Genomic DNA, 55,217 nt, shown 5'->3' on the forward strand with positions numbered 1-55,217 from the left:
TTGTGATATGGCGCGCAACCTCGACCTGACGGCCCTGCGGTCCTTCGTGGCCATCGCCGATGCGGGCGGTGTCACCCGGGCGGCAGGCTTTCTGAACCTGACGCAATCGGCGGTCTCGATGCAGATCCGCCGGCTGGAGGACAGCCTCGGCGTCGAACTGCTCGACCGTTCGGCGCGCAAGGTGGTGCCGACGGCGGCGGGCGAGCACATGCTCAGCTATGCCCGGCGGATGCTGTCGCTCAATGACGAGATCTACGGTCTGCTGACCAAGGCGCAGTTCGAGGGCGAGCTGACGCTGGGCGTGCCGCATGACATCGTCTATCCGGCGATCCCGCAGGTGCTGCAACGCTTCGCGCTCGACTTTCCCAAGGTGAAGGTGCGGCTTCTGTCCTCCTTCACCCGGGTGCTGAAGACGCAATTCGCGCGCGGCGAATGCGATCTGATCGTGACCACCGAAGACGGCGTCGATCCCGAGGGCGAGACGCTGGCCGAGCTGCAGCTGATCTGGGTCGGCGCGCCGGGCGGGCAGGCCTGGCGGCAAAGGCCGCTGCCGCTCGCCTATGAACAGCGCTGCATCTTCCGGCAGGGCGTGCAGGAAAGGCTGGATGCGGCCGGCGTGCCCTGGGTGCTGGCCGTGGACAGCGACAACACCCGCACCGTCGAGGCCACGGTCAGCGCCGACCTCGCCGTGCACACGGTTCTGGAAGGCTCCGAACCCCGCCATGTGGAGCGGATCAACCACGGCGGCAGCCTTCCCGACCTCGCAAGGATGAAGATCAACCTCTATGCCGCGACCGCCGTGCGCAACCCGGCGCTGGCCGCCCTGACCGGTCTGATCCGCACCGCCTATGGCGGAAAAGTGCCGCGCCAGCTTGAAACCGAGGGCGTCGCGGCGCTTTAGAGGCCCGGCATCACGGAGACGTGACACGTTTGGGTTGTGCGGTTTTCGGCGCCCGGCACGGAGGCAAATCGAGGGGTGCAGGTTGTCGCCGTCAAAAAGCCGTTAAATCGCCCGAACTTCTGGGGCGAAGCGGCGCAATCTGGCAGGCGAAGCCGCTCAATCCGCAGGGAAATTGCATTTTGCGACAGAATGTCGCGCAAACTTTTGCAAAATGCAAAGCTTTTTGCGAAACCCGTATAGCGCGAGTTATGCCCCGCGAAAAACCGCTACCGGCGATTTAGACATGTTGGCGTTGTATTCTTGTTCGTTTGTATAATTGAAACTGACTAAAGGATAGTTTCTTTGGTCTACATACGACTTTTCCATTTTTTTCGCGACACTCAAAAACTTTGGCACACTTCTTGCTTGTAAGAGGGTGGGGACGGTACCACGTGTTAGGAGATTACGATGAAGCACCCGGTTGATGCACATGTCGGCAAGCGTATACGCCATCGGCGCTGGATGGTGGGGATGACCCAACAACAGCTGGCCGAAAAGGTTGGGATCAAATTCCAGCAAGTCCAAAAATATGAAACCGGGATGAACCGGGTCTCTGCCTCGCGTCTTTGGGATATTGCTGACACGCTGGGTGTGTCGATCAGCTTCTTCTTCGAAGGCCTCGCAGGTGGGGAAGCCCCGGCCAGCGCCGACATGATGGGCGACAAGGAAGCCGCGGAACTCGTGCGCTCCTATTACGCCATTCCCGAAGCGCAGCGCCGTCGCCTGTTCGATCTGGCCCGGGTTCTGTCCGAGGCTGCTTGACCAAAGCCCGGCCCCCCTGTAGCGCCAGAGGCGTCAGACAGGAGGGCTCCATGGCCGAGATCAGCCGCGCACTTGCAACCGAACTGATGGACGTGGCCGATGCGCTGGCCGATGCGGCGCGTGCGGCCACGCTGCTGCATTTTCGCAGCGAGGGTCTGGCGGCCGATAACAAGGAAGCCAGCCATTTCGACCCGGTGACGGTGGCCGATCGCCTGTCCGAACAGAAGATGCGCGAGATCCTGGCGCAGCGCCGCCCGGATGACGGCATCCTGGGCGAGGAATATGGCACCTCGGCCGGCACCTCGGGGCTGACCTGGGTGCTTGACCCGATCGACGGCACCCGCAGCTACCTGTCGGGCACCCCGACCTGGGGCGTGCTGATCGCGGTCTCCGACGCCAGGGGGCCGATCTATGGCCTGATCGATCAGCCCTTCATCGGCGAACGCTTCCGCGGCGGCTTTGGCCGCGCCGAGGTGGATGGGCCGCAGGGCCACCGGCTGCTCAAGACCCGCCCGGCCCGCCCCCTGTCGCAGGCCATCCTCTTCACCACCTTTCCCGAAGTCGGCACGCCCGCCGAAGGGGCGGCCTTCAACCGCGTCAAGGCTCAGGCGAGGCTGACCCGCTATGGCACCGACTGCTACGCCTATGCCCTGATCGCCGCCGGCCAGATCGACCTGGTGATCGAGGCGGGCCTCAAGGCCTATGACGTGCAGGGCCCGATCGCGGTGATCGAGGCGGCGGGCGGCATCGTCACCGACTGGCAGGGCAATCCCTGCCCGATGGGCGGCCAGATCCTCGCCGCCGCCAATGCCGGGATTCACGCCGAGGCGATGGCGCTCCTCAACAGCTGAGGCTTTTTCCCAATCAAGGGCTTGATTCGCGCACGGTTTCGGATAAATCACCCCTGCGCGAGTCCTTGCCCCTTCTGTCGCGCCCCGGACCCAGCACCGAAGGGGGTGAAGGGGTCCGCATGTCCAGAATTTCCGCCGAAGTCCTGATCCGTCAGGCCGATACCATCGTGACGATGGACGAAACCCGCCGCGAATTGCACGGCGCGGATATCCTGTTGCGCGATGGCAGGGTGGTGGCGCTGGGGCAGGGCCTGACGACCGCGGGCCGCGTGGTCGAGGCAAAGGGCTGCATCGTCACCCCCGGCCTCGTGAACACCCACCACCATCTCTACCAAAGCCTGACCCGCGCCGTCCCGGGCGGTCAGGATGCGCTGCTGTTCGGCTGGCTGAAGACGCTCTACCCGATCTGGGCGCGCTTCGGCCCGGAGGAGATCTTCACCTCCACCCAGGTCGGGCTGGCCGAACTCGCGCTGTCGGGCTGCACCCTGACTTCGGACCACCTTTACCTCTTTCCCAACGGGGCGCGGCTGGACGATTCCATCGCCGCCGCGGCCGAGGTCGGCCTGCGCTTCCACCCGACCCGAGGTGCTATGAGCATCGGCGAAAGCCTGGGCGGCTTGCCGCCGGATGCGCTGGTGGAAACCGAGGCCGCGATCCTCGAAGACATGATCCGCCTCGTCGACCGCCACCACGATGCCGCCGAAGGCGCGCTGCTGCGGGTTGGCCTCGCCCCCTGTTCGCCCTTCTCGGTCAGCCGGGATCTGATGCGCGACACTGCCCTGCTCGCCCGCGACAAGGGGGTGATGCTGCACACCCATCTGGCCGAAAATGACGAGGATATCGCCTATTCGCTGGCCAAGTTCGGCTGCCGCCCCGGGCAATATGCCGAAGAGCTCGGCTGGACCGGCCCCGATGTCTGGCATGCGCATTGCGTCAAGCTCGACCCCTCCGAGATCGCGCTCTTCGCCCGCAGCGGCACCGGCGTCGCCCATTGCCCCTGTTCCAACTGCCGCCTCGGCTCGGGCATAGCGCCGGTTCGTGCGATGCGCGATGCCGGGGTCAAGGTCGGCCTCGGCGTCGATGGCTCCGCCAGCAATGACGCGGGCAACCTCGTGGCCGAGGCGCGGCAGGCGATGCTTCTGCAACGCGTGATGCGCGGCGCCGACGCGATGAGCGCGCGCGAGGCGCTGGAGATTGCCACCCTCGGCGGCGCCAGGGTGCTCGGCCGCCCGGATTGCGGCGCGCTGGCGCCGGGGATGCGGGCGGATCTGGCGATCTGGGACGTCTCGGGCGTTGAAAGCGCCGGCTCCTGGGACCCCGCGGCACTCCTCCTCGCCGGGCCGACCCGGGTGCGCGATCTCTTCGTCGAAGGTCGGCAGATCGTCGGCTCCGGCCAGATGCTCACCCTCGATCTGCCCCGGGTGATCGAAAGGCAAAACCATCTGGCCCGCCGCCTGATGGCATGATAAGCCGCCCCATGCGCCATAATTTCGAAGCCCAACGCCGCGAGACCTTCAACACCTTTCGGGACATGCCCAAGGGTATGAAGAAGCTGCCCGAACGGGCCGATGTCGATTTCCTCTTCTACCCCGAGGAACACGACGCCAATTACCCCGCCGTGATGAAGGCGCTTGCCGCCAAGGGCTTCCGCTGCAGCCGGGATGAGGAGCTTGTCGTGGCCACCGTTTCGCAGATCCCGATCACGCCCGAGGCGATCTGGACCCATGAACGCGTCGCCACCGAAGTCGCCCTCGCCTTCGACTTCTACCCCGACGGCTGGGACCTCGGCCTCGACGCCTGACCCCGCGCGCGACCGGCTGAACCTTCCCCCCCGCACCCCCCTTCATCGGTCCCCAAATATCCCACGGGAGGTCCGGAGGGTGTGAAACCCTCCGGCGCCGGCCTCAGGCGCGCGGCTTGCCCGCGATCCAGACCGCCCGCACCGCGCGGTCATCCCCCATCATGATGGTCGGGAAGACCGCCTGCCAGAGATCCTCCGCCCGCCGCGTGGCTTGTGCGATGGCCGGGGTCGAGGCGAGGTCGATCACCACGAGGTCAGCCTCCATACCCGGTGCTATATTGCCGATCTGATGCTCCGCCCGCAAAGCCCGGGCCGAGCCTTGCGTCGCCAGCCACCACAGTTGCGACGGGTGCAGCGCCTGGCCGCGCAGTTGCGCCACCTCATAGGCCGCAGCCATCGTCCGCAGCATCGAAAACGACGATCCCCCGCCGGTGTCGGTGGCCAGCCCCACCCGCAAAGCCTTGGCCAGGCCCATGTCGAAGAGGCCCGATCCGATGAAGGTGTTCGAGGTCGGGCAATGCACGAGGCTCGCCCCCGCCTCGGCCAGCCGCGCCTTCTCGCGCGCGGTCAGGTGGATCGCATGGCCATAGACCGCGCCTTCGCGCAGAAGGCCCTGCGCCTCGTAGGTGTCGAGGTAGTCGCGCGATTGCGGGAACAGTTCCTTGACCCAGGCAATCTCGTCGGTCTGTTCGGAAAGATGCGTCTGCATCAGGCAATCGGGATATTCCCGCCAGAGCGCGCCCATCGCCGCCAGCTGTTCCGGCGTCGAGGTCGGCGAGAATCGCGGCGTGATCACATAGGACAGCCGCTCCACCCCGTGCCACTTCTGCAAAAGCCGCTTGCTGTCGTCATAGGCGCTTTGCGCCGTGTCGCGCAGCCCCTCGGGCGCGTTGCGGTCCATGCAGGTCTTGCCGGTATAGGCCCGCAATCCCCGCGCCTTTGCCCCTTCGAAGAAGGCATCGACCGAACCGGGATGGATCGTCGCATAGGAACACATCGAGGTCGTGCCATGCGCCAGCGCCAGGTCGAAGTAACGCTCGGCCACCTCCGTCGCATAGGAGGGATCGGCAAAGCGCATCTCCTCGGGGAAGGTGTAGAGGTTCAGCCAGTCGATCAGCCTTTTGCCCCAGGAGGCGATCATCGCCGTCTGCGGGTAATGCACATGGGCGTCGATGAACCCGGCCGAGATGAGGCAGGTGCCATAATCGGTGACCTGCGCCTGCGGATGCGCCGCCCGCAGCGCGGCGGCAGAGCCGAGCGCGCGGATCTTGCCGCCCTCGACCAGCACGGCCTCATGCAGGCGGACCACATCCTCCGCCACAAAGGGGTCGCCCGAATAGGACAGCACCCGCCCCAACAGCAAATCGGCCATATCTCACCTCTTTTTCCGCCATTGAGACTAATCCCTTCCGCCTGCGGGGTAAATTTCGCATCGCCTCTGTTTTGCTGAAACAGCTTTCGCTAAGGTCGGCGCAATCACGGCGGGGGCGGAATGGCGGATATAGAGGCAGAGCAGGACGAAGAAGGCCTCGACCCGCGCCGCGTTGCCGCCGTGCTCGATGCGCTGCGCGAGGAAAACCCCGAGGCGCTGCTGGCCCTTCTGGGCGAAATGCACCCCGCCGATGTCGCCGACCTGCTGGAGCAGATCGATGCCGCCCCGCGCGAGGCGTTGCTGCACCTGGTGCCGCAGGTCATCGACGGCGAGGTTCTGTCCGAGCTGGACGAAAGCATCCGCGAAGAGGTCATCGCCGCCCTGCCGGAAAAGACCCTCACCGACGCGGTGCGCGAGCTCGATTCCGACGATGTGGTCGATATCATCGAGGATCTGGATGCGCCGGGGCGCGGCGTCGTCCTTGCGGCGCTGGATGCGGTGGACCGGGTCGCGGTCGAAAGATCGCTGTCCTACCCGGAATATTCCGCCGGCCGCTTGATGCAGCGCGAGGTGGTGGCGGTGCCCGAACATTGGACCGTGGGCGACGCCATCGACCATCTGCGCAGCGCCGCGAGCCTGCCCGACCAGTTCTACCACGTCCTTCTGACCGATCCGCGGATGCGCCCGACCGGCTATGTCACCTTGGGGCGGCTCTTGTCCTCCAACCGCGCGGTGCGGCTGAAGGACATTCTCGAGGACAGTTTCCGCACCATCGAACCCACGATGCCCGAGGGCGACGTGGCCTATCTGTTCAACCAGTATCACCTGATCTCCTGCCCGGTGGTCGATGAGGGCGGGCGGCTGATCGGGGTGATCACCATCGACGACGCCATGGCCGTGCTGGACGAGGAACATGGCGAGGACATGCTGCGCCTTGCCGGGGTGGGCGAGGACAGTGCCATGTCCGACGGCCCCCTCGCCACGGTCCGGCAAAGGCTGCCCTGGCTGGTGGTCAATCTTTTCACCGCCTCGATCTCGGCCTTCGTGATCTCGCGGTTCGAAGGGACGATCGCGGCGATTGTCAGCCTGGCGGCGGTGATGCCGATCGTCGCCTCCACCGGCGGGATCGGCGGCACGCAGTCGCTGGCGGTCTCGGTGCGGGCGCTGGCGACTCGCGACCTCACCTCGGCCAATGCGGCGCGGGTGGTGCGGCGCGAGCTGATGGCGGGCTTGCTCAACGGGTTGGGACTGGCGCTGATCCTCGGGCTCGGCGGCGCGCTGGTCTATGGCGAGCCGCGGCTGGGCTTCGTTCTGGGGCTGGCGATGATCGTCAACCAGATCGTGGCCGCGCTGGGCGGGGTTCTGGTGCCCCTGACGCTGGAACGGGCCGGGCTGGACCCGGCGCTCGCCTCGGGCACCTTTGTCACGACCTTGACGGATGTGATGGGATATCTGGCCTTTCTGGGCCTAGCCACGGTGTTGATGACATGAACGACATGAATGACATGAAGGCGCTGGCCCGCAAGATGGCCTTTGCCAGCCGCAAATCCGCCTTCGCCGCGGGGCAGGGCCAGGCGGCAGAGATCCTCGCCGATCTGCTGGCTGCCCATGCCGGCAAGACGCTGTCGGGCTATATGCCGATGCGGACCGAGATCGACCCCTTGCCCGCCATGGCGCGGCATCAGGGGCCGGTGGGGGTGCCGGTCATCCTCGCCAAGGCCACGCCGCTGAAGTTCCGCGAATGGGGGCCCGGGGTGGCGATGGTCGAGGGCGAGTTCGGCGCCTTCATCCCCGCCGAAGGCGCCTGGGTGGAGCCTGAGGTGGTGATCGTGCCGCTGCTGGCCTTTGACGCGCGGGGCTATCGCCTCGGCTATGGCGGCGGCTTTTACGACCGCACCCTGCAGGGCCTGCGGTCGCGCCGCCCGACGCTCGCCATCGGCTATGCCTTTGCCGCGCAAGAGGTGGACGAGGTGCCGATCGACGATTTCGACCAGCGCCTTGACGCCGTGGTGACGGAAGAGGGGGTCAGGTTCTTTGCCTGACCCCGCATCCTAGCGCGCGATTTCCTCGTCGCGCACGAACATGTTGGCCCAGGCGCGGTCGATCAGGTCGGGCGTCATCTGATAGGGGATATTCTCGAACTCGCAGATCGCGATCATCTGGTCGATCAGGAAGACCGGCTGATAATTGGCGAAATTGTTGTCGATGGTCGGGTATTTCACCTTCAGCAGATGCAGCAGCGCGCCCTCGTCCAAGGGCATCTTCTTCTTGCGCGCGACCATGGCGAAGATCTTCAGGAAATTGTCCTGGTTCGGGCCTTCCACCTTGATCTTGAAGAAGATCCGGCGGAGCGCCGCGCCGTCGAAGATCGCGTTCGGGTGGAAGTTGGTGGAGAAGATCACCAGCGTGTCGAAGGGCACGGTGAACTTCTCGCCCGATTGCAGCGCCAGGATGTCGCGGTTTTCTTCCAGCGGCACGATCCAGCGGTTGACCAGCTTTTGCGGCGGTTCCGACTGGCGGCCAAGGTCGTCGACGATGAAGATGCCGCCCGAGGATTTCAGCTGCAGGGGCGCCTGATAGGTCCGCGCCACCGGGTTGTACTTCAGGTCCAACATGTCGAGCGTCAATTCGCCCCCGGTCACCACCGAGGGCCGCTCGCAATAGACATAGCGGTTGTCAAAACGGTTGGCGGTGCGGCGGAGTGCTGTCGGATCCTCCACCACCTCTTCGGCCTTGGAATGCACGATCGGGTCATAGACGGTAATCACCTGGCCGGAATATTCGATGGCGCGGGGGATATAGATCCGGTCGCCCAGGGCGGCCCGGATGCCGTTCGAGATTGAGGATTTGCCGTTGCCGGGCGGGCCATACATCAGGATCGACCGGCCCGAGGTCACGGCAGGCCCGAGGTTGCCGATCAGGTCATCGGGCAGGATCAGATGGCCCATGCCCCGCATCAGCTCGGTCCGGGTCAGCTTCATGTTGCGGACCGACTGGCGCTTCATCTGCTCGCCGTAAGAGGCCAGCGGCACCGGCATGGCGCCGTAATATTCCGACTGGCTGAGGGCATCCAGCGCCCGCGACTTGCCGGCATCGGTCAGCTGATAGCCCATCTCGTTGCCCGAGGTGGCGTGCAGCGTCCCTGTCGCCTCCAGCAGGCGCTGACTGCGGGCCTGATCGACCAGTTCCTGGGTCAGCTGCACCGGCAGGCAGATCACGCGGGCCAGCACCGTCACCAGGTCCAGGTTCATCCGGAACATGGTTTTCAAGAGGATATCCCGCATCATCACCGGCGAGATCCCGACCTCGACCAGCGATTTCGGCGGCAGGGGGGGCAGAACACCGGGCGGGGTGACTTGAAGGTTCATCGCGGGGCCTCGTTTGTCAGAGTCTCGGTGGCCTGCGCAAACAGGCCGGGTCAAACGATCAGATGAACCGGAAAAGGGGCAAAATTAGGGGGAGGATCAGGTAGAAGTTCAGCATTCCCGCCAAAGCGAGGCCCATCGGGAATTTCTGATGCGTCCAGCTTTGCCAATCGGGGGTGGCGCGGCGCATGGCGGGCAGCATCCGCATCACGCGGTGGGTGGCAAAGGCGCCAAGAAGGCAGCCCGCCAGCAGCCCCATGACCAGCCGGTAATCGGCCAGCACGAAGAAGGGCGCCATGGCGGCGCCGAATTTGGAATCACCCGCCCCCATCAACCCGGCGGCATTGGCGATGAACAGGACCACCAGCGCCGCCACCCCGACGCCGAGGCCAAGGGCCCAGATCTTGAAAGGCAGGACCAGGATGCCCAGCACGACATAGACCGCGACGAGGCTCAGCACCGCCTTGTTCGGGATCTTCATCGACTTCATGTCGCTCCAGGCGACCCAGATCCCGATGGCCAGCGTGAAGGGCAGAAAGACCAGCGTTGCAAGCAGCGGCAGCATCAGCCCCCCAATGCGGCAAGGCTGCGCGCGGCTTCTTCGAAATAGACCGGAGAGGTGTCGATGGCGGCGTGCAACAGGCTCTTGCCCTGGGCGGTGTCGCCCTGTTTCACCGCGGCGAGGCCGGCGGTGTAAAGCAGCTTGGCACGCTCCTCCTGGGTCATCTGGACCACGGGCATGTCGTACTTGTGCTGAGCCGCGCGGGCGAGGACGAGGTTGTTCTTGGCGGTGAACATGGTCGGGTCATAGGTCAGGGCCTGGATGAACAGCTTCTCCGCCCCCGGGCCATCGCCGCGCGTCAGCTTGGAGAAGCCCCAGTTGTTGAGCACGCCCTGCGGCTTGGTCGTCATGCCGACCGCGATCGAATAGAAACTGTCGGCCTTCTTCCAGTCTTTCTTGCTGTCGGCCACCAGCGCCTCCAGCCGGTAGCGTTCGAAGGTCTCCACCGTCGGCGGGACCGTGTTCAGCATGGCGGCCGCCTTGTCCCATTCGTTGGACCGGATCAGCACATCGGCCAGCGCCAGCCGGTCGTCATTGGTGCCTTCGGGGCTGGCGATGATCTCGGTCAGAACGCCGGAGGCTTCGGCATAAAGCCCGGCCCGCGCCTCGGACCTTGCGAGGTTGCGCTTGAGGTCAACCCGGTTCGGGGTGACGGCGAGGGCGTTCTTGAAATAGGTCACCGCCTCGGTCGGGTCGGCGACGGTCAGCATGATGTCACTGAGGTTGTTCTGGTCAACCGCCTGCGCCTCGGCCACCGCTTTTGCGGCTTGGCTGCGCGACACGCCGTGCTGGCATGCACTCAAGGCCGCCATGCCCAGAAGGCACAGCACATAAACTCCCGGGTGGCGCATTTTGCGTCCTTTTTGCTGCTCGAACCGAAGCGAGCCCAGGTCTTTCCCCTACAGCTGCGACAGAAGGACGTATTCCCCCTCGCCACGCCGCACCAGATTGAACTTTGGCGGGTCTTCGGCAACGGGGTCAGCATACACGGTGTTCTGGGTCCGGGCGATAGCCATGCGCAGATTCTCGCGGATTTCATCCGATTTGCCACTGTCGAGCTCGAAGGCGGTCTGGAAGATGGCCCGCGCCTCGCCGAAACGGTTCTGCTCCATCAGGACCACGCCCAGATTGTTGATGGCGGGCACGAAGGTCGGCTCGGCCTCGATGGCGCGGCGCAGGATATGTTCGGCTTGGTTGAGGCGCCCGAGCTTCAGATCGGCGCTGCCGACAGCCGAAAGCACGTCCGAGGTCATGCCCTGTTGCGCTGCGGCCCGGTAATAGGCGCTCAGCGCCAGTTCATATTCGCCGGCGGCCATCAGGCGGTGGCCGACCTCCAGCCCATCGACGCCCCGCTTGCTGCCATCCACGGCGGGCGGCGTCGATCCGGTGGAGGACAGCTCGCCCGACAGGTTGCACCCGGCCAGAAAGGGCACGAGCAGAAGTGAGAGGAACCAGCGCAGCGCGACACCCAATGACCCGTCCGGCCAGCGGGGAGGGCGCTGAACTAGCCTCTCCCCATGGTCAGAACCTTTGTGATGCCCATCACCGAAGGACCGATCAGAATGATCATGAGCGGCGGCACCGTGAACATCATTGTGCCAAGGGTCAGCTTCGTGGGCAAGGTGTTCGCTTTCTCTTCCGCCCGCATCACGCGCTTGTCACGCATTTCGGCCGAGTAAACCCGAAGCGCCTCGGCGATCGAGGTGCCGTAGGTGGCCGACTGCACCAGGGTGGTGACGAAGGACGACACATCGGGGATGTTGATCCGCTCGGACATGTCCTTCAGAACCTGCACACGCTCCTTGCCGGCCTTGACCTCGTGGCTGACGATTTCCAGCTCGTCGGCAAGGGCGGGATAGCCGGCGCGGGTTTCCTTGGCCATCCGGTTGATCGACTGGTCAAGCGACTGGCCGGCCTCGACGCAGACCAGCATCAGGTCCAGCGCATCGGGAAAGCCCTGGACGATCTGCTGCTGGCGGGTCTGCAGGCGGCGCTGCACCCAGTATTGCGGCAGGTAATAGCCCGCAGCGCCCGGGAAGATAGTCGCCAGCAGCTTGAACTGGGTCGAAACCTCGGAATGTTGCGAGACGATGATCGTGTAGATCACGCCGCAGACCAGCAGGCCGATCCCCAGCGCGAACTGCGCGAAGTGGAACATCCGCACCGCGTTCTTGTTGGTGTAACCGGCGCGCACCATCTTCAGCCGCGAGGCCGACATCGTCTCGGCATCCTGCGGTTCGAGGAAGGTCGCGAACTTTTCCAGCTTGTCGATCTTGTCGCCCTTGCGCAGGTTCTGACCCTTTTTCTTCGGATCGGACGTGGGGGCGCGCATCGCTTTCAGCTTGTCGAAGGGCTCGGGCTTCTTGCGCAGCATGGTGGGCAGCACCGAGAGGATCAGGATCATCCCCAGAAGCCCGACCAGATAGAGCGGGCCGAGCGGTCCGAACTTGGCCACCAAAGTGTCATTGAGAGAGGAGAGCATCTGCTTAGACCTTGATGTTGACCATGATTTTCATGAAGACGACGTTGACCACCAGGAACACGCCGACGATCAGACAGGCGGGAATGAAGGCGGCGGTGGTTTTCACGTCATCGTAATAATGCGGCTGGATCACGTTGATCATGATCAGGGCGCCGATCGGGAAGGCCGAAAGGAACATGCCCGACCATTTGGCCTCGGCGGTGATCGCCTTGACCCGGCGGAACAGCTTGAAGCGGGCGCGGATCACCTTGGCCAGACCATCGAGGATCTCGGCCAGGTTGCCGCCCGATTGCTGCTGGATGGTGACGGCCACGGCCAGAAAGCGCAGATCCTGGCTGTCGAGCCGTTCGGCAAAGGCTTTCAGGCTTTCGGCCACGTCGCGGCCATAAGAGGCCTCGTCGGCGATGACGCCGAATTCGGTGCCGAGCGGGTCGGCGATTTCCTTGGCCACGTTGCCGATGGCCGAAGAGAAGGGGTGGCCGACGCGCAAGCTGCGCACCATCAGCTCCACCGCGTCGGGCAGCTGTTCCTCCAAGAGGGCCATCCGCTTCTTGGCCTTGTTGTTGATCCAGACATAGACGCCGCCAAAACCCATGGCGAGGGCCACGACGATGCGCACCGGGGCCGCGGCTTCGGTGCCGATGGTCAGGCCCAGGTAGGAAAACACCGACAGGCCGAACATGATGCCGACCAGCGCCTTGGGCGTGAAGGCGATATTGGCGCGCTGCGCCTTGTTGGCCAGGATCGAATATAGCGGGATGCCGCGCGCGTTGACGTGCTGGCTCATCTCCTTGCGGAGCTGTTCCAGCACCTTCTCGCGGTCATGGGTCTTTTCCAGAAGCGCCAGCCGGCGCGACAGGCGGTTGTTCAGGCTGATGCTTTTGCCGAAGACGGTGAGGTACAGGCCCTCGACGAGGAAGACCACCGCGACAAAAATCAGGATGTAGATAAGGGGCGCTGCGCTGATCTGCATGATCTTGCCTTACACGATGGGTTCATAAAGCGAGGCCGGAAGATCGAAGCCCCACTGGCGGAAGCGTTCGGAATAATGGCTGCGCACCCCGGTCGCGTTGAAGCGGCCGATGATCTTGCCATTCGGCTCCACGCCCAGACGTTCGTAACGGAAGACCTCCTGCATCGAGATGACCTCGCCCTCCATGCCGGTGATCTCGGTGATCGAGACCATGCGGCGCGAGCCGTCCTGCAGGCGGCTGGCCTGCACGATCAGGTTGACGGCGGCGGCGATCTGGCTGCGGACGGCCTTCAGCGGCATTTCGATCCCGGCCATGGCGACCATGTTTTCCAGACGGCTGATCCCGTCGCGGGCCGAGTTCGCGTGGATCGTGGTCATCGAGCCATCGTGGCCGGTGTTCATCGCCTGCAGCATGTCGATGACCTCTTCGCCGCGGGTTTCGCCCACGATGATCCGGTCCGGCCGCATCCGCAGCGCGTTCCTCAGGCAATCGCGCTGGGTGACGGCGCCCTTGCCCTCGACGTTCGGCGGTCGGCTTTCCATCCTTCCGACATGGACCTGTTGCAGCTGAAGTTCGGCGGTGTCTTCGATGGTCAGCACGCGTTCGTCATTGTCGATGAAGGAGGACAAAGCGTTCAGCGTCGTGGTCTTCCCCGACCCCGTACCGCCCGACACGATGATGTTCAGACGGCAGGACACGGCGGCCTGCAGATAGGCGGCCATCTCTTCGGTGAAGGCGCCGAACTTGATCAGGTCGTCGATCCGCAGCTTCTCCTTCTTGAATTTCCGGATCGAGACGAGCGAGCCATCCACCGCGACCGGCGGCACCATGCAGTTGAATCGGCTGCCATCGGCCAGACGCGCGTCGCAATAGGGGTTCGATTCGTCGACCCGGCGGCCCACGGCGGACACGATCTTGTCGATGATCCGCAAAAGGTGGCGTTCATCCTTGAAGGTGATGTCGGTCAGTTCCAGCTTGCCCTTGCGTTCGACAAAGATCCGGCGCGGGCCGTTGACCAGAATGTCGTTGACGCTTTCGTCCTTGAGCAGGGGCTCCAGCGGGCCAAGGCCCATGACCTCGTCGTAAAGCTCCTGGTTCAGCTGGGCACGGTCGGCGGCGTTCAGCGACACCGACATCTCGTTCAGCGCTTCGGAGGCGATATCGGCGATCTCGGTCTTGAGGCTGCCTTCGCTGGCGGTTTCCAGCGCGGCAAGGTTGAGGCTGTCCAGAAGCCGCTTGTGCAGCTCGACCTTCAGCTCGCTGATCTTTTCCTTGCGCTTGCGTTCCTTGTCCATCGCGGCCACTTCGGCCGGGTTGGCCGCCGCGATCGACGGGCGCTGGGCATGGGCCGGCTTGGGGGCTGCAACCGGGGCGGGGGCGGCCGCACGGGCCGTGGGCGCACCGGAGCCCACCGCCGCGGTGGCGGGCTTGGCAGCAGCGGAATCAGGTTTCTTGAAGCGCGAGAACATTCATACCCCCCGGGGGATTTCTATTTGCGAGCGGATTCGACGGCCTTGTTCAGCTCGAACAAGGATTTGGCGAGTTTCTGGATTTCCTTGCGCAGCGGATTCTTCGCCGCACTTTCCGACAGCGGCAGGCCGTGGTCATTGGCCTGCGTGACCGGGTTGCCGCCATCGGGCAGTTGCACCTCGATCGCGATGTCCAGGCTTTCTGCCATGCGCTTGACCCGGGACTTCGCCCCGAGATCGGTGAATTTCGGCGCGCGGTTCAGGACATAGCGCAGCTTTTCATGCGGCAGCCCCTCGGCCCGCAGGGCGCGGACAAAGCGCAGCACGTTCTGGGCCGAGCGCAGGTCAAGATCCATCAGCGCGAAATAGACATGCGCCCGGCTCAGCACGGTTTCCGTCCAGGAGACCACGGTTTTCGGCATGTCGATGATGACGAAATCGAAATTCGCCCGGGCCATGTCGATGATGCGGCCGATGTCCTCCGGCCCGATGATGTCCAGGGGCAGCATGTCGGCCGGGGCGGTCAGGACGTGAAGCTTGTCGTTGAAGGTCAGCATGGCCTGCAACAGGGCATCGCTGTCGACCGATTGCGCATCCGACAAAAGCTCGAAGACTGATTCTTTGCGCGGCAGGTCCAGGTAGGTGGCCGCCGAGCCGAACTGGAAATCGAAATCGATCAGGCAGACGCGCGGGGCATCCTTGCCGATCGTGGCCAGTTCCCAGGCGAGGTTGGTGGCAAAGGTCGAGGCGCCAGAGCCGCCGCACATGCCATGCACCGGCAGCACCACGGCGTCGCGGTCGCCCTTGGCCTTGAAGCCGGGCGTCGGCATCTTGGTCTCGGGCGGGGCATCGTGGCCCATCGCCTCGGCCACCAGAACCGGGGTGGAAGAGGGCTTGCGCAGCCGCTCGATCGTCTCGTGCAGCGCGCCTTCCGGCAGCGGATAGGGCACGAAATCATCCGCACCCAGCCGCAACAGCTGATGCAGCGCCATCGGCCCGATCTGGTCGGCGATCAGCACGACCTTGATTCCATGCGATTTTGCTTGTTTGAGGATATCGGCGATGCGGGTCAGATCGGACTCATCCTCGCCATTGACCGCGATCGCCACGAATTCCAGCGACCTGGCATCAGGTTGGTCGAGAAAGACCTGCGCGTCGTCAAAGGACAGATCGCCCCAGCTTTCGCCAAGCTCCACTTCCATGTCTTCGATCAGCACTTCGAAATTCTGCACGTCGCGTGAAATGGTGCACGCAAGGATCGGTGCCGGTTCCGGCTGAAGGTTCGCTACGCTCGTCATTGCCCAGTCCTTCCAAGGTCGCCCCAACTCGAGTGGACCCCCCTTACCCAAAGGACCCCTCCGGAATCGTCGGCGACTCTTGCGGTCGGCACTCGGATCCCATGCTGATGAAGGTGCTGTCAGATGGTGGCGAGATTGGGGCTAAAAAATCGTCAATCTGGGGTATTTCGGGGCCAATCCTGCTTTTGCGGAAGCTTTGGCAACAATCGTGATCGGGGGCGCGGGGCAGGGGCGGCAAGGAAAAGGGCCCCGCGTTGGGGGCCCTGATGCAAGGATGGAGTAAGGGCGCGCGGTCAGTTGCCGCCGCTGCCGCTTCCGCTGCTGCCACCGCCCCCGGTGGCAGAGCCTGCCGAGGTGCCGACCTGGATCTGGGTCGCGCTGGCCACATATTCGCGCATGATGACGGCGGCATATTTGCCGTTCAGCAGGCCCGAATGGCCGCGGGTAAAGCCTGCGACCGTGGTGATGGCGCGGCGGTTGCGCTGTTCGGGGGCCTGGGTCTGCACGACGGGCCGCGTCTCGCCGTAAGAGACCAGCGCCTGCAGGCGGCTGCGCGAGACGCCCTGGCTGACCAGATAGTTGACGACGGTCTGGGCGCGGCGCAGGCCCAGCCCCTTGTTGTAATGCTCCGACCCCACGAGGTCGGTATAGCCATAGACGCTGAAGCGGATCTCGGGGAACTGGCGGATCCAGCCGGCTTGACGGGCCAGGGTGGCGGCGGCCTGTGGCGACAGGTCATAGCGGTTGAAGGCGAAGGTGACGGTGGTGTCGACCTCGTTGGCGAAGCGCTGGCTCAGCAGCTGGCGCGCATCGCCTTCGCCCATCATCGCGGCGGCGTTCATCGTCGTGGCATTGCCATAGCCGCCCTCGCTTGCCCCGGCGGTGCCGGCCTCGCGGTAGAAGGCGGTGGTGTCGCAGGCGGCCAGCGGCAGAAGGGCGAGCGCTGACAGGATCAGCGATTTCTGGATGTTTTTCATCGCCTCACTCCATCGAATAGCCGTAAGAGCCGCTGAAGTCCTGCCGGGCCACTTCGCCCGCACCTCCGCGCTGCTTGCCTGCGGTCTTGCCGAAGAGGAACAGCTCCTGCTCGGTCGGGATCCGGATGCGGTCGGTGGGCAGGGCCAGGGCATCGCCGCGGACCGGGGTCACCAGATGCGGCGTCACGATGATCACCAGTTCAGACTGGTTGCGCTGATAATCGGCGCTGCGGAACAGGGTGCCAAGGATCGGCACATCGCCCAGCCACGGCACCTGACCGTTGAGGTCACGGAAGTCATCCTGCAACAGGCCCGCGATGGCAAAGCTTTCACCGTCGCGCATCTCGACCGTGGTCGAGGTCTCGCGCCGCTTGAAGGCGTTGACCGACAGGCCGTTGGTGGTGATCGAGGTCGTGGTGTCGATCGAGGACACTGCCGCATTGATCTGCAGGTTGATCGTGTCGCCATCCACCACGGTCGGGGTGAAGTTCAGCTCCACACCGAAGGGCTTGTACTCGATCGTGATGGCGCCATTGTCCGATGACACCGGGATCGGATATTCGCCACCCGCGAGGAACTTGGCCTGCTGGCCCGACAGCGCGGTCAGGTTCGGTTCGGCCAGCGTCCGCACGACGCCCTTGGATTCCAGCGCCTCCAGCAGCACGCCGAACTCCAGCGAGCCTGCGGTGAAGCCAAGCCCCAGCGCGCCCTTGGTGCCGGCGCCGACCTGATAGGACCCGTTCGAATTGTTCGCATTGTCCAGCACCGTGCCGGTCGCGCCGATCACGCTGGCATTCTTGCCGCCGCGCACGCCAAGCGAGGAGGACAGGCTTTTGGAGACCGAGCGCTGCATTTCGGCAAAGCGGACCTTCAGCATCACCTGCTGGGTGCCCGAGACCATCATCAGGTTCGACACCTTGTCGGGCGCATAGCGGGTGGCCAGATCCAGCGCGCGGTCCAGCTTGGCGGTGGAGGAGACGGTGCCCGACAGCACGATTCCGTCATTGGCGGTGCGCACCTCGATCGGCTCGCCCGGCAGGATCTGCTGCAGGCGTTCCTTGAATTCCTCGATGTCCGGCGTGACATGCACTTCGACGTTCGAGATGAGCTTGCCGTCCTGGGTCAGCAGCGTCATCGTCGTGCGGCCGGGCGTCTTGCCCAGAACATAGATCGTCTTGTCCGACAGGGTCGAGATATCGGCGATGCCCGGGTTGGCCACCGAAAGCTCGGCAAAGGAGGTGTCGCTTTCGATCACCACCGCGCGGTTCATCGGCACAGAGAGTGGCGCGTTGGCGGAACCCTTCATGATCGTCAGGTTCTGTGCCCGCGCAGGAGCAGGCGCCATTGCCGTACCGGCCAGCGCCAGCCCCAGCAAGCCTGCCATCAAAAGGCCTCGCAACTTCATCGACCTGCCCTCTCAAAATGCCCACGACCGGGTCTTTTTTGCCCGTTTTCTCTTAGCAAAATGCCTCAACTGGCATTTTTAAGCAAGAATCAAAAGCTTGGAGGCCATTCCTTATGTGGATAACCTGCAACAGGGTCGATTTCTTGCCACACTGGCCCTGTGCCTTGCGTAAAAAGCATTGCGGCCCCACGAGATATGGGGCCGCACGCCGATGTTTTAATTTCAGTTGGTGCAGGGGATCGGGGTTTCGACCACGTCGGCGCCCTTGCGCATCTTGATGGTGCAGACTTTCGGCGCCTGCGGGGCGGCTGCGGCCTGTTCGGGCGTGATGCCCAGAAGGCGGTTGCTGTCGACCTCGATCTTGCCGGCCACTGAAGTGTCGGTGGTGCCGACCAGCGCCAGGTTCAGACGGCCGGTCGCCTGGGCCTGGGTCAGGCGGGCGACATCCTCGCGCAGGGCGGCCAGGGTGACGGTGCGCGCCACGGTGTTGGAAGAGCTGGAATTGTCGGATTGCTGATCGACACCGACGACGCGGACGCCGTTTTCGATCAGGCGGGTCATCTCGCCATCGGTGCCGGCTACTGAGCCGGTCCAGTAGACATCGACCCGGTCGCCGACCTGCACGAAGCCCGCAACCCCCGAGGCCACGTCAACCCGCACCGCAAAGGCGGTCTCGCCCTTGCCCAGCATCGAGGTCAGGCCCGCAGGCTTGCCCGGTTCGGTCACATTCTCGGCCAGGATCGGCTCGAATTTCTCGATTTGGCGGCTGATGTAGCGCGGGTCCTTGCCGTCTTCGGGGAAAAGATCCTCGATCTTGGTGAAGACATGCTCGGGCATGGCGCTCTTTTGCCAGTAGATCTGCTGGACGTCGTCCTTTTCCAGGACCTCGCCGTATTTCTTGACCTTGTTGACCACGAAGACCTGAACCAGCGGCCCGGTCTTGGCGCGCAGCTCGCGCTCGTAGTTCAGTTCGGCCTGTGACTGACTGAAGTATTTCTGGGTCATGTAGACCGCAAATCCCGCCAGGGCGAGACCCACGACCAGAACCAGACTGAAAACTGCTCTCATGACTTCACCCCATACGCCCGTTACGCGCCGGGCAGAACGTCAATTTCCAGGATAGCCGACCTGGAAGTTCTCGATATCATCTGCGATCTTGTTCGAGGTTCCGCTGGCACTGAAGACCACGGGCTCCAGAACCAGCATGCCCATCCCGATGAGCGCCGCCGACAACACCACCCAATCCACCGTGACCGCCCCGGATTCCGTCGTGGCGAAGTTGCAGGCAGATCCGTGACCCTCGGTCTTGTCTTCGGGAATGTCGGTCGGATCTTCTGCCATCTTGCGTCCTTTGCCTCATCGAGTTGGTCAATCGAACCCAAGTTGATCACGAGCTGACACTTTTTACGGTACTGCAGGGTCGCGGCAAGAATGGGGCATTTTTCAGGCTGCAATGGGAAGGCGGCTTTGCCATGCCGTCTTGTGCAAGGGGCCGCACCCGCAGGGCGGGTGCGGCCCGGTCAACAGGTCAGATGACCGCGTTGTCCCGGATCACTGGTTGGTGTAGCCCGAGGAACGGCCGTCGAGGTCTTCGACGATCTTGTTGCCGAGGCCGGTGATGCCGCCGCCGACGGTGGTCATGACGACCATGCCCAGGCCGACGATGGCGGCGGTCAGCACGACCCAGTCAACGGTCACGGCGCCGGATTCGTCGTTCTTGAAGCCCTTGAAGATGTTCAGCAGTTTCATGGTTTGCATCCTTTGATGTTGGTTCGGTTTCTACCGTTCGGCGTCTGTGGCTTCGGCCTCTGTTCCGTTGCCCCGTTCGGATAAGTTCGTTTTGATCCAGGTTCAGGGCAGGGATAGGGCGCGATTGGTCACAGTTTCGCTTCTTTTCGCGGTTTTTTTGCGGCAGGGCGCGGGGCCGGCTGGCGCGGCAAAAAAATAAAAGGCCGCATCCGAAGATGCGGCCGTGTACTCGTTGAAGGCGACAGATCGCGCGCGGCGATTACTGGTTGGTGTAGCCCGACGAACGGCCGTCGAGGTCTTCGACGATCTTGTTGCCGAGGCCGGTGATGCCGCCGCCAACGGTGGTCATGACCACCATGCCCAGGCCGACGATGGCCGCGGTCAGAACGACCCAGTCCACGGTCACGGCGCCGGATTCGTCGTTCTTGAAGCCCTTGAAAATGTTCAGCAGTTTCATGTCTTGTTCCCTTGATGTTGGTTCGGTTTCTACCGTTCGGTTTCGCTGGCGCCGGCCTCTGTTCCGTCGCCCCGTCCGGATGACTTGGTTTTGACGCCAGTTCGGGGCGGGGATAGGGCGCGATTGGTGTCTGTTTCGCGTCTTTTCGCGGTTTTTTTGGGGCAGGGCCTTTGCGCCCCGATTCAGCCCGCTGGTCTTGCGCCTCGCAATTTGCGCCGCAGCTGGCGCGCCAGGGCGTCCGGCGCAACGAAAAAGGCCGCATCCGAAGATGCGGCCTTGAAATTCGTGGTACCGTCAGATCGCTTGCGGCGATTACTGGTTGGTGTAGCCCGAGGAGCGGCCGTCGAGGTCTTCGACGATCTTGTTGCCGAGGCCGGTGATGCCGCCGCCAACGGTGGTCATGACGACCATGCCGAGGCCGACGATGGCTGCGGTCAGCACGACCCAGTCCACGGTCACAGCGCCGGATTCGTCGTTCTTGAAGCCCTTGAAGATGTTCAGCAGTTTCATGGTGTGCATCCTATGATGATGGTTGGTCCGGGTTCGCCTACCGCTTCGGTCCCTTGGCTTCGGTCGCTGCGACCTTCGCTGTCTGTCCCTCGGTATGACCTTAATAAAACCTTGCAAGGCGGCGCTCGTGGGACCGGATTGCGGAATTGTCGCAGTCATTTGATGGCGGGATTGTGGCCGAGGCCCGGGTTTGCGTGTCCTTTCGGTCGCGTTTTCAGGCGCTAAGGCACGGGCGGTGCTGCAAAGCTTGGCGCTTTGCCGCGAATCTGGCAGGCTTCGGCCTATAAAAACAATCGGGCAGGCACCCGTCATGGCAGGTTACAGGTTCTGGCGCGCGCCCCGTCGCGCGCTTCTGACGATGGGCGGGTTGGCACTTCTGGCCAGCGCGGACCTCGTGCATGGCGAATCGGCGCCCCCCGCGCCGAGCTTCACCTTCAAGATGGTGAAAGTCTCCGACATCCAGGCCGGCAAGCGCATCAAGGTGCAGATCGACCCGGTCGAGCAGGCGGCACTGCTCGCCGCCGGCCGCAAGATCGACCCGCGCCCCGAACATCACGAGGACCCGGGGCCCGCAGCCCCCTTGGCGCCCGCGGGGCCGGTCGCGCCTTCGGGCGCGCATTACGACTGGTTCTGGAACACGGTGCCGGTGGCGCTCGATGCGGCCGACGGGCGATTCCCCCTGGCGATGGCCACGCTCTCCTCGGGGCCGGATGGCGCCAGCGTCACGGCGCCGCGGTTGCAGGCGATGCAGACCATGGCGCAGAACTGGGGAACCGAGATTCTGAAGGATACCGTGGGCACCAGGGTCTCGCCCGCGCTGGTGCTTGCGGTGATGGCGGTCGAAAGCGCCGGCAATGCGGCGGCGGCCAGCGGGGCCGGGGCGCAGGGGCTGATGCAGCTGATCCCGGACACCGCCAAGCGATTCGGCGTGACCGATGCGCTGGACCCGTCGCAGAACATCAAGGGCGGGGTCGCCTATCTCGACTGGCTGATGGGCAATTTCAACCGCGACCCCCTGATGGTGATCGCGGCCTATAACGCGGGCGAGGGGGCGGTCACCGCCAATGGCGGCGTCCCCCCCTATGCCGAGACGCGGGATTATGTGCCCAAGGTCCTCGCCGCCTGGCAGGTGGCGCAGGGACTTTGCCTTTCGCCGCCCGAGCTTGTCAGCGACCCCTGCGTCTTCAAGGTCATCTCGGCCAGCAACTGAACCGGGTCAGCCCGCGACGGCGTGAGCCGCTTCAGACCGCGAAGACATCCGCCCATTCGGGATGTTTCAGGCGCTGGGCGTTCACGAAGGGGCATTGCGGCACGATCTTGAAGCCTTCGGCCCGCGCATCGGCGACCAGACGCGTCACCAGCGCCATCCCGGCCCCGGTGCCCTTGAAACTGTCGGGCACGCCGGTGTGGACGGCCACGATCAGTTCGGGGCTGGTGATCGTATAGACCAGCTCCGCCTCTTCGCCGTTCTGGGCGATGACATAGCGGCCGTGGTGGCCACGGACCTCGCGGGTGATGATATGGTCAGCCAACGATCGTCGCCTCGGTCGCGGCGCGCAGTTCGGCGTCCGAGACGCCATCGGCCAGTTGCACGATCTTCAGCCCGCCCGGCACCACATCCATCACGCCGAGGTTGGTGATGATCCGGTTGACCACGGCCTTGCCGGTCAGGGGCAGGGTGCAGTCCTTCAGGACCTTCGATTCGCCGTGCTTGGAGGTGTGGTCCATCACCACGACGACGCGGCCGACGCCCGCCACCAGATCCATCGCCCCGCCCATGCCCTTGACGAGCTTGCCCGGGATCATCCAGTTCGCAAGGTCACCCTGTTCGGAGACCTCCATCGCGCCGAGGATCGCCATCGCGATCTTGCCGCCGCGGATCATCGCGAAGGACTGGGCAGAGTCGAAATAGGCGGTCTGCGGCAGTTCGGTGATGGTCTGCTTGCCGGCGTTGATCAGATCGGGGTCCTCGTCGCCCTCGTAAGGGAAGGGCCCCATGCCGAGCATGCCGTTTTCCGATTGCAGCGTCACGCTGACGCCGGCGGGAATGTAGTTCGACACCAGGGTCGGAATCCCGATCCCGAGGTTCACATAAGTGCCGTCCTGCAGTTCCTGTGCCGCGCGGGCGGCGATCTGGTTGCGGTCCCAAGCCATGTCGAGGTCCTCCTTCAGGTAGATGCGGCCGCGGCTTCTTGCGGGGCGCGGTCATCGGATGTGGGTAAAGTCGCGGCAAAGGCCTGAAAGGCCAGAAAGCCGTAATCGGCGTTCATGTGCAGCGCGTCGGCGGAAGCGGGGTCGATGAAGCGGTCGTCGGTGACCCAGGGCGCGGCGCGGCTGGCCTCGGGCTGCGGCACGAAGGCGAGGCCTTGGGCCAGATGGGCGGCGGCCAGCTCGGCTTCATAAAGCGCCATCAGCGCCGCGGCCTGCGGCAACTGGCTGACGCGGGCCGCATCGGGGCTGTGGCCGCGCGCGGGATCATGGCTTGCCCGTGTCGCATAGGGCACCGGGGTGGCGGCAAAGCGGGGGTCAAAGGGGATGCGGGCCTTTTGGGCCACCAGCGTCGCCTCGACCACGCCACGCAGGGCGGCACGCAGGAAATCGAGCGAGACACCCCGCGCCCCGTCACGCGCGCCCCAGTCGAGCGGTTGCAGCCTGGCCGTCAGGTGCAGCACCCGGTCGATCCCCTGATCCAGCCCCGCCATCAGGATATGGTCGAAGGGGGAAAGGTCGATGCTGTCGGCGCCGTTCCAGCGCAGGGCCTGCTTGCGCACGCCCGGGCGTTTGGGATCGGGCGTCAGGATGCCGTCCGGCCCGACCACCGCCGCATTGAAACAGCGCGCCGTCAGGGTCCAGCAGCTGACCTGATGCTGGGGATAGGCCTCGGCGATGCGGGGCAGGGCGCGGCGCTGCGCCGCCGCATGGGAGGAGCCGATGACGAGGATCCGGCTCATGCCGCACCTCCGGCATCGTTGAGCGCCTCTTCGCATTGGGCTTCGGCGGCCTCGTCCCCGGCATCGGCTGCAACCTCGGCTGCGGGTTTCTCGGCCTTCGGCACCGGCTTGCCCGCGGCCTGCATCGCCGACAGGAACTGCCCCATCACGGTCGCCACGCCCTTCACCGTCGGTTGGCGCAGGTTGTCGGCGTAATAGGCGCTGCGGGCGGCGGGGTTGGTGATGATCTCGTAAGAGGGGAAATAGTCGATGCCGCTGTCCTCGGCCATCAGCGTGGCCACCGCCGCGCGCAGGATGGCCTTGGACGCGGTTGAAGCCACCAGCACATGGCCCCCGGTCGCCGTGGCGGTCAGGGGCACCGGGCTGACCGTCAGAAGCGCCTTCAGCCCCGGATTGACCCCGCGCAGATGCGCCAGAACCGCGCGCAGATCGCGCACCACATCGTCATGGCCGAGGTTCAGAAAGCCGATCTCGGCCCCCTCGGGCGGTTCGGCGATGACCCCGGGGGCCGAAGGATAGACCGTGCCGGTCGCCCGGTCGGCCCAGGTCTCGGTCAGGCCCAGGGTGAAGATCAGCACCTCGGCCGCGCGCAGGGCATGGGCCACGCGCTCCAGATGGGCGGCGCGGGCCAGCAGAACCGCCTCTGGCGAGGTGAAGCCCTGGGGTTCGACATTGGGGCGCAGGGCATCGACGAAGAAATCGCCCTTGCGCCAGACCGGATGGGCGGGGGCGTAGTGACCCTCGGCCTCCTGCAACAGCTGAAGCAGCTGGCGCGTCGTGTAGACATTGCCGTAGCGCGCCGAAAAACTGCCGTAGGCATAGCGCGCGGCGAGGGCGGGGTCGACGTGATCGGGCGCCGGTTCGGCGTCGATCACGTCATAGCCGGCCTCGGTCATCGCGCGGTGGACATGCTGGGCAAAGCAGCTGCCCGCCGTCATCACCCTGGTGCCCGGCCCGATCAGAAAGCGCGGATCGTAAATCCCCTTCAGCTTGTGCGGCTTGCGCGTGGCCACGCCGCTGCGCCAATAGGCGCGCTCCTCGAGGCCATCGTAGGGGGATTTCGGCATCGGGCGGCTCCTAGGCCCGGGGGCGGACGGTACGGTTCTCGATGCGCTTTTCGTGTTGGCCCTGGATCAGACGGTGCACATAGATGCCCGGCAGATGGATCGCGTCAGGGTCGAGGCTGCCCAGCGGCACGATCTCTTCGACCTCGGCGATGCAGATCTTGCCGGCGGTGGCGGCGGGCGGGTTGAAGTTGCGCGCCGTCTTGCGGAAGACGAGGTTGCCCGAAGGGTCGGCCTTCCAGGCCTTGACGATCGAGATATCGGCCACGATCCCGGTTTCCAGGATATAGGTCTGGCCGTTGAACTCCTTGTGGTCTTTGCCCTCGGCGATCACGGTGCCCACGCCGGTCTTGGTGTAAAAGCCCGGGATGCCCGCCCCCCCGGCGCGCAGACGCTCGGCCAGGGTGCCCTGCGGGTTGAACTCCAGCTCCAGCTCGCCGCTGAGGTATTGCCGCATGAATTCGGCATTTTCCCCGACATAGGAGGAGATCATCTTCTTGATCTGCCGCGTGGCCAGCAGGATGCCGAGGCCAAAGCCATCGACGCCGGCGTTGTTGGAGGCGACGGTCAGATCCTTGGTCCCGGCGTCCTTGATCGCCGCGATCAGAAGCTCGGGGATGCCGCAGAGGCCGAAACCGCCGCTGGCAATCGTCATCCCGTCAAACAACACCCCGTCCAGCGCCGCCGCAGCACTGGGATATTCCTTGTTCATGTCGAACCTCCCGCCAACTCTTGGCCCACACCAAAGCTTGACGCGCAGCTCAAGTCAATGCCGCGATGCGGCAAAGCGGGCGCCGAATGCGTCGCGGTGACTTTACCCTGTCGGGCAGGTCAGGATAGGGTGCGCCCGGACCCCGCCTGCCCGCGTGGTGAAATGGTAGACACAGAAGACTTAAAATCTTCAGGCCTCACGGCCGTGCCGGTTCGAGCCCGGCCGCGGGCACCAGACCCCGGGTTCAGCTTTCGTAATGCGCTTCCAGCAGGTCAAGCTCGCGCACCATCCGCCGCGCCACCGTGGCGCTGATCAGGCGCTGGCGGCGCGATTGCACAACTGATTTGCGCTCGGCCCGCACGGCGGCCAGCTGCACCTCGCGCAAGACGCGGGTCCGGGCCTCGGCCCCGGCAAGGTCGGCGGGGGCCGCCTCATAGCTTTCCAGCCGCAGAAGATAGGGCTGCGCGACCTCGGCCGCTGCGGCGATGTAAAGCTCGGCCTCGGCATCGGGGGCAGGGTGCAGCGTGCGGATGCGGTCGATCTCGGTCAGGGCCGCGGTGGCCGCCGCCGCCCGCCCGGCGATCTCGCCCGAACGGTCCTGCGGCGACAGCGCCGCACCGGAGCGGAGCAGCAGCGGCAGGCCGATGGCCGCGACCGCCAGCGACAGGATGATGACCCCCATCGCGATCAGGATGACCAGCTCGCGCTCGGCAAAGGTGTCGCCCGAGGTGAGGGCGACCGGCAGCGTCAGGATGCCGGCAAAGCTGACCGCCCCCCGGGTGCCCGCCAGCCCGGTGGCAAGGATCAGCCGCGTGGCCGGGGTCGCATCCAGCCGCCGCCCGCGCCGCGCCAGCGTCACGCTGACCCAGACCCAGACCAGCCGCACCGCCAGCATCGCCGCATAGACCGCCACGATCAGCATCAAAAGCCACATGAGGCTGTGGTGCCCGGTCTCCAGCACCGTGGCCCGCGCCCGGGTCAGCAGCACCGGCAGCTGCGCGCCGAGCAGGACGAAGACGATGCCATTGGCGATGAACTGGACCGAATCCCAGACCGCGCTGCGCTGGATCCGCGTGGCCCCGAGCGCCGCCCCGGTGGATTCCGCCCGCGCCATCGTCACCCCCGCCGCCACCGCCGCAAAGAAGCCCGAGGCCGACAGAAGCTCGGCCGCCTGATAGGCGACGAAGGGCAGAAGCAGGCTGATCGCGATCTGCGCCCCCGGCTCCTCGCCGGTGCGCTGCACGACCAGGTTCTTCACGCGCACCACGGCCCAGGTGACGCCAAAGCCGGTCGCGAGCCCGGCGCAGGCCACCCAGAGAAAGGTGGTGGAGGCGGTGAAGAGCGAGAAGCTGCCGGTCGCCAGAAAGAGCAGCGCAAAGCGCAGGCAGATCAGCCCGGTCGCATCGTTCAGCAGCGATTCCGCTTCCAGGATGTTCATCATCCGGCGCGGCACCGGCAGGCGCTTGGCGATGGCGGTCACCGCGATCGGGTCGGTCGGGGCCAGCGCCGCGGCCAGCGCGAAGGCCGCCCCGACCGGCAGGCCCGGCACCAGCCAGACGGTGAAGCTGCCCACCACCACGACCGTGGCCACCACCAACGCCAGCGCCATGTGCAGGATGGTCCAGCGGTCATCCACCAGCTCGTCCGCCGGAATGTGCCAGCCGTCGATGAACAGCAGGGGCGGCACCAGCAGCAGAAAGAAGATGTCGGGGTTGAGGTTGATCCGCAGGTCCGGCAGCAGGCAGGCCAGCGCCCCGCAGGCGATCTGCACCAGCGGCCGCGGCACGTCGCGGGCCAGTACCCCGCCGACCATGCTGCTCAGCACGACGATGACCATGAGGGTGAGAGAGATGATGATCGCGTGCACCTGGCATCCCCGGGTCGATGGTTGCGGCCCGGGGCCGGCGCCGCAGCGAAAAACGCTGCGGCATCGGCGCGGGGCCCGGCTTGCGGTAAAGCACAGCTTCATGGCTGCCGCCAATCGGGATCGGCGCGGGATGTGCCTTGGCGCAGGGCTCGGGCCCCCGGGCGCGCAGATTTTCATCCCCCGCCCGCCGCTCTGCCCGGGTCAAAACCCGCCAGCGGACCTTTCCCATCCGCCCAAGTCATGCCAGACATGCAGCAGCCTATTCCCGCGAACCCGACAGAGGACCGCATCATGACCAGCAAACTTGACCAGCTCCGCCAGATGACCGTCGTCGTGGCCGACACCGGCGACATCGAGGCCGTCCGCCGCCTGGCGCCGCAAGACTGCACCACCAACCCGAGCCTCGTGCTGAAGGCCGTGCAGGGCGCCGCCATGCAGGAGAAATTCGCCGCCAGCGTCGCGCGCCTCAAGGGCACGCCCGATGCCGTCTCCGCCATCGTGCAGGACCTGACCGTCGGCCTCGGCGCCGAACTGGCCGGGATCGTGCCGGGCCGCGTGTCGACCGAGGTCGACGCCCGCCTCTCCTTCGACAAGGCCGGCTCGATCGCCAAGGCCCATGCCATCATCGACGCTTACGCCAAACTGGGCGTGCCGAAAGACCGCATCCTGATCAAGCTCGCCTCGACCTGGGAAGGCATCCAGGCCGCGCGCGAGCTGGAAAAGGCCGGCATCCAGTGCAACCTGACGCTGCTCTTCTCGATGGCCCAGGCCAAGGCCTGCGCCGATGCCGGCGTCTTCCTGATCTCGCCCTTCGTCGGCCGGATCACCGACTGGTTCAGCAAATCCACCGGCAAGACCTACACGGCCGAGGAAGACCCCGGCGTCCTCTCGGTCCGCCGCATCTATGACCATTACAAGAGCCATGGCATCAAGACCGTGGTGATGGGCGCCTCCTTCCGCAACCCCGGCCAGATCGAGGCCTTGGCCGGCTGCGACCGTCTGACCATCTCGCCCGACCTGATGGGCAAGCTGTCCGAGGACATGGGCGATCTGCCGCGCAAGCTGACCGCCGGGGCCAGCGTCGGCACCGCCGCCGCGATCTCCGAGGCCGATTTCCGCTGGGAGCATAACGAGGACGCGATGGCGACCGAAAAGCTCGCCGAAGGCATCCGCAACTTCCACGCCGACACGCTGAAGCTCGAGGCGATGGTCGCAGCCAAGCTCTGACCGCCGCGCCGGGCGCCGCCAACCCGGCGCCCGGCGTCTTTCCCGATTTTTCGCCGAAAAATCGTTGCCCCCCGGCGTCCTTGCGATTTTTCGCAGAAAAATCGAGGATTCCCCCGCCGGGTTTCAGGGCCTACACTACCCCCACACTGCGCCATGAGTCGCGCAGACGCGCCAGCAGGAGAGTGACATGGCCAAGGGCATGAACAAACGCAAAGAAGTGAAGAAACCGAAGAAAGAGGCCGCCAAGGCCGTGACCACGATTGCCGTGGCCAGCTCCAAGGGCGGGCTCAACGTCAACAAGACCAAGGAGTGATCCTTGCGGCGGCGGAGGGTCACGCGCCCTCCTTCACCGCCTCCATCGCCACATAGGTCGAGGTGCCCGCCACATGCGGCAGGGCTGAAATCCGTTCGGCCAGAACCCGGCGATAGGCCTGGATATCGGCCGTGCGCACCTTCAGAAGATAGTCGAAGCGGCTGGCGATCATGTGGCATTCCTCGATCTCGGCCACGCCCTGCACCGCCCGGTTGAAGGCCTGCAAGGCCGCCTCCCGCGTGTCCGACAGCCGCACTTCCACGAAGGCCACATGGGCCTGCCCCATCTTCACCCGGTCCAGCCGCGCGCCATAGCCGCGGATCACCCCCTGCGCCTCCAGCCGCTTCATCCGCGCCTGGGTTGGCGACTTCGACAGGCCGATCCTTTGGCTGAGTTCGGTGGCGCTGATCCGCCCCTCGGCCTCCAGCACCTCGAGGATCGCAAGGTCATAGCTGTCCAGCAGGTCGTTCGGCATGTGCCACCCCAAAATTTCAGGCGATCCGCCCGCGCTTTGCCCCATCTTCAGGACAAATCCCTTTGAAACCCCTGATATGATGGCGGAAAGCATAGGGGAAGCAAGATGCAAGCAGCCTGGGACATCATCCAGCACGGATCTTTGGCCGATGAGGCGACGCTGGTCGCGCAGAACCTCGCCGCCGCCCGACTCGGGCCAGAGGCGCGGGCCGCCATCTCCTCGCGCGCGGCCCGCCTGGTCAGCGCCATCCGTGGTTCCGCCAAGCCCGGGCTGATGGAGGTTTTCCTCGCCGAATACGGGCTTTCCACCGATGAGGGCGTGGCGCTGATGTGCCTCGCCGAGGCGCTCCTTCGCGTGCCGGATGCTCCCACGATGGACGCCCTGATCGAGGACAAGATCGCCCCCGCCGACTGGGGCCGCCACCTCGGCAAATCCTCCTCCAGCCTGGTCAATGCCTCGACCTGGGCCCTGATGCTCACCGGCAAGGTGCTGGAAGAACGCGAGCCCGGCGTGGTCGGCCACCTGCGCGCCGCGATGAAACGTCTGGGCGAGCCGGTGATCCGCACCGCCGTGACCCGGGCGATGAAGGAAATGGGCCGCGCCTTCGTTCTGGGTGAAACCATCGACGCCGCGATGGAGCGCGCCCGCGAGCTGGAAGCCAAGGGCTATACCTACAGCTACGACATGCTCGGCGAGGCCGCCCGGACCGAAGCCGATGCCCAGCACTACCACCTCGCCTATAGCCGCGCGATCACCGCCATCGCCCGCGCCGCCACCACCGGCGACATCCGCACCAATCCCGGCATCTCGATCAAGCTTTCCGCCCTGCATCCGCGCTACGAGGTCGCCCGCCGCGCCCAGGTGATGGACGAACTCGTCCCCCGCGTCCGCGCTCTGGCCGGTCTCGCCCGCGCCGCTGGCCTTGGCCTGAACATCGACGCCGAAGAGGCCGACCGTCTGGCCCTCTCGCTCGAGGTGATCGAGGCGGTCCTGTCCGATGCCAGCCTCAAGGGCTGGGACGGTTTTGGCGTCGTCGTGCAAGCCTATGGCCGCCGCTCGGGTGCCGTGATCGACTGGCTCCATGCGCTGGCCGCGAAATACGACCGGCGGATCATGGTCCGTCTGGTCAAGGGCGCCTATTGGGATTCGGAGATCAAGCGCGCCCAGACCCTTGGCCTCGCCTCCTTCCCGGTCTTCACCCGCAAGCAGGGCACCGATGCGAGCTATCTCGCCAATGCCCGCAAGCTTTTGTCGATGACCGACCGGATCTATCCGCAATTCGCCACCCATAACGCCCATACCGTCGCCGCCGTCCTGCATCTGGCTTTGGAAGCAGGCGTCACCCCGGAAGCCTTCGAATTCCAGCGCCTGCACGGCATGGGCGAACGCCTGCATGACATCGTGCTGGCGGAAAACGCCACTCGTTGCCGGATCTATGCCCCGGTCGGCGCCCACCGCGACCTTCTGGCCTATCTCGTCCGCCGCCTCCTCGAAAACGGCGCCAATTCCAGCTTCGTCCACCAGATCGTCAACGAAGAGCTTTCCCCCGAACGCGTCGCCGCCTGCCCGCTGACCCAGTTGGAGGCGATGGAACCGGTAAGCCCCGGCCTGCGCCCCGGCACCGACCTCTTCCTGCCGCGCCAGAACTCGCATGGGTTTGACCTGACCGACGCCGGAGACCTCGCCGCGATCGAAGCCGGGCGCGCGCCGCATCTCACCACCATCTTCGAGGCCGCCCCCCGCCTCGCCGGTCGCGTGGCCGGTGGCCTGCAGCTCGAGGTGCGCAACCCCGCCGATGGCAGCCTGACCGGCCATGTCACCACCGCCTGCCAGCCCGATGTCGACACCGCCCTGCGTCTGGCCGAGCCCTGGATCGCCAGCGCCGAGATCCGCGCCACCATCCTGCGCCGCGCCGCCGACCTCTACGAGGCTGAATTTGGCCCGATCTTCGCGCTTCTGGCGCGCGAGGCGGGCAAGACCCTCGCCGATGCCGTGGCCGAACTGCGCGAGGCGGTGGATTTCCTGCGCTATTACGCCGATGGGGCAGGGGCGCTGACCGCGCCGGCGCGCGGCGTCTTCGCCTGCATCAGCCCGTGGAACTTCCCCCTCGCCATCTTCACCGGCCAGATCGCCGCCGCGCTTGCTGCGGGCAATGCCGTCCTCGCCAAACCCGCCGAACAGACGCCGCTGATTGCGACGCTGGCGGTGGACCTGATGCTGAAAGCCGGGGTTCCGGCCAGTGCTTTGCAACTGCTGCCCGGTGATGGCAGCATCGGCGCGGCCCTGACCCGGGATGCGCGGGTGAAAGGCGTGGCCTTCACCGGCTCGACCGAGACGGCGCTTCTGATCCGGCGCAGCATGGCCGACCATCTGGACCCCAATGCGCCGCTGATCGCCGAAACCGGCGGCCTGAATGCGATGATCGTCGATTCCACCGCCCTGCCCGAACAGGCGGTGCGCGATATCGTCGCCTCCAGCTTCCAGTCGGCCGGCCAGCGCTGCTCGGCCCTGCGCTGCCTTTATGTGCAGGAGGATATCGCCCAAAGTGTGCTGACCATGCTGGAAGGGGCGATGGAGACGCTGACCATTGCCAACCCCTGGGTCCTGTCGACCGACCTCGGCCCGGTGATCGACGCCGAGGCGCAGAGCGGCATCGCAGACTACATCGCTCAGGCGAAGAAGGAGGGCCGCGTGATGAAGGCCCTTGCCCTGCCGACCGAGGCCAAGGGCCATTTCATCGCCCCGACCGTGATCCGCGTCAAAGGCATCGCCCAGATGCCGAAGGAAATTTTCGGCCCGGTCCTTCATGTCGCGACCTTCCCGAGCGGGGGCGTCGAGGCGGTGGTCAAGGCGGTCAATGACACGGGCTATGGTCTGACCTTCGGCCTGCACAGCCGGATCGACGACCGGGTGCAAAGTGTGGTCGCGGGCGTCCATGCCGGCAATATATACGTCAACCGCAACCAGATCGGCGCGGTGGTGGGCAGCCAGCCCTTCGGGGGCGAGGGGCTGTCGGGCACCGGCCCCAAGGCGGGCGGGCCGCATTACCTGACCCGCTTCACGCAAGGTGCCGCCCCTGCCGCAGGAACCGAAGACCGCGCCACGCCCGAGGGCGAGACCGCCGCCGCCCTGACCCTCGCGCGCCCGATGCCGGGCGGCGAGGCGCTGGTTCTGCCCGGTCCCACCGGCGAATCGAACCGGCTGACCAGCCATCCGCGCCTGCCGGTGCTGTGCCTTGGCCCTTCGGCGGCCACCGCCTTGGCCCAGGCCGATGCGATCCGCGCGCTGGGCGGCCAGGCGATCGAGGCGCCGGGGCTGGATATCGCGGCCCTGACGCGGCTGCAGGGCTTCTCCGGCGCGCTCTGGTGGGGCGATGCGATGGGGGCGCGGCTGCGGGTGCAGGCCCTCGCCGCCCGCAAGGGGCCGATCCTGCCCCTGATCTGCGATGCGCCCGACGCCGCCCATGCGGTGATGGAGCGGCACATCTGCATCGACACCACCGCCTCGGGCGGCAATGCCCAGCTTCTGGCCGAGGCAGGCGCCTGAGGAAACACCACGGCCAAACACCACGGCGGGGCAGCTTTGCCCCGTCACCACCTTGACCCGCCCCGACCCTGCGCCGATGCTGCGGCAAACGGGGAAGGAGAGGGCCGATGCGCGGAACCTGTCATTGCGGCGCGGTGGAGATCGAGGTCAGCCTGAGCGACGGTCTGGCCACCGCCCGGCGCTGCGATTGTTCCTTCTGCCGCAGGCGTGGGGCGATCGTCGTCTCGGCGCCGCTGTCGGGGCTGACGATCCTGAAGGGGGCAGAGAACCTGACGCTTTACCAATGGGGCACCAGGACCGCCAAGCATTACTTCTGCAAGACCTGCGGCATCTATACCCACCACCAGCGGCGGTCCAACCCCAATGAATATGGCATCAATGTCGCGATCCTCGCGGGGGTGAACCCGCGCGATCTGGGCGCGGTGCCGTGGTCGGACGGGGTCAACCATCCGTCGGACCGCGCATGAGCGGCGGGCAGCGGTCACGGCCGCGCGCGCGGCCCTTGACCTGGCGGGCAGAGGGCCCAAGTTGACCCCATGATCCCGATCCGCGACCATAACCCCTCGACGGTCAAGCCGCGGATGACGCAGGCGCTGATTGCCGTGAATGTGGTGCTGTTCCTTTACAGCCACGTCATGCTGCAGGGCACCGATCAGATGCTGTTCCAGTTCAACTGGGCCTTCATCCCGTTCCGCCTGCATTTCGGCGCGCGTTATGACACGCTGATCACCGCGATGTTCCTGCATGGCAGCTGGCTGCATCTGGGGGGGAACATGCTGTTCCTCTGGATCTTCGGCGACAATATCGAGGCGCGGCTTGGCCGCTGGCGCTATATTCTGTTCTATCTCGCCTGCGGGGTGGCGGCGGCCTGGGCGCAATACCTGCACGACCCCTACAGCCGCGCGCCGGTTCTGGGCGCCTCGGGGGCGATTGCCGGGGTGCTGGGCGCCTACCTTAGGCTTTACCCCCGCGCCAAGGTCGATGTGTTCTTCTTCTTCGTGGTCTTCTGGCGCACGATTGCGATTCCCGCCTGGGGGGTGCTCGGCTTCTGGATCGGGTTGCAGGTCTGGTCGGGCCTGGCCGATCCGGGCCTGACGGATGGCGTGGCCTATTGGGAACATATCGGCGGCTTTGCCGCAGGCTTCGCCCTGTCGCTTCTGCTCCGCCGCCCGCCGCCGCAGGTCGCGGTGCCGGAAACCACCGCGGTGCCGGAGCTGCAGGTCAGCCCCAGCGCCCTGCCATCGGTGCCCCGCCGCCGGTGAGGGCGGCGGAAAGGCGCTGTCTCAGGTGTTGCGGATGATCTTGGCGAAGGGCGCGAAAAGCGCGTCATTGGCGCAGAGGATCGAGCCGGAATCGAGGATATCGTCACCCTCGCGCACGGCTTCGGCAAAACCGCCCGCCTCGCGTACCAGAAGCAGGCCCGCGGCCATGTCCCAGGCGCTCAGCTCGCGCTCCCAATAGCCGTCGAAGCGGCCGGCGGCGACATAGGCGAAGTCGAGCGAGGCCGCACCCCAGCGCCGCACCCCGGCACAGCCCGGCATCAGGCGGGCCAGATCGGCGACCGTGGCGGGCAGGGTCTTCTTGGCGCCGAAGGGCACGCCGGTGGCAAAGATCGCCTCATGCATGTGGCGGCGCCCCGAGACGCGCAGGCGGCGGTCGTTCATCCAGGCGCCGGCGCCCTTCTCGGCCCAGTACATCTCGTCCTTGGCGGCATCGAAGACCACGGCCGAGACGATCTCGCCCTTGTGCTCCAGCGCGATCGAGACGGCCCAATGCGGCAGCCCGTGCAGGAAGTTGGTGGTGCCGTCCAAGGGATCGACGATCCAGCGACGGGTCGGGTCGGCCCCGGGGGTGGAGCCTGTCTCTTCGCCGATCCAGCCATAGCTGGGGCGGCCTTCCATCAGGTCTTCCTTGATCAGCCTTTCGGCCTCGCGGTCGGCCTTGGAGACGAAATCGCCGGGGCCCTTGGCCGAGACCTGAAGGTTCTCCACCTCGCGGAAGTCTTTGACCAAGGCACGGCCCGCCTTGCGCGCGGCTTTGATCATCAGGTTGAGGTTGGCACTGCCTTGCATGGGGCACTCCGAGAGGATGGATCATAAGGTCTGGAACGGCGAGCGCATACACGTCCCGGCCCATGAAGGAAAGGGCGAATGCGGCGCGGGCACCGGCAATGCGGCGGCGGGGGCGGAAGTTTCGCCGAATTGCCGGCGCCGGAAGATGGGCAGATTGCCCATCCTACCGTTCAGGCGTCGAGCTCGTCGCGGAAGAAGGCCTCGGGATCGGCGACCTCGACCAGGGCTTTCTTCTCGATCCGCCAGAAGCGGTTGCCGACATTGCGCACGAAGCTGCGGTCGTGGCTGACCAGAAGGCAGGTGGCGCCCTGGGCCAGAAGCTCGCCCTCCAGCGCCTCCTGGCCTTCGATGTCCAGATGGTTGGTCGGCTCGTCGAGGAGGTAGAAGTTGGGCTTGGCCAGCCGCAGAAGCAGCATGGCAAGCCGCGCCTTCTGCCCGCCCGACAAAGGCGCGAGGGGCTTGGTCTGCATGTCCAGCCTGATCCCCGCTTCGGCCAACATGCTGCGCGCCGGGCCATCCCCCGTCTTGTACCCCGTCACCAGATCAAACGGCGTGGCCTTGGGCGGCAACTGCGCCAGACCCTGGTCGGAATGCCCCAGGACCAGCGAGGGCGTGACCCGGATCGCCGCATCCCCCTCCAGGATCGCCCGCAGGACCGCCCCCACCATCTGCGTCTTGCCGGCACCATTGCGGCCCAGAAGCACGACCCGATCGCCGCGCTCGATCCACTTTTGCCCGGTGCGGAACAGGGGTCGCCCATCCGGCGTCGCAACCGCCGCATCGTTCAGGGTGACCAGCGCCTTGGCATGGGTGCCCGAATGGGCCAGCCGGATCTCCCCGGCCGAGACCTCCTTGAACGCCGCCTTGGCCTGGGCCTCGATCTTGCCGGCGCGCTCCTTCAGCTGCTTGGTCTTGATGACCAGCAGGTCCGATCCGCTGTTGATCCCGATGTTCTTCAGCTTGGCCGCCTGCCGGCGCAGCTGATCGGCCCTGGCGAGGTCATTCTCGAACTGCCGCCCCTGCGCGGCATCCGCCTCCGCCAAGGCCGCCCGGGCCCGCGTATAGGGCAGGGCAAAGGCGCGCGAGCCCGTGTCGCGCAAAAACAGGCTGCGCGTCGTCACCGCGTCCAGAAAGGCGCGGTCATGGCTCGCCGCAATCACAGCCACATCGCGTGGCAGGGCCTTGAGCCAGGCCTGCAACAGGCCGATCCGCGCCAGGTCCAGATGGTTGGTCGGCTCGTCCAGCAGCAGGATATCCGGCTCGGCCACCGCCGCGCGAGCCAGCAGCGCCGTCCGCTGCCAGCCACCCGAAAGCCCGCCCAAAGCCTGATCGCGCAAAGCCTCCGGCACCGCCAGATCGTCCAGCGCCACATCGACCCGCCAGCCCTCGCCCTCCGGATCGCCCAGCACCTGCAGCACCGCTTCCCGCAGGCCCAACCCCAACAGCGCCCCCGGCACCTCCTGCTCGACCAGCCGCAAGGTCGCCCCGCGCGCCCTGGTGATATCCCCGCCCGTAGGCTCCAGCTGCCCCGCAAGGCAGCGCAACAGCGAGGATTTCCCCCGCCCGTTGCAGGCAATCAGCCCCAGCCTTTCGCCGGGTTCGACAGAAAAGGACAGATCCGCAAACAGCGGCAGACCAAGGGTCAGGGACAGGGATTTGACAGCAAGAAGGCTCATGGGAAGGCTCCGAAACCAGACATGCGCAAAAGCGCCTCGGGGCGAGCCTTGGGACCGGAAAGGGAACCGAAAGCCGCCCTGCTACACCAGCAGGGCAGGGACAGGGCCGGACTTGTTGATCCTGACAAAATGAAGTTCCATGCTCCCATCCTTCCCGCGCAACCCGCCCGCCGTCAACCCCTTTCACACTGGTCCAAATATCCCCGCCGGAGGCCCTTGATTTTTCGCAGAAAAATCGTGGCCCCCTCAGCCGCGCTGCAGCTTGACCGGCTCGCTGCGCCCTAGGCGCAGGAAATGCGCCATGAAGGGGCGGGCGGAATCCTCTTCGCGGGTGGCGGCGTAAAGCCGCTTGGTGATCACCCCCGGCCCCAAGGGGCGCGTGACATAATCGGCATGGCTTTTCACATCGCGGATCACCCAGTCGGGCAGCACCGCCACGCCGCGGTCCGACCCCACCAGCATCAGGATCACCGCCGTCAGCTCCACCGCCCTTTGCGCGCGCGGCTCCACCCGGGCCTCGGTCAGAAGCTCGGTGAAGATGTCCAGCTTGTCGCGCCCGACCGGATAGGTAATCAGCACCTGGTCGCGGAAATCCTCCGCCTCGATCACCGCCTTGGCCGCCAGCGGGTTCTTGGAAGAGGCGATGAAGGTCGGGTGATAATCGAAGAGCGGATGAAAGGTGATCCCCGGCAAGGGCTCGGGGTTGGAAGAGATCACCAGATCCACCTCTTCCCGCAACAGCGCCGGAAAGCTGTCGAAGGCAAGGCCGGCGCGGATATCCACATCGACTTCCGGCCAGGCATGGCGGAACAGCTCCAAGACCGGAAACAGCCAGTCGAAACAGGCGTGGCACTGGATCGCGATATGCAGCCGCCCGGTCTTGCCCGACAGAAGGCCGCGGAACTCCTCCTCCAGCGCCGCAATCTCGGGCAGGATGCGTTCGGCCACCTTCAGCATCCGCGTCCCTGCCGCCGACAGGCGCATCGGCTTCGACCGTCGCACGAAAAGCTCCATCCCCACCTGATCCTCCAGCCCGGCCACCTGATGGCTCAGGGCCGATTGCGTCGTGTTCAGGATCTCGGCCGCCTTGGCCAGACCCCCGGCCTCCTGAATGGCGCGCAGGGTGCGGAAGTGGCGAAGCTCCAGGTACATGCGATGAACCTCATGATCATCGTGAATTATATGAATTGGATTCAGTTTCACCGATCTGGCACAAAGGGGCAAGAGTTAAGGAGTACCCAGATGACCCTCGTGACCCGCCGTGCCCGCATTTCCTTTGAATTTTTCCCGCCGCAGACGCTGGATGCGTCCTTCCGGCTGTGGGAAACCGTTCAGGCACTGGCACCGATGGAGCCGGATTTCGTCTCGGTCACCTATGGCGCGGGCGGGACGACCCGCAAGCTGACCCATGACGCCGTGGGCGCGATCCACCGCAACTACGGCCTGAACGTCGCGGCCCACCTGACCTGCGTCGATGCGACAAGGGCCGAGACGCTGGAGATTGCCGAAAGCTATGCCGCTCTCGGCGTGACCGAGATCGTCGCCCTGCGCGGCGATGCGCCCAAGGGTGCCGACCGTTTCACCCCGCATCCGGACGGTTTCGCCAATACGGTCGAACTGGTCGAGGCTCTGGCCCAGACCGGCAAGTTCAAGATCCGCGTCGGCGCCTATCCCGAACGCCACCCCGATGCCGCCGATGACAAGGCCGATATCCGCTTCCTGAAACGCAAGCTCGATGCCGGAGCCACCTCCGCCATCACCCAGTTCTTCTTCGAGGCTGAAACCTTCCTGCGCTTCCGCGATGCCTGCGTGGCCGAAGGCATCACCGCGCCGATCATCCCGGGCATCCTGCCGATCCAGTCTTGGGAGGGCGCCAAGCGCTTCGCCGCCCGCTGCGGCACCAAGGTGCCCCAGCGTCTGGACGAGGCCTTTGCCTTCGCCGCCCGCGATGGCCGCGAGGAGCTTCTGGCCCTGACCCAATGCACCACGCTCTGCGACCGCCTGATCAGCGAGGGCGTCGAGGATCTGCATTTCTACACCCTGAACCGCCCGCATCTGACCCGCGAGGTCGTGCGCGCCTTGGGCCTCGTGCCCGAGCTGGCGCTGGAAAAGGTGGCCTGAGGCCTCTCAGTCCGCCCCCCACTCCCTGTTGGGCGCGCTTCGCGCTCAATACACCTGACCGGCCCGGACCCGTCCGGGCCGGCTTTTTCTTGCCCTGCCTCCCGGTCCCGCGCCTCCTTCCCTTGACAAGCAGAAACACCCGGCGCGCGCCATCCCATTGAAAGGCACGCCATCAGTCCTACCCGTCATGCCTGCGGGCTTCCGTGCGCCTTTGGGGGGCGTTAATGGGGACGGAGCGGACGTTCATGTGCGATTGTATAATTTGGGTCATGACATATGCTGACGTCGTGCAAATTGAACGGACGCCATGCCCACTATTCTTTGCCGGCAAGCTTTGACCAAGAGTGAACTGCGCGCTCAATGCTTGGAAAGTCTTGCCTTGCCGCGCCCCGCCGCGCGGTCACCTGCGTCCGTGACGGCTCGGTGATGCGGGGTCTAGCTCACGTGTCTGCAACTTTTTTGGCAGCGGTGGTCATCGTGTCCGGTACCGAAGTTATTTTGCAGGGGCCATCTGGAATAGGTGATGGACTGGGCAAATCAATCGGCGGGTTTCTCATATGGCTGGTCCTCGGCGTAGGAACTATGCCAATCGGTTTGGCTCTGCGTCATATTTTGGGTGGATTACCGCTTCGCCCTTTTCCTGTGGCTGTCGGTTCCGGTGTCTGCGTCGCTTTGGCCCTGATCCCTGTGTTGAACCCTGCAATGTACCCGGGGTTAACACTCGCCAGCCACCCGTTCGCGCTGATAAGCGTTTACTCTCTGGCGGGAGGGTTAGGGGGATCGGTATGGTATGCCATAGAGTTTAATTTGGCAGCACGCTCGAAACAGTAACTTGGTCGCTTTAGGCTCATTCCGACCTCTGCATCGCCGGGTGCAAGCCCCAGTGCCTCCCCCAAAGCGCCCGGTTCTTCCCTGGCTCTGCCCAGTGGAGAAGAGACCCAAGCCAGCCTCCCTCTTCTCCTGTCGCCTTCCGCGCGGGACCGCGCCGGTTAACAAAAGGTGAAGAAACTTCAGGATACATAACGATTTCAGAAACTTACCGTACATTGCACGCGTGCAATCCCCGCCTTTCACACCCTCCATCCCCCGTTGCCGCCCCCGACCCGACAGGCTAACCTTCCCGCGAGCGGAGAATGACATGAAACCCATCTATATCCTGAACGGCCCCAACCTGAACCTTCTGGGCCAGCGCCAGCCCGAGATCTACGGCCGCGAAACCCTCGCCGACGTGGTCCAGGCCTGCGCCGACCTGGCCGAGGAGCTGCGCCTGCCGATCAAGGCGCTGCAATCCAACCACGAGGGCCAGCTCGTCGACTGGATCCAGGAGGCCCGCCTGCAAGGTGCGGCCATCGTGATCAACCCCGGGGCCTATTCCCACACCTCGGTCGCGATCCTCGACGCGCTCAATGCCTTCGAAGGCCCGGTGATCGAGGTCCATATCTCCAACATCCACAAGCGCGAGGAATTCCGGCACCATTCCTACGTCAGCCTGCGGGCCGATGGGGTGATCGCGGGCTGCGGGACGGAAGGCTATCTTCTGGCCCTGCGCCGGATCAGCACCCTTCTGGGCAAGCGGAGCGCGGGGTGAGGCCTGAGCCTCCGGCGGGAGTATTTGGCAAGGAGCAAGCGGCAGGCTTTGCCTGGCATCCCGCCGCGCGGCTGTTCGACGGGGCAGGGGAAGAGGTTCCCCGCGCGGCGCCGGTCGCTGGGGTCATCCACGACCGCCCCGCCGGGGCGGCGCTGGCCGGGCTCGGGGTCGGGGCCTTCCGGATCGGCGGGGCGGGCCCCGCGCCCGCGCCGGGGCCCGCACCGGTGTTCGAAACCCTCACCGGCGGCTCCAGCGGCGCGCCACGTCGGATCAGGCGCAGTCAGGCCAGCTGGATCGCCAGTTTCGCGGTGAATGCGGGGCTTTTCGGCATCGGCCCGGGCCTGCGGGTCGCGGTTCTGGGGCGGCTTATACATTCGCTGGCGCTGTATGGCGCGGTCGAGGCGCTGCATCTGGGGGCAGAACTGCATCTTCTGGACACGCTCCGCCCCGATCGGCAGCGCGCGGCGCTGGCCCAGCGGCGGATCGGGTTGATCTATGCCACGCCCGCACAACTGCGCCTGTTGGTGGAGGCGGGCGGGCCCATCCTGCCCGACCTGGGCTTCGTCCTCGTCGGAGGATCGAAGCTCGACAGCGGCCTCAGGGCGCAGATGCGGCTTCTGGCGCCGGGGGCGCAGGTTCGTGAGTTCTATGGCGCCGCGGAAGCAAGTTTCATCACCCTGGCCGGACCTGACACCCCTCCGGATGCGGTCGGCGCGCCCTATCCGGGGGTCCAGCTGCGGGTCGAGGCGGGCGAGGTCTGGGTGAAAAGCCCCTATCTCTTTGACGCTTACGAAGGCGACCCCGGCTCGGCCCGCTGGCAGGACGGCTGGCTTTCGGTGGGCGAGCGGGGCGAGATCCGCGACGGCAACCTCTACCTTCTGGGCCGGACCGGGCGGATGGTGAAAGTGGCCGATCAGGCGGTCTATCCCGAGGCGATCGAGGCCTTCCTTCTGGCGCAGCCCGGGGTGGCCCGCGCCGCCGTCCTGCCGCGCCTGGATGCCCTGCGCGGGCTGCATCTGGTGGCCGTCTTGATGGGTGACCCAGGGCAGGAGCCGGCGCTTCTCGCCGCGCTTCGGGCGGAGTTCGGGCCGCTCAGGGCGCCCAAGGCGCTGATCTGGCGGCAGAGCTGGCCGGTGCTCGCCTCGGGCAAGACTGATCTCGCCGCCCTGGCCGGGGGGCTCGGATGAGCTGGATCGTCGCGGCACGGCGAACGGCGGTGGCGCCTTTGGGCGGGGCCTTCCGCAGGCTTATGCCGCATGATCTGGCCGCGCCGGTGATCAGCGCCTGTCTCGCCGATGCCGGGATCGGCGCGGAGGAGGTGGACGAGGTGATCCTCGCCAATGCGCTGGGCGCCGGCGGCAATCCGGCGCGGCTCGCGGCGCTGGCGGCGGGCCTGCCCGAGGCTGTGGCGGGCCTCAGCATCGACCGGCAATGCGTGGGCGGGCTAGATGCGATCCTGCTGGCCAAGGCGATGGTGGAAAGCGGTGCGGCGCGGATCGTGGTGGCGGGCGGGGCGGAAAGCTACTCGCGCCGGCCCCTGCGGCTGGCGACCGATCCCGACGGCGGCCCGCCCGTCCCCTACGACCGCCCGCCCTTCACGCCCTTCGGGGACCGCGACCCCGAGATGCACGCGGCCGCGGCGCAGCTGGCGCAAGACCTCGGCCTCGGCCGGGCGATCCTTGACGCCTGGGCGGTTCAAAGCCACGCCAAGGCCCGCGCCGCAAAGGACAGGCTGGCGGCAGAGATCGTGCCCCTCGCTGGCCTGGCGCAAGACGCCTTCACCCGCAACCTGACCGAGGCGCTGGTCGCCCGTGCCCGGGCTCTGACCGGCCCGATCAGCGCCGCCAATGCCGCCGTGGCGGCGGATGCGGCGGCTTTCGTCGTGGTTTCCGCCATGCCCCTCGGGCCGCGGCCGCTGCGCCTTCTGGCCGGGGCGACGCGGGGGGCGGCGCCGGATCAGCCCGGCAAAGCGCCCCTGCGCGCCATGGCCGAGGTCCTGCGCAGCACCGGAACCGACCCGCGGGACCTCGCCATGGCCGAGGTGATGGAGGCCTATGCCGCGCAAGCCATCGCCTGCGTGGCGGGGGCGGGGCTCGATCCCGCCATCGTCAACCCAGAAGGCGGTGCCCTGGCGCGCGGCCACCCGATCGGCGCCTCGGGCGCCATCCTCGCGGTGCGGCTGTTTCACGGGCTGGACGCGGGCCGGGGGCTGGCTGCGATCGCGGCGGCCGGCGGGATCGGGTCAGCCCTGCTGGTGGCGCGTTAGGCGCGCGACAGAAGGGCGCCGGGGCGGGCCTGGGCCACGGCCCGGGTGATCAGCGCGGCCAGCACTGCCTTGACGAGGTCGCCCGGCAGGAAGACCATCGCACCGAAGAAGGCCTCACCCAAGGGCTTGCCCGACATCAGCGCGATGCCCGGGATGCCGAAGGCGTAAAGCACCAGGATGCCGCCAACCACCGCCCCGGCAAAGGCGGCGGGCAGGATGCCGGTCTTCCAGCGCTCCACCACCAGGCCCGCGACGAAAGCCGCGATCGGGTAGCCGATCAGATAGCCCACCGAAGGCGTCGCCAGCGCCGCCATCACGGTGCGCCCGCCCGACAGGACCGGCAGGCCGATCAGCCCGAGGCCGAGGAACAGCAGCACCGCTAGCCCGCCGCGCCAGGCGCCCAGCACCGTCCCGCACAGCATGATGCCCAGCGATTGCGCGGTGATCGGCACGCCGATGCCAAGGTCGATCTTGGGGATCAGGCCCAAGACCACGATCATCGCGGCAAACAGGGCGATGTGGGTCAGATTGCGTTCCATGCGGCTCTCCTCGTTGCGCCCGCGTTTCTAGCCCGCGCCGCCGCGCGCCCGCAAGGCCTCTGCCACGCGGTCCGCGTCGTCAAGGGCGGCGAGCACCGAAGGGGCGATCAGACGCCAGCCCGGCCTGCGCGCCGATCGGGCGCGGAAGGCCTCGGCCAGAAGCTCCCAGCGCAGCAGCATGACCGGGACGAAGCGGATGACCAAAGCGATGGCCAGGGCCACCACCCGGGGCGGCAAGAGCGGCGCCAGAGGCCGGGCGAGCCAGAGCACCACCTCCTGCATCGCGGAAAGCCGGGTCGTCATGGTGACCAGCGTGGCCGCCCCCACCGCCGCGATCATGCGCAGGATGACCACGCCGCCCTCCGCCGCCGTGCCGGTGGCAAGGTGCCAGAGGAAGAGCACAAGCGCGATCGGCCAGAGCCGCCAGATCTGCCCGGCCCATTCCGCCCCAAGCCGCAGCGCAAGGGCGACTGCGGTGACCAGCCCCACCGCCACCGCAGGCCAGACCAGCCCCGGCAGATGGAACAGACCCAGCGTCCAGACCACCAGCGCCGCAAGCTTGCCCCCCGCCGGCAAGCCATGCGCCCAGGTCCTACGCGAGGAGGTCAGTGTCAGCATCGCGCGCTCCGATCGCTTCCATCTCGGCCTCGAACGCCGCCAGCACCGGCGCCGCCGCACCATCGGCCCGTACGCGCCCGGCTTCCAGCCAGATCACCCGGTCGCAGTCGGATACGGCGGCAGGCTCATGGCTGATCGTGATCACCTGCTGGGGCAGGGAAGCCAGCCTGCGCCGCAAGCGCAACTGCGCCGGCAGGTCAAGCGCCGCAAAGGGCTCGTCCAACAGCAGGGTCGCCGGCGCCATGGCCAGCACCGCCAGAAGACACAGATACTGGCGCTGGCCCTGGCTCAAGGTATGGGTCGCGGCCTCCGCCCAATGGCTGCGGCCATCGGCGGCCAGCAGCTCTCGCACCACATCCCGCGCCTCGGCCTTGCTCCGGCCCATCTGCAACAGGCCGAAGGCCAGCTCCTCTTCCACCGTCGGAAACAGGATCTGGTGATCGGGGTTCTGGAACAGGATGCCGACCTGGCGCAGCATCGCCTTGCGGTCCTTCGCCGGGTCGATCCCCGCCACCCGGACCGCGCCCGCGGTCGGCACCACCAGCCCCGCCATCAACCGCAGAAGCGAGGTCTTGCCCGAGCCGTTGCGCCCGACGATACCGATCCGCGCCTCGCCCAGCCGCAGGTCGATCCCCGCCAGAATCACCTTTCCGGCCACGGCAAAACCCGCGCCCTGCAGAATGATCCCGGCTTGCGTCATCGTCATGCCCCATTGCCACTGCCGCGCTTTAGCCCCGCCTCCGCCCGACCGCAAAGCAAAAAGGCGAACCCTGCGGCCCGCCCCTTCATTGGTCCCCAAATATCCTCGGGGGGTCTGGGGGGCAGACAGCCCCCCAGCCGGGTCCGCCGAGCGAACTCAGCCCTGCTGGGCCGCCGCGACCGAGGCTTCGAGGATGCCCATCGCTTCGGTGAAATGCGCGTCCGGAATGGTGATGGGCGCGAGGAAACGCACCACATTGCCGTAAACCCCGCAGGTCAGCAGGATCAGGCCGCGCTTCTGCGCCTCGTTCTTCACCCGGTTGGTGAAGTTGGCATCGGGCTCGTGGTTGGCGGGGTTGGCAAACTCGACCGCGACCATGAAGCCCGGGCCGCGGATGTCGGAGATCTCCGGCGTGGTGGCGCGGATCGATTCCAGCTTCTGCTTCAGGCGCGAGCCGAGTTCATTGGCGCGGGCGCAAAGCTTTTCCTCCTCGATCACGTCCAGCACGGCATGGGCCGCCGCAATCCCGATCGGGTTGCCGCCATAGGTGCCGCCGAGGCCACCGGGATTGGCCGCATCCATCAGGCTCGCCTTGCCGGTCAGCGCCGCGATCGGGAAGCCGCCGCCAAGGCCCTTGGCCATGGTGGTGATATCGGCGGCCACGCCGTAACCTTCCATCGCGAACATCGTGCCGGTGCGGGCGAAACCGGTCTGCACCTCATCGGCGATCATCACGATGCCATTGTCATCGCAGAGCTTGCGGATCGCCTTCACCAGATCGGCCGGGGCCGGGTAGAAGCCGCCCTCGCCCTGCACCGGTTCGAAGATGATCGCGGCAACGCGGGCCGGGTCGAGGTCGGCCTTGAAGAGCTTGGTGATCCCGGCCATCGCATCGGCGGTGGAGATATTGTGGACCTCCTGCGGGAAGGGGACGTGATAGACATCGGGCATCATCGCGCCGAAGCCTTTCTTGTAGGGCTCGACCTTGCCGGTCAGGGTCATGCCCATGAAGGTCCGGCCATGGAAGGCGCCGCCAAAGGCGATGACCGCCGAACGCCCGGTGGCAAAGCGCGCCACCTTGATCGCGTTTTCCACCGCTTCGGCGCCGGTCGTCACGAAGACCGTCTTCTTGGCGAAGTCGCCGGGCACGGCGGCGTTCAGACGCTCGGCCAGATGGATGTAGTTCTCATAGGGCAGGACCTGGTGGCAGGTATGGGTGAAACGCTCCAGCTGCTTTTGCACCGCCTCGATCACCTTGGGGTGACGGTGGCCGGTGTTGACCACGGCGATGCCGGCGGCGAAGTCGATGTAGCGGTTGCCTTCGATATCCCAGACCTCGGCGTTCAGCGCCTTGTCGACGTAGATCTGGGTTTGCATGCCCACGCCACGGGCGATGGAATCAGTCCGGCGAAGGGCGACATCTGCGTTTTTCATGGGTCTCTCCAATGCGCCGCAGGGCCTTGCGCGGCTTTGGCGCCATTTGATCAAACTTTTGCCCCTGCTTCAATCCCGCCTGCGCCATATTTCGGCCGGCTGCGACACAAGGCCCGTCGATTCCCAGGCCATCGCCGCAGGAAGCTCCGTGCGATTCACCCTTCGTTAACCTTCTGGCGGACAAGCTGGCCGGGAAAGGAATCTCCATGAACCCGCGCCAAGAAGATCCTGCCCTCTGGCTGCAACTGATCCGCTCGCGCCGGATCGGTCCGGTGACCTTCCACCGGATCGTTGCCGAACAGGGTGGGGTGGAGGCGGCGCTGAAAGCCTTGCCCGGGATTGCCAGCGCGGCAGGGGTTACGGATTACGAGGTCTGCCCGCTGGGCGTGGTCCGGCACGAACTGGCGCAGGGCAGGGCGGCGGGGGCGCGGCTTTTGCTGCATGGTCAGGCGGCCTATCCGCAAGCTTTGATGGATCTGGAGGATGCGCCGCCGGTCCTTTGGGCGCAGGGGGATCTGGCGCTGCTGGAACGGCCGATGGTGGCCTTGGTGGGCGCGCGCAACGCCTCCTCGCTGGGGCTGCGGATGGCGCGGCGGCTGGCGGAGGGTTTGGGGGCTGCGGGACAGGTCGTCGTCTCGGGCCTCGCCCGCGGGGTCGATGCCGAGGCGCATCAGGCCACACTTTCGACCGGCACCGTCGCCGTGCAGGCGGGCGGGGTCGATGTGATCTACCCGGCGGAGAATGCCGATCTTGCGGCGCAGATCCTTGCCCGCGGTTGCCGTCTGTCGGAACAGCCGATGGGGATGGAGCCGCAAAGCCGCCACTTCCCGCTGCGCAACCGAATCATCGCGGGCCTCGCGCGGGGTGTGGTGGTGGTCGAGGCTGCGGCGAAATCCGGCTCGCTCATCACCGCCGAGGCCGCGCTGGAACAGGGGCGCGAGGTCTTTGCCGTGCCCGGCCACCCGTTCGACGCCCGCGCCGCCGGCTGCAACCGGCTGATCCGCGATGGCGCGACCTTGGTGCGCGGCGTGCAGGATATTTTCGAGGTGCTGGGCATCGAGGCCAAGCCCACCGCCCCGCAGACCGTGGTCCGACCCGAGCCCGTGGTGGAACCCGAGGTTGCCGCCTTGCCCGACCCGCTGCCCGGGCCAGTGCCGCCCCGGCGCAGGCTTGGCGACATCGCGGCGATCCACAGCCTGATCCTCGCCCGGCTTGGCCCGGCGCCCCTGGCCGAGGATCAGCTGATCCGCGATCTGGCCCTGCCGGCGGCGGCGCTGTCGCCCGAGCTCCTCTCGCTGGAGCTTGAGGGCAAGATCGAACGCCAGTCCGGCGGGCTGATTTCGCGCCGCTGACGCCCGCTTCACAGCCCCGGTTGACATTCCCCGCCAATGACACACATCTTGCCGCGCTGCGCGGATCGCTGTTCCTGCGGTCTTGGTGAAAGGAATTCCATGCCTGTCGTCGTTGTCGAATCCCCTGCTAAAGCCAAGACCATCAACAAATATCTCGGCTCCAACTACACGGTTCTGGCCTCGTACGGCCATGTCCGCGACCTGCCGCCCAAGGATGGTTCGGTCAACCCCGAGGACAATTTCGCCATGACCTGGGAGGTTGCGGCCGATAGCCGCAAGCATATCAAGGCCATCACCGATGCGCTGAAAAGCGATGACGAACTGATCCTCGCAACCGACCCCGACCGCGAAGGCGAGGCGATTTCCTGGCACCTGGCCGAGGCCTTGGCCCCGGTGATCGCCAAGGGCAAGAAGAAGGTCAGCCGCGTGACCTTCAACGCGATCACCAAGGCCGCGGTGACCGATGCCATGGCGCATCCGCGGCAGGTCGACCAGCCCCTGGTCGAGGCCTATCTCGCCCGCCGCGCGCTGGACTATCTGGTGGGCTTCACCCTCTCGCCAGTTCTGTGGCGCAAGCTGCCGGGGGCCAAGTCGGCCGGGCGCGTCCAGTCGGTCTGCCTGCGCCTGATCGTCGAGCGCGAGATGGAGATCGAGGCCTTCAACGCCCAGGAATTCTGGAGCGTGACCGCCGTGATGGCCACCCCGCGGGGCCAGGAATTCGAGGCGCGGCTGGTCCTGCTCGGCGGCAAGAAGTTGGACAAATTCGACATTCCGACCGCCGAGGCGGCCGAATTGGCGGTGTCGGCTATCGATCATCGAACCTTCAGCGTCAAAGGGGTGGAAAAGAAGCCCGCCACCCGCAACCCCTATCCGCCCTTCATGACCTCGACCCTGCAGCAGGAGGCGTCCCGCAAATATGGCATGGGCGCCAAGGCCTGCATGTCGGCGGCGCAGCGGCTTTATGAGGCGGGCTATATCACCTATATGCGGACCGACGGCATCGACATGGCGCCCGAGGCCGTGATGTCGGCGCGCGATGTGATCAAGGCGACCTTCGGGCCGACTTACGTTCCAGACTCCCCCCGCATGTACAAGAACAAGGCCAAGAACGCGCAGGAAGCCCACGAATGTATCCGCCCGACGGATATGTCGGCGGCCCCGGAAAAGCTGCGTCTGGCCGAGGCCGATCAGCGCAAGCTTTACGATCTGATCTGGAAGCGCACCATCGCCAGCCAGATGTCGGCGGCGCGGATGGAGCGGACCGTGGTCGATATAATCTCGCCCGATGGCCAGGTCGGCCTGCGCGCCAATGGCCAGGTCGTGCTGTTTGACGGCTTCCTGAAGGTCTATGACGAGGGCCGCGACGACGACGGCGACGAAGAGGGTCGCCTGCCGCAGATCATGGAAGGCGAGGCGGCTGAGAAGCGCAAGGTCACGCCCGAACAGCATTTCACCCAGCCGCCGCCGCGTTACAGCGAAGCGACCTTGGTCAAGCGGATGGAAGAACTGGGCATCGGTCGGCCTTCGACCTATGCTTCGGTGATCACGACGATCCAGGACCGCGAATATGTCCGCAAGGACAAGAACCGCCTGATTCCCGAGGACAAGGGCCGTCTCGTCACCGCCTTTTTGACCAACTATTTCCGCCGCTATGTCGAATATGACTTCACCGCCGATCTGGAGACCGAGCTTGACGATGTCTCCGCCGGGTCGCGCACCTATACCGAAGTCCTGAGCCGCTTCTGGCGCGATTTTTCGGCGGCGATTGCCGAGACGGCGGACCTGCGCATCAGCGAAGTGCTGGACAAGATTGACGAATTCCTGGCGCCCCACCTCTACCCGCCGCGCGCCGATGGGTCCGATCCGCGGATCTGCCCGACCTGTGGCACCGGCCGTTTGCATCTAAAAACCGCCCGCTCGGGTGGTGCCTTCATAGGCTGCGGCAATTATCCCGAATGCCGCTACACCCGCCCGATCGCCGGGGGGGAGGAGGCCTCGACCGTCGATGGCAAGGTGCTGGGGCAGGAGGACGGGCTCGATATCTCGATCCGGACCGGGCGCTTTGGCCCCTACGTCCAGAAGGGCGAGGCCACGACCGAGGCACCGAAACCGCCGCGCGCCAGCCTGCCCAAGGGCTGGCCGCCCGAGGATCTGACGCTGGAACGCGCGCTGCAACTCCTCCACCTGCCGCGGATCGTGGGCAACCACCCCGAGGATGGCGCGGTGGTCGAGGCGGCGATCGGCCGTTTCGGGCCTTACGTGAAGCACAATTCGACCTATGCGAACCTGCCCGAGGTCGAAGAGGTCTTCACCATCGGCATGAACCGCGCGGTCGAGGTTCTGGCGCAGAAGCTGGCCGGGCGTCCGGGGCGCGGGGCGGCGCCGGCGGGGCCGCTCAAGGAATTGGGCGAACATCCCGAGGGCGGGGCGATCTCGGTCATGCCGGGGCGCTATGGGCCTTACGTCAAATGGGGCAAGGTCAATGCGACGATCCCCAAGGCCGGCGATCCGATGGAACTGACCATGGAAGAGGCGGTGGCGCTCTTGACCGAAAAGGCCGGCAAGACCCCGGTGAAGAAGACCCGCGCCAAAGCGGCGGCCAAGCCTGCCGCTGAAAAGAAGGCGACGACGGCGGTGAAGAAAGCGGCGCCGAAGGCTGCAACCAAAACCGCCGCCGCCAAGACCACGGCGGCAAAAAAGCCTGCGGTCAAAAAGGCGGCGGTGAAGAAAGTGGCGGGGGCGGCCGAGGGGTGACCTCGGCCGATGACTTCATCGCTTGGCTTTAGCCGTTACGCGGGTTGATCAGCCGCGCCATCAGCGAGGCCGCCTTGATCACCCCGATTCGCGCGCCGTCGAGGGTGACGGCAAGCTCGGTGACGCCCTTGGACAGAAGCTCCATCACGGCCTTTACCGGCACTTCGGCATCGACGGCGGCGGCGGCCGTGGTCTCGCCCGGCTCCATCACGTCCTGGGCGGTCAGCACGGCCATCGGGTTCATATGGGCGACGAAATCCGCCACATAATCCGACACCGGATTGGCGATGATCTCGCGCGCGGTGCCGATCTGGACGATGCGGCCCCCCTCCATCAGCGCGATGCGGTCGCCGAGCTTGAAGGCTTCATCCAGGTCGTGGCTGACAAAGATGATCGTGCGTTTCAGCTTGGCCTGCAGGTCGAGGAGTTCATCCTGCAACCGCGCCCGGATCAGCGGGTCGAGGGCCGAGAAGGGCTCGTCCATCAGCAAGATCGGCGCTTCGGTGGCAAAAGCGCGGGCGAGGCCGACGCGCTGCTGCATGCCGCCCGAAAGCTCGCCCACCTTGCGTTCGGCCCATTGGGTCAGGTTCACCAGGGCCAGCTGTTCATCCACCTTGGGCTTGCGCGCGGCGGCATCAAGTCCTGCCAGTTCCAGCCCGAGGCCGACATTCTCGCGCACTGTCCGCCAGGGAAGCAGGCCAAACTGTTGAAAAACCATCGCAACCCGGGTCAGGCGCAGGTGGCGCAGCGTGTCCTTGTCGGCCTTGGTGACCGAGACCATCTTGGAGCCGTCGCTGATCCGTACCTCGCCCCGCACCACCGGGTTCAAACCGTTGACGCCACGCAGCAGGGTGGATTTGCCAGAGCCGGACAGGCCCATCAGCACCAGGATCTCGCCCTCGGCCACGGTCAGGGTGCAGTCGTGCACACCAAGGATCTGCCCGGTCTGGGTCTGGATATCGGTCCGCGAATGGCCCTTGTCCATCAGGGGCAGGGCCTGGTCGGGGTTCTCGCCAAAGACGATCGAAACGCAGTCGAATTCTACGGCGGTCATCACTTCACCTCACGCTGGAAGATGCTGCGCAAGGCGATGGCGACGACGACGATGACGAAGCCGGATTCGAACCCTTTGGCGGCATTGACGGAAGCCAGGGCGCGCATCACCGGCACGCCAAGGCCATTGGCGCCCACCATCGAGGCGATGACCACCATCGACAGCGACAGCATGATGGTCTGGTTCAGGCCGACCATGATCTGCGGCAGGGCCCAGGGCAATTCCACCTTCCACAGACGCTGCGACGGGGTGGCGCCGAAGGCGGTGGCGGCCTCCAAGAGGGCGGTGGGGGTCGAGGCCACGCCGAGTTCGGTCAGGCGGATCGGCGCGGGAAGGACGAAGATCACCGTGGCGATCAGGCCGGGCACCATGCCGATGCCGAAGAAGATGATGGCGGGGATCAGGTAGACGAAGGTCGGCAGGGTCTGCATCAGGTCGAGGATCGGCGAGATGGCGGCGTTGAGCCGCGGCTTGTGGGCGCAGGCGATGCCGATCGGCACGCCGATGGCCATGCAGACCGCGCAGGAGGAGAGGATCAGCGTCAGACTCTCGGTCGTTTCCTTCCAGTAGCCCTGGTTGACGACGAAGAGAAAGCCCAGGCCCACGCCGACGCAGATCTTCCAGTTGCGTTGCAGAAACCAGGCCAGGGCCACGAAAACCGCGATCAGAACCAAGGGGTTGGGCGCTTGCAGAAGCCACAGGAACCCGGCGATCAGCGATTCCAGCACCATCGATATGGTGTCGAAGATCGCCGTCATATGGGTCTTCATCCAGACGAAGATCACATTCGCCCCGGGTCCGACCGGAATCTTGTTTGCCGTCAGCCAATCCATCCTGCGCGCGCCTACCTTTGGATAAGAGAAGGCCCCGGAACCGCTCCGGGGCCTTGAGGTTTCACTTCAGCGCGGCTTCGACCGCAGCCACGGCATCGCCGCCATCCTTGGTGGTCACGCCGTCGAGCCAGGGCTTCCAGACCGCTTCATTGGCGGCGGCCCAGGTCTTGGCGGCCACGGCCGGATCGGTGCCGTCATCGAGGATCGCACCCATCAGGGCGTTTTCCATGTCGAGCGAGAAGACCAGGTTGGACAGGAACTTGCCGGTGTTCGGGCATTCCTTGGTATAGCCGGCGCGGATGTTGGTGTAGACGGTAGCACCGCCAAGGTTCGGACCGAAGAAGTCGTCGCCGCCGGTCAGATAGGTCATCTTGAAGTTCTTGTTCATCGGATGCGGCTCCCAGCCGAGGAAGATGATCGGCTTCTTGGCCTGATCCTCCTTGGCGACCTGCGCCAGCATCCCCTGTTCCGAGCTTTCGACCAGCTCGACCTTGGCATCCTTCAACCCGAAGGCGTTCTTGTCGATCATGTCGAGGATCAGCTTGTTGCCGTCATTGCCGGCCTCGATTCCGTAGATCTTGCCGTCCAGATCGGCGGCATGGGCGGCGATATCCTTGAAATCCTTGATGCCGAGGGCGGCGCCGGCCTCGTTGGTGGCCAGGGTGTATTTCGCCCCTTCGAGGTTGGCGCGCAGCGATTCGACGGTCTTGGCATCGAGGTAGGGCTGGATGTTCGACGCCATGGTCGGCATCCAGTTGCCGAGGAAGACATCGACATCGCCCTTGGCCAGACCCTCATAGGTCACCGGCACCGACAGGACCTGCGTTTCGGTCTGATAGCCCAAAGCCTGCAGGATCAGGGAGGAGACCGCCGTGGTCGAGGTGATGTCGGTCCAGCCGACATCCGAGAAGGTCACTTTGTCGCAGCCAGCGGCAAAGGCAGAACCCGCGAGGGCGAAAGTCACCGCAGAAGCGAGCAAGGTGGACTTGAAGGTCATCTGAGACTCCCTGTTTTTTGTTGATTGACGAGTCAATAAACTTCAGACTAGCTGCAAAAAGCAAGTCCTTTTAGCAGCAGGAACACATGCCGAAGCTTGGAATGGAGCCTATACGGAAAGAGGCGCTCGTCAAAGCCACGATCACCGAGATCGGGCGGGCGGGCTCTCTGGATGTGACGGTGAGCCAGATTGCCAAAAGGGCGGGCATGTCGAGTGCGCTGGCGCATCACTATTTTGGCGGCAAGGAAGAGATGTTCCTGGCCGCGATGCGCCATGTGATGACGATCTACGGCGCCGAGGTGCGGGGTGCCCTTTGTGTGGCGCAGTCGCCGACCGAACGGCTGGAGGCGATTCTGCGCGCCTCTTTCGGGCCGGCGAACTTCCGGCGCGAGGCGGTGGGGGCCTGGCTCAACTTCTGGGTTCTGGCGCAGACCGTGCCCGAGGCGCGGCGCTTGCTGGCGGTCTATCAGCGCCGCTTGCGTTCGAACCTGCTGGTGGGCTTGCGGCCCTTGGCGGGGGCGCGGGCCGAGGCGATTGCCGACGGCATCGGCGCGCTGATCGACGGGCTTTACCTGCGCGAAGTGCTGAAATCCGGCCCGCCGGATGGGGCGGCGGCGGTGGCGATGGGCCTTGAATATCTGCGGGCGCAGTTGGCCAATTTGAAGTGAAGGGCGCGGTGCGTCAGGGGTTTAGACCAGAAAGAGGCGCACCTTGGGGTGCGGAAGCAGGATGCAGGCGGAATATGTGATCATCGGTTCGGGCTCGGCGGGATCGGCTTTGGCCTACCGCCTGGGCGAGGCCGGCCACCGGGTCGTGGTCATCGAAGCGGGTGGCACCGATATCGGCCCCTTCATCCAGATGCCCGCCGCCTTGTCCTATCCGATGAACATGGCGCGCTATGACTGGGGCTTTCATTCCGAACCCGAACCGCATCTGGGCGGGCGGGTGCTGGCCACGCCGCGGGGCAGGGTGATCGGCGGCTCGTCCAGCATCAACGGCATGGTCTATGTCCGCGGCCACGCCCGCGACTTCGACACCTGGGAAGAGATGGGCGCGCAGGGCTGGTCCTATGCCGATGTGCTGCCCTATTTCAAACGGATGGAAAACTGGCACGGGGCCGATACCCCGTCCGAGTTCCGTGGCACCGACGGGCCTTTGCACATCACCCGTGGCCCCCGGAAGAACCCGCTCTTCAACGCCTTCATCGAATCGGGGCGGCAGGCGGGCTACAACATCACCGAGGATTATAACGGCCAGGCCCAGGAAGGCTTTGGCGCGATGGAGGCGACGATCTGGAAGGGGCGGCGCTGGTCCACCGCCAATGCCTATCTCAAACCTGCGCTGAAGACCGGCAAGGTCCAGGTCTTTTACGGTCTGGCCCGCAAGGTGGTGATCGAGAACGGCCGCGCCACCGGGGTCGAGGTCTCGCGCGGCGACAAGATCGAGGTGATCTCGGCCAGCCGCGAGGTGATCGTTGCCGCCTCCACCATCAACACGCCGAAGATCCTGATGCATTCCGGCATCGGCCCTGCCGCACACCTGACCGAGATGGGGATTCCCGTCGTGGCCGACCGTCCCGGCGTCGGCGCCAACCTGCAGGACCATCTGGAACTGTACCTGCAATTCGCGGCCGCCCAGCCGATCACGCTTTACAAATACTGGAACCTCTGGGGCAAGGCGCTGATCGGGGCGCAATGGCTGTTCACCGGCAAGGGGCTGGGGGCTTCGAACCAGTTCGAAAGCTGCGGCTTCATCCGGTCCAAGGCCGGGGTGGAATATCCGGATATCCAGTACCATTTCCTGCCCATCGCCGTGCGCTACGATGGCAAGGCCTCGGCCCACGGTCACGGCTTTCAGGTCCATACCGGGCCGATGCGGTCAAAATCGCGCGGTGCGGTCACGCTCCGCTCGCCCGATCCCAAGGCGCCGCCGAAGATCCTGTTCAACTACATGTCCGAGCCTTCGGACTGGGAGGATTTCCGCACCACGATCCGCCTGACCCGCGAGATTTTCGAACAGGAGGCGATGCGCCCCTTCGTGAAATCGGAAATCCAGCCCGGCGCCGCCGTGCAATCGGATGCCGA

The 55,217-nt window shown here is 65.8% G+C and carries 53 protein-coding genes and 1 tRNA gene (1 of these 54 running past the window's edge); 21 read left to right on the forward strand and 33 right to left on the reverse strand.

Features of this window, described 5'->3' with window-relative positions:
* Nucleotides 1–7: 7 nt before the first annotated feature.
* The 5 genes from AC1DZT_RS08750 (at nucleotide 8) to AC1DZT_RS08770 (ending at nucleotide 4,354) form a co-directional block, all read left to right on the forward strand.
* Complete coding sequence (locus AC1DZT_RS08750) at nucleotides 8–901, forward strand: LysR family transcriptional regulator (protein WP_478006227.1); 894 nt, start codon at nucleotides 8–10, stop codon at nucleotides 899–901.
* Nucleotides 902–1,348: 447 nt separating this feature from the next.
* Complete coding sequence (locus tag AC1DZT_RS08755; RefSeq protein ID WP_478002938.1) at nucleotides 1,349–1,702, forward strand: helix-turn-helix domain-containing protein; 354 nt, start codon at nucleotides 1,349–1,351, stop codon at nucleotides 1,700–1,702.
* A gap of 50 nt (nucleotides 1,703–1,752) precedes the next feature.
* Nucleotides 1,753–2,553 carry an inositol monophosphatase family protein gene (locus tag AC1DZT_RS08760; RefSeq protein ID WP_478006228.1) on the forward strand — a complete coding sequence of 267 codons (801 nt, stop codon included), beginning with the start codon at nucleotides 1,753–1,755 and terminating at the stop codon, nucleotides 2,551–2,553.
* A gap of 119 nt (nucleotides 2,554–2,672) precedes the next feature.
* On the forward strand, nucleotides 2,673–4,019 hold the full coding sequence (locus AC1DZT_RS08765; protein WP_478006229.1) for an 8-oxoguanine deaminase: 1,347 nt from the start codon (nucleotides 2,673–2,675) through the stop codon (nucleotides 4,017–4,019).
* Between the two features lie 11 nt (nucleotides 4,020–4,030).
* Nucleotides 4,031–4,354: a ribonuclease E inhibitor RraB gene (locus tag AC1DZT_RS08770; protein WP_478006230.1), complete on the forward strand. Its 324-nt coding sequence runs from the start codon at nucleotides 4,031–4,033 to the stop codon at nucleotides 4,352–4,354.
* Nucleotides 4,355–4,457: 103 nt separating this feature from the next.
* Here AC1DZT_RS08770 and guaD read toward each other — a convergent pair whose 3' ends face one another.
* Nucleotides 4,458–5,726, reverse strand: coding sequence for a guanine deaminase (gene guaD / locus AC1DZT_RS08775; RefSeq protein ID WP_478006231.1), 1,269 nt, complete (start codon nucleotides 5,724–5,726; stop codon nucleotides 4,458–4,460).
* A 120-nt stretch (nucleotides 5,727–5,846) separates the two neighbouring features.
* Between guaD and mgtE the strand changes: the two genes are divergently transcribed.
* Together mgtE and AC1DZT_RS08785 are read left to right on the forward strand one after the other, a co-directional pair.
* Nucleotides 5,847–7,217, forward strand: coding sequence for a magnesium transporter (gene mgtE, locus AC1DZT_RS08780; RefSeq protein ID WP_478006232.1), 1,371 nt, complete (start codon nucleotides 5,847–5,849; stop codon nucleotides 7,215–7,217).
* Nucleotides 7,214–7,768, forward strand: coding sequence for a 5-formyltetrahydrofolate cyclo-ligase (locus tag AC1DZT_RS08785; RefSeq protein WP_478006233.1), 555 nt, complete (start codon nucleotides 7,214–7,216; stop codon nucleotides 7,766–7,768). Before mgtE ends, AC1DZT_RS08785 begins: the two co-directional genes overlap by 4 nt.
* Nucleotides 7,769–7,777: 9 nt before the next feature.
* On the opposite strand, the gene AC1DZT_RS08790 is transcribed toward AC1DZT_RS08785, so the two are convergent.
* The 15 genes from AC1DZT_RS08790 to AC1DZT_RS08860 all read right to left on the reverse strand — a co-directional run bounded on the left by AC1DZT_RS08790 (nucleotide 7,778) and on the right by AC1DZT_RS08860 (nucleotide 20,974).
* The gene (locus tag AC1DZT_RS08790) at nucleotides 7,778–9,094 is read right to left on the reverse strand and encodes an ATPase (RefSeq protein WP_478006234.1); all 1,317 of its coding nucleotides are present in this window, start codon (nucleotides 9,092–9,094) and stop codon (nucleotides 7,778–7,780) included.
* Nucleotides 9,095–9,152: 58 nt separating this feature from the next.
* A complete protein-coding gene (locus AC1DZT_RS08795; RefSeq protein ID WP_478006235.1) occupies nucleotides 9,153–9,656 on the reverse strand; it encodes an A24 family peptidase in 504 nt (167 codons plus the stop codon).
* Nucleotides 9,656–10,504, reverse strand: a complete 849-nt coding sequence (locus tag AC1DZT_RS08800; RefSeq protein ID WP_478006236.1) for a tetratricopeptide repeat protein — start codon at nucleotides 10,502–10,504, stop codon at nucleotides 9,656–9,658. The genes AC1DZT_RS08795 and AC1DZT_RS08800 overlap by 1 nt, the downstream gene beginning before the upstream one ends.
* A gap of 48 nt (nucleotides 10,505–10,552) precedes the next feature.
* On the reverse strand, nucleotides 10,553–11,125 hold the full coding sequence (locus AC1DZT_RS08805) for a tetratricopeptide repeat protein (RefSeq protein ID WP_478006237.1): 573 nt from the start codon (nucleotides 11,123–11,125) through the stop codon (nucleotides 10,553–10,555).
* 32 nt (nucleotides 11,126–11,157) lie between these two features.
* Nucleotides 11,158–12,135 carry a type II secretion system F family protein gene (locus AC1DZT_RS08810; protein WP_478006238.1) on the reverse strand — a complete coding sequence of 326 codons (978 nt, stop codon included), beginning with the start codon at nucleotides 12,133–12,135 and terminating at the stop codon, nucleotides 11,158–11,160.
* A 4-nt stretch (nucleotides 12,136–12,139) separates the two neighbouring features.
* A complete protein-coding gene (locus AC1DZT_RS08815) occupies nucleotides 12,140–13,108 on the reverse strand; it encodes a type II secretion system F family protein (RefSeq protein ID WP_478006239.1) in 969 nt (322 codons plus the stop codon).
* Between the two features lie 9 nt (nucleotides 13,109–13,117).
* A complete protein-coding gene (locus AC1DZT_RS08820; protein ID WP_478006240.1) occupies nucleotides 13,118–14,578 on the reverse strand; it encodes a CpaF family protein in 1,461 nt (486 codons plus the stop codon).
* A 20-nt stretch (nucleotides 14,579–14,598) separates the two neighbouring features.
* Nucleotides 14,599–15,876: a CpaE/TadZ family protein gene (locus AC1DZT_RS08825; RefSeq protein WP_478006241.1), complete on the reverse strand. Its 1,278-nt coding sequence runs from the start codon at nucleotides 15,874–15,876 to the stop codon at nucleotides 14,599–14,601.
* A gap of 293 nt (nucleotides 15,877–16,169) precedes the next feature.
* Nucleotides 16,170–16,853, reverse strand: a complete 684-nt coding sequence (locus tag AC1DZT_RS08830; RefSeq protein ID WP_478006242.1) for an OmpA family protein — start codon at nucleotides 16,851–16,853, stop codon at nucleotides 16,170–16,172.
* Between the two features lie 4 nt (nucleotides 16,854–16,857).
* Nucleotides 16,858–18,258, reverse strand: coding sequence for a type II and III secretion system protein family protein (locus tag AC1DZT_RS08835; protein ID WP_478006243.1), 1,401 nt, complete (start codon nucleotides 18,256–18,258; stop codon nucleotides 16,858–16,860).
* A gap of 222 nt (nucleotides 18,259–18,480) precedes the next feature.
* The gene (gene cpaB, locus AC1DZT_RS08840; protein ID WP_478006244.1) at nucleotides 18,481–19,326 is read right to left on the reverse strand and encodes a Flp pilus assembly protein CpaB; all 846 of its coding nucleotides are present in this window, start codon (nucleotides 19,324–19,326) and stop codon (nucleotides 18,481–18,483) included.
* A gap of 39 nt (nucleotides 19,327–19,365) precedes the next feature.
* Nucleotides 19,366–19,599 carry a hypothetical protein gene (locus AC1DZT_RS08845; protein ID WP_478006245.1) on the reverse strand — a complete coding sequence of 78 codons (234 nt, stop codon included), beginning with the start codon at nucleotides 19,597–19,599 and terminating at the stop codon, nucleotides 19,366–19,368.
* A gap of 210 nt (nucleotides 19,600–19,809) precedes the next feature.
* On the reverse strand, nucleotides 19,810–20,007 hold the full coding sequence (locus AC1DZT_RS08850) for a Flp family type IVb pilin (protein WP_478006246.1): 198 nt from the start codon (nucleotides 20,005–20,007) through the stop codon (nucleotides 19,810–19,812).
* 259 nt (nucleotides 20,008–20,266) lie between these two features.
* Nucleotides 20,267–20,464, reverse strand: coding sequence for a Flp family type IVb pilin (locus AC1DZT_RS08855; protein ID WP_478006246.1), 198 nt, complete (start codon nucleotides 20,462–20,464; stop codon nucleotides 20,267–20,269).
* A gap of 312 nt (nucleotides 20,465–20,776) precedes the next feature.
* Entirely contained in the window at nucleotides 20,777–20,974 is a 198-nt protein-coding gene (locus AC1DZT_RS08860) for a Flp family type IVb pilin (RefSeq protein WP_478006246.1), read from the reverse strand.
* A gap of 310 nt (nucleotides 20,975–21,284) precedes the next feature.
* Between AC1DZT_RS08860 and AC1DZT_RS08865 the strand changes: the two genes are divergently transcribed.
* On the forward strand, nucleotides 21,285–22,184 hold the full coding sequence (locus tag AC1DZT_RS08865; protein ID WP_478006247.1) for a lytic transglycosylase domain-containing protein: 900 nt from the start codon (nucleotides 21,285–21,287) through the stop codon (nucleotides 22,182–22,184).
* 31 nt (nucleotides 22,185–22,215) lie between these two features.
* On the opposite strand, the gene AC1DZT_RS08870 is transcribed toward AC1DZT_RS08865, so the two are convergent.
* The 5 genes from AC1DZT_RS08870 to AC1DZT_RS08890 are packed head-to-tail and all read right to left on the reverse strand — an operon-like array spanning nucleotide 22,216 to nucleotide 25,701.
* Complete coding sequence (locus AC1DZT_RS08870) at nucleotides 22,216–22,506, reverse strand: GNAT family N-acetyltransferase (protein ID WP_478006248.1); 291 nt, start codon at nucleotides 22,504–22,506, stop codon at nucleotides 22,216–22,218.
* Nucleotides 22,499–23,128: a 3-oxoacid CoA-transferase subunit B gene (locus AC1DZT_RS08875; protein WP_478006249.1), complete on the reverse strand. Its 630-nt coding sequence runs from the start codon at nucleotides 23,126–23,128 to the stop codon at nucleotides 22,499–22,501. The genes AC1DZT_RS08870 and AC1DZT_RS08875 overlap by 8 nt, the downstream gene beginning before the upstream one ends.
* A gap of 14 nt (nucleotides 23,129–23,142) precedes the next feature.
* On the reverse strand, nucleotides 23,143–23,925 hold the full coding sequence (locus AC1DZT_RS08880; RefSeq protein WP_478006250.1) for a hypothetical protein: 783 nt from the start codon (nucleotides 23,923–23,925) through the stop codon (nucleotides 23,143–23,145).
* Nucleotides 23,922–24,992 (reverse strand): GSCFA domain-containing protein, encoded by a 1,071-nt coding sequence (locus AC1DZT_RS08885; protein ID WP_478006251.1) that lies wholly within the window; start codon nucleotides 24,990–24,992, stop codon nucleotides 23,922–23,924. The genes AC1DZT_RS08880 and AC1DZT_RS08885 overlap by 4 nt, the downstream gene beginning before the upstream one ends.
* A 10-nt stretch (nucleotides 24,993–25,002) precedes the next feature.
* Nucleotides 25,003–25,701 carry a CoA transferase subunit A gene (locus AC1DZT_RS08890; RefSeq protein ID WP_478006252.1) on the reverse strand — a complete coding sequence of 233 codons (699 nt, stop codon included), beginning with the start codon at nucleotides 25,699–25,701 and terminating at the stop codon, nucleotides 25,003–25,005.
* 148 nt (nucleotides 25,702–25,849) lie between these two features.
* On the opposite strand from AC1DZT_RS08890, the gene AC1DZT_RS08895 reads away from it, so the two are divergent.
* A tRNA-Leu gene (locus AC1DZT_RS08895) sits at nucleotides 25,850–25,935 on the forward strand.
* A gap of 10 nt (nucleotides 25,936–25,945) precedes the next feature.
* Here AC1DZT_RS08895 and AC1DZT_RS08900 read toward each other — a convergent pair.
* On the reverse strand, nucleotides 25,946–27,568 hold the full coding sequence (locus tag AC1DZT_RS08900) for a Na+/H+ antiporter (protein ID WP_478006253.1): 1,623 nt from the start codon (nucleotides 27,566–27,568) through the stop codon (nucleotides 25,946–25,948).
* 291 nt (nucleotides 27,569–27,859) lie between these two features.
* Here AC1DZT_RS08900 and tal point away from each other — a divergent pair, with 291 nt between their 5' ends.
* Nucleotides 27,860–28,795 (forward strand): transaldolase, encoded by a 936-nt coding sequence (gene tal / locus AC1DZT_RS08905; protein ID WP_478006254.1) that lies wholly within the window; start codon nucleotides 27,860–27,862, stop codon nucleotides 28,793–28,795.
* A 332-nt stretch (nucleotides 28,796–29,127) separates the two neighbouring features.
* On the opposite strand, the gene AC1DZT_RS08910 is transcribed toward tal, so the two are convergent.
* The gene (locus AC1DZT_RS08910; RefSeq protein ID WP_478006255.1) at nucleotides 29,128–29,583 is read right to left on the reverse strand and encodes an Lrp/AsnC ligand binding domain-containing protein; all 456 of its coding nucleotides are present in this window, start codon (nucleotides 29,581–29,583) and stop codon (nucleotides 29,128–29,130) included.
* A gap of 105 nt (nucleotides 29,584–29,688) precedes the next feature.
* Between AC1DZT_RS08910 and putA the strand changes: the two genes are divergently transcribed.
* From putA to AC1DZT_RS08925, 3 genes are all read left to right on the forward strand, one after another.
* Nucleotides 29,689–33,129 carry a bifunctional proline dehydrogenase/L-glutamate gamma-semialdehyde dehydrogenase PutA gene (gene putA / locus AC1DZT_RS08915; protein ID WP_478006256.1) on the forward strand — a complete coding sequence of 1,147 codons (3,441 nt, stop codon included), beginning with the start codon at nucleotides 29,689–29,691 and terminating at the stop codon, nucleotides 33,127–33,129.
* A gap of 107 nt (nucleotides 33,130–33,236) precedes the next feature.
* Nucleotides 33,237–33,596: a GFA family protein gene (locus tag AC1DZT_RS08920; protein WP_478006257.1), complete on the forward strand. Its 360-nt coding sequence runs from the start codon at nucleotides 33,237–33,239 to the stop codon at nucleotides 33,594–33,596.
* Nucleotides 33,597–33,665: 69 nt separating this feature from the next.
* Complete coding sequence (locus AC1DZT_RS08925) at nucleotides 33,666–34,391, forward strand: rhomboid family intramembrane serine protease (RefSeq protein ID WP_478006258.1); 726 nt, start codon at nucleotides 33,666–33,668, stop codon at nucleotides 34,389–34,391.
* 21 nt (nucleotides 34,392–34,412) lie between these two features.
* Here AC1DZT_RS08925 and AC1DZT_RS08930 read toward each other — a convergent pair whose 3' ends face one another.
* From AC1DZT_RS08930 to AC1DZT_RS08940, 3 genes are all read right to left on the reverse strand, one after another.
* Complete coding sequence (locus AC1DZT_RS08930) at nucleotides 34,413–35,201, reverse strand: inositol monophosphatase family protein (RefSeq protein ID WP_478006259.1); 789 nt, start codon at nucleotides 35,199–35,201, stop codon at nucleotides 34,413–34,415.
* Nucleotides 35,202–35,371: 170 nt separating this feature from the next.
* The gene (locus AC1DZT_RS08935) at nucleotides 35,372–36,877 is read right to left on the reverse strand and encodes an ATP-binding cassette domain-containing protein (RefSeq protein WP_478006260.1); all 1,506 of its coding nucleotides are present in this window, start codon (nucleotides 36,875–36,877) and stop codon (nucleotides 35,372–35,374) included.
* 246 nt (nucleotides 36,878–37,123) lie between these two features.
* A complete protein-coding gene (locus AC1DZT_RS08940; protein ID WP_478006261.1) occupies nucleotides 37,124–38,029 on the reverse strand; it encodes a LysR family transcriptional regulator in 906 nt (301 codons plus the stop codon).
* 90 nt (nucleotides 38,030–38,119) lie between these two features.
* Between AC1DZT_RS08940 and metF the strand changes: the two genes are divergently transcribed.
* The 4 genes from metF to AC1DZT_RS08960 all read left to right on the forward strand — a co-directional run bounded on the left by metF (nucleotide 38,120) and on the right by AC1DZT_RS08960 (nucleotide 42,852).
* Nucleotides 38,120–38,998, forward strand: coding sequence for a methylenetetrahydrofolate reductase [NAD(P)H] (gene metF, locus AC1DZT_RS08945; RefSeq protein WP_478006262.1), 879 nt, complete (start codon nucleotides 38,120–38,122; stop codon nucleotides 38,996–38,998).
* A gap of 1,138 nt (nucleotides 38,999–40,136) precedes the next feature.
* Nucleotides 40,137–40,586 (forward strand): type II 3-dehydroquinate dehydratase, encoded by a 450-nt coding sequence (gene aroQ / locus AC1DZT_RS08950; RefSeq protein WP_478000298.1) that lies wholly within the window; start codon nucleotides 40,137–40,139, stop codon nucleotides 40,584–40,586.
* On the forward strand, nucleotides 40,583–41,773 hold the full coding sequence (locus AC1DZT_RS08955; protein WP_478006263.1) for an AMP-binding protein: 1,191 nt from the start codon (nucleotides 40,583–40,585) through the stop codon (nucleotides 41,771–41,773). Before aroQ ends, AC1DZT_RS08955 begins: the two co-directional genes overlap by 4 nt.
* Entirely contained in the window at nucleotides 41,770–42,852 is a 1,083-nt protein-coding gene (locus AC1DZT_RS08960; protein WP_478006264.1) for a thiolase family protein, read from the forward strand. The genes AC1DZT_RS08955 and AC1DZT_RS08960 overlap by 4 nt, the downstream gene beginning before the upstream one ends.
* Here the strand turns inward: AC1DZT_RS08960 and AC1DZT_RS08965 are convergent.
* From AC1DZT_RS08965 to AC1DZT_RS08980, 4 genes are all read right to left on the reverse strand, one after another.
* Complete coding sequence (locus tag AC1DZT_RS08965) at nucleotides 42,849–43,391, reverse strand: biotin transporter BioY (RefSeq protein ID WP_478006265.1); 543 nt, start codon at nucleotides 43,389–43,391, stop codon at nucleotides 42,849–42,851. The two genes, AC1DZT_RS08960 and AC1DZT_RS08965, sit on opposite strands and share 4 nt — an antisense overlap.
* 27 nt (nucleotides 43,392–43,418) lie before the next feature.
* Nucleotides 43,419–44,009, reverse strand: coding sequence for an energy-coupling factor transporter transmembrane component T (locus tag AC1DZT_RS08970; RefSeq protein WP_478006266.1), 591 nt, complete (start codon nucleotides 44,007–44,009; stop codon nucleotides 43,419–43,421).
* The gene (locus AC1DZT_RS08975) at nucleotides 43,984–44,715 is read right to left on the reverse strand and encodes an energy-coupling factor ABC transporter ATP-binding protein (protein ID WP_478006267.1); all 732 of its coding nucleotides are present in this window, start codon (nucleotides 44,713–44,715) and stop codon (nucleotides 43,984–43,986) included. The genes AC1DZT_RS08970 and AC1DZT_RS08975 overlap by 26 nt, the downstream gene beginning before the upstream one ends.
* A 150-nt stretch (nucleotides 44,716–44,865) precedes the next feature.
* The gene (locus AC1DZT_RS08980) at nucleotides 44,866–46,143 is read right to left on the reverse strand and encodes a 4-aminobutyrate--2-oxoglutarate transaminase (RefSeq protein WP_478006268.1); all 1,278 of its coding nucleotides are present in this window, start codon (nucleotides 46,141–46,143) and stop codon (nucleotides 44,866–44,868) included.
* Between the two features lie 206 nt (nucleotides 46,144–46,349).
* On the opposite strand from AC1DZT_RS08980, the gene dprA reads away from it, so the two are divergent.
* Both dprA and topA read left to right on the forward strand, forming a co-directional pair.
* On the forward strand, nucleotides 46,350–47,495 hold the full coding sequence (gene dprA / locus AC1DZT_RS08985) for a DNA-processing protein DprA (RefSeq protein ID WP_478006269.1): 1,146 nt from the start codon (nucleotides 46,350–46,352) through the stop codon (nucleotides 47,493–47,495).
* A 99-nt stretch (nucleotides 47,496–47,594) separates the two neighbouring features.
* Nucleotides 47,595–50,249, forward strand: a complete 2,655-nt coding sequence (topA, locus tag AC1DZT_RS08990) for a type I DNA topoisomerase (protein ID WP_478006270.1) — start codon at nucleotides 47,595–47,597, stop codon at nucleotides 50,247–50,249.
* Between the two features lie 28 nt (nucleotides 50,250–50,277).
* Here the strand turns inward: topA and choV are convergent, their stop codons facing one another.
* From choV to choX, 3 genes are all read right to left on the reverse strand, one after another.
* Complete coding sequence (gene choV / locus AC1DZT_RS08995) at nucleotides 50,278–51,303, reverse strand: choline ABC transporter ATP-binding protein (protein ID WP_478006271.1); 1,026 nt, start codon at nucleotides 51,301–51,303, stop codon at nucleotides 50,278–50,280.
* Nucleotides 51,303–52,136 carry a choline ABC transporter permease subunit gene (choW, locus tag AC1DZT_RS09000; protein WP_478006272.1) on the reverse strand — a complete coding sequence of 278 codons (834 nt, stop codon included), beginning with the start codon at nucleotides 52,134–52,136 and terminating at the stop codon, nucleotides 51,303–51,305. The genes choV and choW overlap by 1 nt, the downstream gene beginning before the upstream one ends.
* A 61-nt stretch (nucleotides 52,137–52,197) precedes the next feature.
* A complete protein-coding gene (gene choX, locus AC1DZT_RS09005; protein ID WP_478006273.1) occupies nucleotides 52,198–53,133 on the reverse strand; it encodes a choline ABC transporter substrate-binding protein in 936 nt (311 codons plus the stop codon).
* A gap of 86 nt (nucleotides 53,134–53,219) precedes the next feature.
* Here choX and betI point away from each other — a divergent pair, with 86 nt between their 5' ends.
* Together betI and betA are read left to right on the forward strand one after the other, a co-directional pair.
* Nucleotides 53,220–53,801 (forward strand): choline-binding transcriptional repressor BetI, encoded by a 582-nt coding sequence (gene betI, locus AC1DZT_RS09010; protein WP_478006274.1) that lies wholly within the window; start codon nucleotides 53,220–53,222, stop codon nucleotides 53,799–53,801.
* Nucleotides 53,802–53,862: 61 nt separating this feature from the next.
* On the forward strand, nucleotides 53,863–55,217 hold the 5' portion of the coding sequence (betA, locus tag AC1DZT_RS09015; RefSeq protein ID WP_478006275.1) for a choline dehydrogenase. The gene runs 298 nt beyond the window's last position; only the first 1,355 of its 1,653 coding nucleotides appear in the window; it begins with the start codon at nucleotides 53,863–53,865; its stop codon lies beyond the right edge, outside the window.

The sequence above is a fragment of the Rhodobacter sp. P1_C2 genome, from assembly GCF_056406375.1.

Bases quoted from the DNA above. Each gene is read 5' to 3' on its own strand.
- AC1DZT_RS08750 (WP_478006227.1), top strand. From the start codon at position 8: ATGGCGCGCAACCTCGACCTGACGGCCCTGCGGTCCTTCGTGGCCATC.
- AC1DZT_RS08755 (WP_478002938.1), top strand. From the start codon at position 1,349: ATGAAGCACCCGGTTGATGCACATGTCGGCAAGCGTATACGCCATCGG.
- AC1DZT_RS08760 (WP_478006228.1), top strand. From the start codon at position 1,753: ATGGCCGAGATCAGCCGCGCACTTGCAACCGAACTGATGGACGTGGCC.
- AC1DZT_RS08765 (WP_478006229.1), top strand. From the start codon at position 2,673: ATGTCCAGAATTTCCGCCGAAGTCCTGATCCGTCAGGCCGATACCATC.
- AC1DZT_RS08770 (WP_478006230.1), top strand. From the start codon at position 4,031: ATGCGCCATAATTTCGAAGCCCAACGCCGCGAGACCTTCAACACCTTT.
- guaD (WP_478006231.1), bottom strand. From the start codon at position 5,726: ATGGCCGATTTGCTGTTGGGGCGGGTGCTGTCCTATTCGGGCGACCCC.
- mgtE (WP_478006232.1), top strand. From the start codon at position 5,847: ATGGCGGATATAGAGGCAGAGCAGGACGAAGAAGGCCTCGACCCGCGC.
- AC1DZT_RS08785 (WP_478006233.1), top strand. From the start codon at position 7,214: ATGAACGACATGAATGACATGAAGGCGCTGGCCCGCAAGATGGCCTTT.
- AC1DZT_RS08790 (WP_478006234.1), bottom strand. From the start codon at position 9,094: ATGAACCTTCAAGTCACCCCGCCCGGTGTTCTGCCCCCCCTGCCGCCG.
- AC1DZT_RS08795 (WP_478006235.1), bottom strand. From the start codon at position 9,656: ATGCTGCCGCTGCTTGCAACGCTGGTCTTTCTGCCCTTCACGCTGGCC.
- AC1DZT_RS08800 (WP_478006236.1), bottom strand. From the start codon at position 10,504: ATGCGCCACCCGGGAGTTTATGTGCTGTGCCTTCTGGGCATGGCGGCC.
- AC1DZT_RS08810 (WP_478006238.1), bottom strand. From the start codon at position 12,135: ATGCTCTCCTCTCTCAATGACACTTTGGTGGCCAAGTTCGGACCGCTC.
- AC1DZT_RS08815 (WP_478006239.1), bottom strand. From the start codon at position 13,108: ATGCAGATCAGCGCAGCGCCCCTTATCTACATCCTGATTTTTGTCGCG.
- AC1DZT_RS08820 (WP_478006240.1), bottom strand. From the start codon at position 14,578: ATGTTCTCGCGCTTCAAGAAACCTGATTCCGCTGCTGCCAAGCCCGCC.
- AC1DZT_RS08825 (WP_478006241.1), bottom strand. From the start codon at position 15,876: ATGACGAGCGTAGCGAACCTTCAGCCGGAACCGGCACCGATCCTTGCG.
- AC1DZT_RS08830 (WP_478006242.1), bottom strand. From the start codon at position 16,853: ATGAAAAACATCCAGAAATCGCTGATCCTGTCAGCGCTCGCCCTTCTG.
- AC1DZT_RS08835 (WP_478006243.1), bottom strand. From the start codon at position 18,258: ATGAAGTTGCGAGGCCTTTTGATGGCAGGCTTGCTGGGGCTGGCGCTG.
- cpaB (WP_478006244.1), bottom strand. From the start codon at position 19,326: ATGAGAGCAGTTTTCAGTCTGGTTCTGGTCGTGGGTCTCGCCCTGGCG.
- AC1DZT_RS08845 (WP_478006245.1), bottom strand. From the start codon at position 19,599: ATGGCAGAAGATCCGACCGACATTCCCGAAGACAAGACCGAGGGTCAC.
- AC1DZT_RS08850 (WP_478006246.1), bottom strand. From the start codon at position 20,007: ATGAAACTGCTGAACATCTTCAAGGGCTTCAAGAACGACGAATCCGGC.
- AC1DZT_RS08855 (WP_478006246.1), bottom strand. From the start codon at position 20,464: ATGAAACTGCTGAACATTTTCAAGGGCTTCAAGAACGACGAATCCGGC.
- AC1DZT_RS08860 (WP_478006246.1), bottom strand. From the start codon at position 20,974: ATGAAACTGCTGAACATCTTCAAGGGCTTCAAGAACGACGAATCCGGC.
- AC1DZT_RS08865 (WP_478006247.1), top strand. From the start codon at position 21,285: ATGGCAGGTTACAGGTTCTGGCGCGCGCCCCGTCGCGCGCTTCTGACG.
- AC1DZT_RS08875 (WP_478006249.1), bottom strand. From the start codon at position 23,128: ATGGCTTGGGACCGCAACCAGATCGCCGCCCGCGCGGCACAGGAACTG.
- AC1DZT_RS08880 (WP_478006250.1), bottom strand. From the start codon at position 23,925: ATGAGCCGGATCCTCGTCATCGGCTCCTCCCATGCGGCGGCGCAGCGC.
- AC1DZT_RS08885 (WP_478006251.1), bottom strand. From the start codon at position 24,992: ATGCCGAAATCCCCCTACGATGGCCTCGAGGAGCGCGCCTATTGGCGC.
- AC1DZT_RS08890 (WP_478006252.1), bottom strand. From the start codon at position 25,701: ATGAACAAGGAATATCCCAGTGCTGCGGCGGCGCTGGACGGGGTGTTG.
- tal (WP_478006254.1), top strand. From the start codon at position 27,860: ATGACCAGCAAACTTGACCAGCTCCGCCAGATGACCGTCGTCGTGGCC.
- AC1DZT_RS08910 (WP_478006255.1), bottom strand. From the start codon at position 29,583: ATGCCGAACGACCTGCTGGACAGCTATGACCTTGCGATCCTCGAGGTG.
- putA (WP_478006256.1), top strand. From the start codon at position 29,689: ATGCAAGCAGCCTGGGACATCATCCAGCACGGATCTTTGGCCGATGAG.
- AC1DZT_RS08920 (WP_478006257.1), top strand. From the start codon at position 33,237: ATGCGCGGAACCTGTCATTGCGGCGCGGTGGAGATCGAGGTCAGCCTG.
- AC1DZT_RS08925 (WP_478006258.1), top strand. From the start codon at position 33,666: ATGATCCCGATCCGCGACCATAACCCCTCGACGGTCAAGCCGCGGATG.
- AC1DZT_RS08930 (WP_478006259.1), bottom strand. From the start codon at position 35,201: ATGCAAGGCAGTGCCAACCTCAACCTGATGATCAAAGCCGCGCGCAAG.
- AC1DZT_RS08935 (WP_478006260.1), bottom strand. From the start codon at position 36,877: ATGAGCCTTCTTGCTGTCAAATCCCTGTCCCTGACCCTTGGTCTGCCG.
- AC1DZT_RS08940 (WP_478006261.1), bottom strand. From the start codon at position 38,029: ATGTACCTGGAGCTTCGCCACTTCCGCACCCTGCGCGCCATTCAGGAG.
- metF (WP_478006262.1), top strand. From the start codon at position 38,120: ATGACCCTCGTGACCCGCCGTGCCCGCATTTCCTTTGAATTTTTCCCG.
- aroQ (WP_478000298.1), top strand. From the start codon at position 40,137: ATGAAACCCATCTATATCCTGAACGGCCCCAACCTGAACCTTCTGGGC.
- AC1DZT_RS08960 (WP_478006264.1), top strand. From the start codon at position 41,770: ATGAGCTGGATCGTCGCGGCACGGCGAACGGCGGTGGCGCCTTTGGGC.
- AC1DZT_RS08965 (WP_478006265.1), bottom strand. From the start codon at position 43,391: ATGGAACGCAATCTGACCCACATCGCCCTGTTTGCCGCGATGATCGTG.
- AC1DZT_RS08970 (WP_478006266.1), bottom strand. From the start codon at position 44,009: ATGCTGACACTGACCTCCTCGCGTAGGACCTGGGCGCATGGCTTGCCG.
- AC1DZT_RS08975 (WP_478006267.1), bottom strand. From the start codon at position 44,715: ATGACGATGACGCAAGCCGGGATCATTCTGCAGGGCGCGGGTTTTGCC.
- AC1DZT_RS08980 (WP_478006268.1), bottom strand. From the start codon at position 46,143: ATGAAAAACGCAGATGTCGCCCTTCGCCGGACTGATTCCATCGCCCGT.
- dprA (WP_478006269.1), top strand. From the start codon at position 46,350: ATGAACCCGCGCCAAGAAGATCCTGCCCTCTGGCTGCAACTGATCCGC.
- topA (WP_478006270.1), top strand. From the start codon at position 47,595: ATGCCTGTCGTCGTTGTCGAATCCCCTGCTAAAGCCAAGACCATCAAC.
- choV (WP_478006271.1), bottom strand. From the start codon at position 51,303: ATGACCGCCGTAGAATTCGACTGCGTTTCGATCGTCTTTGGCGAGAAC.
- choW (WP_478006272.1), bottom strand. From the start codon at position 52,136: ATGGATTGGCTGACGGCAAACAAGATTCCGGTCGGACCCGGGGCGAAT.
- choX (WP_478006273.1), bottom strand. From the start codon at position 53,133: ATGACCTTCAAGTCCACCTTGCTCGCTTCTGCGGTGACTTTCGCCCTC.
- betI (WP_478006274.1), top strand. From the start codon at position 53,220: ATGCCGAAGCTTGGAATGGAGCCTATACGGAAAGAGGCGCTCGTCAAA.